At 60.7% G+C, this 54,558-nt stretch carries 61 protein-coding genes and 1 pseudogene (1 of these 62 only partly in view); 22 read left to right on the forward strand and 40 right to left on the reverse strand.

What is annotated here, in order from left to right; all coding sequences use genetic code 11:
* Positions 1-94: 94 nt before the first annotated feature.
* Together N181_RS20615 and N181_RS20620 are read right to left on the reverse strand one after the other, a co-directional pair.
* Positions 95-727 (reverse strand): Vgb family protein, encoded by a 633-nt coding sequence (locus tag N181_RS20615; protein ID WP_037395144.1) that lies wholly within the window; start codon positions 725-727, stop codon positions 95-97.
* Between the two features lie 43 nt (positions 728-770).
* Positions 771-1,988: a hypothetical protein gene (locus tag N181_RS20620; protein WP_037395146.1), complete on the reverse strand. Its 1,218-nt coding sequence runs from the start codon at positions 1,986-1,988 to the stop codon at positions 771-773.
* Between the two features lie 94 nt (positions 1,989-2,082).
* Here N181_RS20620 and N181_RS20625 point away from each other — a divergent pair, with 94 nt between their 5' ends.
* Both N181_RS20625 and N181_RS20630 read left to right on the forward strand, forming a co-directional pair.
* Complete coding sequence (locus tag N181_RS20625; protein ID WP_037431807.1) at positions 2,083-2,880, forward strand: DUF899 domain-containing protein; 798 nt, start codon at positions 2,083-2,085, stop codon at positions 2,878-2,880.
* The gene (locus N181_RS20630) at positions 2,880-3,194 is read left to right on the forward strand and encodes a hypothetical protein (RefSeq protein WP_369986313.1); all 315 of its coding nucleotides are present in this window, start codon (positions 2,880-2,882) and stop codon (positions 3,192-3,194) included. The genes N181_RS20625 and N181_RS20630 overlap by 1 nt, the downstream gene beginning before the upstream one ends.
* 142 nt (positions 3,195-3,336) lie before the next feature.
* Here the strand turns inward: N181_RS20630 and N181_RS20635 are convergent, their stop codons facing one another.
* The 3 genes from N181_RS20635 to N181_RS20645 form a co-directional block, all read right to left on the reverse strand.
* Positions 3,337-6,294 carry a calcium-binding protein gene (locus tag N181_RS20635; protein WP_014327424.1) on the reverse strand — a complete coding sequence of 986 codons (2,958 nt, stop codon included), beginning with the start codon at positions 6,292-6,294 and terminating at the stop codon, positions 3,337-3,339.
* A gap of 297 nt (positions 6,295-6,591) precedes the next feature.
* Entirely contained in the window at positions 6,592-6,957 is a 366-nt protein-coding gene (locus tag N181_RS20640; RefSeq protein WP_037395179.1) for a hypothetical protein, read from the reverse strand.
* 102 nt (positions 6,958-7,059) lie between these two features.
* A complete protein-coding gene (locus N181_RS20645) occupies positions 7,060-8,199 on the reverse strand; it encodes a fumarylacetoacetate hydrolase family protein (protein ID WP_014327422.1) in 1,140 nt (379 codons plus the stop codon).
* Positions 8,200-8,484: 285 nt separating this feature from the next.
* Between N181_RS20645 and N181_RS20650 the strand changes: the two genes are divergently transcribed.
* Entirely contained in the window at positions 8,485-8,874 is a 390-nt protein-coding gene (locus N181_RS20650) for a hypothetical protein (RefSeq protein ID WP_037395182.1), read from the forward strand.
* Between the two features lie 221 nt (positions 8,875-9,095).
* Positions 9,096-9,650 carry an MgtC/SapB family protein gene (locus N181_RS20655; RefSeq protein ID WP_014327420.1) on the forward strand — a complete coding sequence of 185 codons (555 nt, stop codon included), beginning with the start codon at positions 9,096-9,098 and terminating at the stop codon, positions 9,648-9,650.
* A 65-nt stretch (positions 9,651-9,715) separates the two neighbouring features.
* Here N181_RS20655 and N181_RS20660 read toward each other — a convergent pair whose 3' ends face one another.
* The 4 genes from N181_RS20660 to N181_RS33320 all read right to left on the reverse strand — a co-directional run bounded on the left by N181_RS20660 (position 9,716) and on the right by N181_RS33320 (position 12,474).
* Positions 9,716-9,961, reverse strand: a complete 246-nt coding sequence (locus N181_RS20660) for a hypothetical protein (RefSeq protein ID WP_037395188.1) — start codon at positions 9,959-9,961, stop codon at positions 9,716-9,718.
* Between the two features lie 230 nt (positions 9,962-10,191).
* Complete coding sequence (locus tag N181_RS20665; protein ID WP_060563792.1) at positions 10,192-11,445, reverse strand: NAD(P)/FAD-dependent oxidoreductase; 1,254 nt, start codon at positions 11,443-11,445, stop codon at positions 10,192-10,194.
* A 219-nt stretch (positions 11,446-11,664) separates the two neighbouring features.
* On the reverse strand, positions 11,665-11,829 hold the full coding sequence (locus N181_RS32085) for a DUF1328 domain-containing protein (protein ID WP_012706940.1): 165 nt from the start codon (positions 11,827-11,829) through the stop codon (positions 11,665-11,667).
* Positions 11,830-12,135: 306 nt separating this feature from the next.
* Positions 12,136-12,474, reverse strand: coding sequence for a hypothetical protein (locus tag N181_RS33320; protein ID WP_153451311.1), 339 nt, complete (start codon positions 12,472-12,474; stop codon positions 12,136-12,138).
* 23 nt (positions 12,475-12,497) lie between these two features.
* On the opposite strand from N181_RS33320, the gene N181_RS20675 reads away from it, so the two are divergent.
* Entirely contained in the window at positions 12,498-12,746 is a 249-nt protein-coding gene (locus N181_RS20675; protein WP_014327417.1) for a glycine zipper domain-containing protein, read from the forward strand.
* Between the two features lie 99 nt (positions 12,747-12,845).
* Here N181_RS20675 and N181_RS20680 read toward each other — a convergent pair whose 3' ends face one another.
* Entirely contained in the window at positions 12,846-13,037 is a 192-nt protein-coding gene (locus N181_RS20680) for a NepR family anti-sigma factor (protein WP_037395194.1), read from the reverse strand.
* A gap of 172 nt (positions 13,038-13,209) precedes the next feature.
* Between N181_RS20680 and N181_RS20685 the strand changes: the two genes are divergently transcribed.
* Complete coding sequence (locus tag N181_RS20685; RefSeq protein ID WP_037395198.1) at positions 13,210-14,007, forward strand: response regulator; 798 nt, start codon at positions 13,210-13,212, stop codon at positions 14,005-14,007.
* Between the two features lie 82 nt (positions 14,008-14,089).
* Here the strand turns inward: N181_RS20685 and N181_RS20690 are convergent, their stop codons facing one another.
* The 9 genes from N181_RS20690 to rirA all read right to left on the reverse strand — a co-directional run bounded on the left by N181_RS20690 (position 14,090) and on the right by rirA (position 22,432).
* The gene (locus tag N181_RS20690) at positions 14,090-15,217 is read right to left on the reverse strand and encodes an AI-2E family transporter (RefSeq protein ID WP_037395201.1); all 1,128 of its coding nucleotides are present in this window, start codon (positions 15,215-15,217) and stop codon (positions 14,090-14,092) included.
* Positions 15,218-15,377: 160 nt separating this feature from the next.
* Complete coding sequence (locus tag N181_RS34100; RefSeq protein WP_014327413.1) at positions 15,378-15,548, reverse strand: hypothetical protein; 171 nt, start codon at positions 15,546-15,548, stop codon at positions 15,378-15,380.
* 257 nt (positions 15,549-15,805) lie between these two features.
* A complete protein-coding gene (locus N181_RS20695) occupies positions 15,806-16,150 on the reverse strand; it encodes a RidA family protein (RefSeq protein ID WP_037395204.1) in 345 nt (114 codons plus the stop codon).
* Between the two features lie 197 nt (positions 16,151-16,347).
* Positions 16,348-17,175: an ABC transporter ATP-binding protein gene (locus N181_RS20700; protein WP_014327411.1), complete on the reverse strand. Its 828-nt coding sequence runs from the start codon at positions 17,173-17,175 to the stop codon at positions 16,348-16,350.
* Positions 17,172-18,026: an ABC transporter ATP-binding protein gene (locus N181_RS20705; protein ID WP_080577474.1), complete on the reverse strand. Its 855-nt coding sequence runs from the start codon at positions 18,024-18,026 to the stop codon at positions 17,172-17,174. The genes N181_RS20700 and N181_RS20705 overlap by 4 nt, the downstream gene beginning before the upstream one ends.
* A gap of 1 nt (position 18,027) precedes the next feature.
* A complete protein-coding gene (locus N181_RS20710) occupies positions 18,028-18,936 on the reverse strand; it encodes an ABC transporter permease subunit (RefSeq protein ID WP_037395207.1) in 909 nt (302 codons plus the stop codon).
* Between the two features lie 10 nt (positions 18,937-18,946).
* Entirely contained in the window at positions 18,947-19,951 is a 1,005-nt protein-coding gene (locus N181_RS20715; RefSeq protein WP_037395210.1) for an ABC transporter permease subunit, read from the reverse strand.
* 109 nt (positions 19,952-20,060) lie between these two features.
* Positions 20,061-21,656: an ABC transporter substrate-binding protein gene (locus N181_RS20720; protein ID WP_037395213.1), complete on the reverse strand. Its 1,596-nt coding sequence runs from the start codon at positions 21,654-21,656 to the stop codon at positions 20,061-20,063.
* Between the two features lie 311 nt (positions 21,657-21,967).
* Positions 21,968-22,432 (reverse strand): iron-responsive transcriptional regulator RirA, encoded by a 465-nt coding sequence (gene rirA, locus N181_RS20725; RefSeq protein ID WP_014327406.1) that lies wholly within the window; start codon positions 22,430-22,432, stop codon positions 21,968-21,970.
* Positions 22,433-22,616: 184 nt separating this feature from the next.
* On the opposite strand from rirA, the gene N181_RS20730 reads away from it, so the two are divergent.
* Together N181_RS20730 and N181_RS20735 are read left to right on the forward strand one after the other, a co-directional pair.
* Positions 22,617-23,660: a Fe(3+) ABC transporter substrate-binding protein gene (locus N181_RS20730; protein ID WP_037395234.1), complete on the forward strand. Its 1,044-nt coding sequence runs from the start codon at positions 22,617-22,619 to the stop codon at positions 23,658-23,660.
* Between the two features lie 356 nt (positions 23,661-24,016).
* Positions 24,017-24,553: an acyl-CoA thioesterase gene (locus N181_RS20735; protein WP_048655287.1), complete on the forward strand. Its 537-nt coding sequence runs from the start codon at positions 24,017-24,019 to the stop codon at positions 24,551-24,553.
* Here the strand turns inward: N181_RS20735 and N181_RS20740 are convergent.
* From N181_RS20740 to N181_RS20750, 3 genes are all read right to left on the reverse strand, one after another.
* The gene (locus N181_RS20740) at positions 24,550-25,605 is read right to left on the reverse strand and encodes a M48 family metallopeptidase (protein ID WP_037395237.1); all 1,056 of its coding nucleotides are present in this window, start codon (positions 25,603-25,605) and stop codon (positions 24,550-24,552) included. The two genes, N181_RS20735 and N181_RS20740, sit on opposite strands and share 4 nt — an antisense overlap.
* The gene (locus N181_RS20745; protein ID WP_037395239.1) at positions 25,595-26,713 is read right to left on the reverse strand and encodes a YjgN family protein; all 1,119 of its coding nucleotides are present in this window, start codon (positions 26,711-26,713) and stop codon (positions 25,595-25,597) included. Before N181_RS20745 ends, N181_RS20740 begins: the two co-directional genes overlap by 11 nt.
* Before the next feature lie 190 nt (positions 26,714-26,903).
* Positions 26,904-28,400 (reverse strand): CoA-acylating methylmalonate-semialdehyde dehydrogenase, encoded by a 1,497-nt coding sequence (locus tag N181_RS20750; RefSeq protein ID WP_014327402.1) that lies wholly within the window; start codon positions 28,398-28,400, stop codon positions 26,904-26,906.
* A gap of 129 nt (positions 28,401-28,529) precedes the next feature.
* Here N181_RS20750 and N181_RS20755 point away from each other — a divergent pair, with 129 nt between their 5' ends.
* Together N181_RS20755 and N181_RS20760 are read left to right on the forward strand one after the other, a co-directional pair.
* Positions 28,530-29,411 (forward strand): LysR family transcriptional regulator, encoded by an 882-nt coding sequence (locus tag N181_RS20755; RefSeq protein ID WP_014327401.1) that lies wholly within the window; start codon positions 28,530-28,532, stop codon positions 29,409-29,411.
* 285 nt (positions 29,412-29,696) lie between these two features.
* Positions 29,697-31,217 (forward strand): site-specific integrase, encoded by a 1,521-nt coding sequence (locus N181_RS20760; protein ID WP_162267717.1) that lies wholly within the window; start codon positions 29,697-29,699, stop codon positions 31,215-31,217.
* A gap of 58 nt (positions 31,218-31,275) precedes the next feature.
* On the opposite strand, the gene N181_RS20765 is transcribed toward N181_RS20760, so the two are convergent.
* From N181_RS20765 to N181_RS20820, 12 genes are all read right to left on the reverse strand, one after another.
* Entirely contained in the window at positions 31,276-31,902 is a 627-nt protein-coding gene (locus tag N181_RS20765; protein ID WP_153451198.1) for a hypothetical protein, read from the reverse strand.
* Positions 31,880-32,368, reverse strand: coding sequence for a hypothetical protein (locus tag N181_RS20770; RefSeq protein WP_060563797.1), 489 nt, complete (start codon positions 32,366-32,368; stop codon positions 31,880-31,882). The genes N181_RS20765 and N181_RS20770 overlap by 23 nt, the downstream gene beginning before the upstream one ends.
* A 30-nt stretch (positions 32,369-32,398) precedes the next feature.
* Entirely contained in the window at positions 32,399-32,740 is a 342-nt protein-coding gene (locus N181_RS20775) for a hypothetical protein (RefSeq protein WP_060563800.1), read from the reverse strand.
* On the reverse strand, positions 32,632-33,504 hold the full coding sequence (locus N181_RS20780; protein ID WP_060563802.1) for a hypothetical protein: 873 nt from the start codon (positions 33,502-33,504) through the stop codon (positions 32,632-32,634). Before N181_RS20780 ends, N181_RS20775 begins: the two co-directional genes overlap by 109 nt.
* Positions 33,501-33,953, reverse strand: a complete 453-nt coding sequence (locus tag N181_RS20785) for a hypothetical protein (protein ID WP_141322221.1) — start codon at positions 33,951-33,953, stop codon at positions 33,501-33,503. The genes N181_RS20780 and N181_RS20785 overlap by 4 nt, the downstream gene beginning before the upstream one ends.
* A 59-nt stretch (positions 33,954-34,012) precedes the next feature.
* Positions 34,013-34,471, reverse strand: a complete 459-nt coding sequence (locus N181_RS20790) for a hypothetical protein (RefSeq protein WP_141322223.1) — start codon at positions 34,469-34,471, stop codon at positions 34,013-34,015.
* A 14-nt stretch (positions 34,472-34,485) separates the two neighbouring features.
* Positions 34,486-34,977, reverse strand: a complete 492-nt coding sequence (locus tag N181_RS20795; RefSeq protein ID WP_060563810.1) for a hypothetical protein — start codon at positions 34,975-34,977, stop codon at positions 34,486-34,488.
* Positions 34,970-35,284: a hypothetical protein gene (locus N181_RS20800; protein WP_060563811.1), complete on the reverse strand. Its 315-nt coding sequence runs from the start codon at positions 35,282-35,284 to the stop codon at positions 34,970-34,972. The genes N181_RS20795 and N181_RS20800 overlap by 8 nt, the downstream gene beginning before the upstream one ends.
* Entirely contained in the window at positions 35,284-35,592 is a 309-nt protein-coding gene (locus tag N181_RS20805; RefSeq protein WP_060563813.1) for a hypothetical protein, read from the reverse strand. Before N181_RS20805 ends, N181_RS20800 begins: the two co-directional genes overlap by 1 nt.
* On the reverse strand, positions 35,585-36,130 hold the full coding sequence (locus N181_RS20810) for a hypothetical protein (protein WP_060563815.1): 546 nt from the start codon (positions 36,128-36,130) through the stop codon (positions 35,585-35,587). Before N181_RS20810 ends, N181_RS20805 begins: the two co-directional genes overlap by 8 nt.
* Before the next feature lie 204 nt (positions 36,131-36,334).
* Positions 36,335-37,405, reverse strand: a complete 1,071-nt coding sequence (locus tag N181_RS20815) for a hypothetical protein (protein ID WP_060563817.1) — start codon at positions 37,403-37,405, stop codon at positions 36,335-36,337.
* Positions 37,402-38,931 (reverse strand): RepB family plasmid replication initiator protein, encoded by a 1,530-nt coding sequence (locus tag N181_RS20820; RefSeq protein WP_060563818.1) that lies wholly within the window; start codon positions 38,929-38,931, stop codon positions 37,402-37,404. Before N181_RS20820 ends, N181_RS20815 begins: the two co-directional genes overlap by 4 nt.
* Positions 38,932-39,477: 546 nt before the next feature.
* On the opposite strand from N181_RS20820, the gene N181_RS20825 reads away from it, so the two are divergent.
* Positions 39,478-39,801, forward strand: coding sequence for a hypothetical protein (locus tag N181_RS20825; protein WP_060563820.1), 324 nt, complete (start codon positions 39,478-39,480; stop codon positions 39,799-39,801).
* Between the two features lie 1,117 nt (positions 39,802-40,918).
* Here the strand turns inward: N181_RS20825 and N181_RS34905 are convergent.
* Positions 40,919-41,401: pseudogene (locus N181_RS34905) on the reverse strand (flagellin N-terminal helical domain-containing protein); the annotation flags it as partial.
* A 490-nt stretch (positions 41,402-41,891) separates the two neighbouring features.
* Here N181_RS34905 and N181_RS20835 point away from each other — a divergent pair.
* Both N181_RS20835 and N181_RS20845 read left to right on the forward strand, forming a co-directional pair.
* Entirely contained in the window at positions 41,892-43,706 is a 1,815-nt protein-coding gene (locus N181_RS20835; protein ID WP_060563824.1) for a DNA cytosine methyltransferase, read from the forward strand.
* 606 nt (positions 43,707-44,312) lie between these two features.
* Positions 44,313-44,666, forward strand: a complete 354-nt coding sequence (locus N181_RS20845; protein ID WP_141322228.1) for a hypothetical protein — start codon at positions 44,313-44,315, stop codon at positions 44,664-44,666.
* Here N181_RS20845 and N181_RS20850 read toward each other — a convergent pair.
* A complete protein-coding gene (locus N181_RS20850) occupies positions 44,635-45,093 on the reverse strand; it encodes a hypothetical protein (RefSeq protein WP_060563830.1) in 459 nt (152 codons plus the stop codon). The two genes, N181_RS20845 and N181_RS20850, sit on opposite strands and share 32 nt — an antisense overlap.
* A gap of 32 nt (positions 45,094-45,125) precedes the next feature.
* Complete coding sequence (locus tag N181_RS20855) at positions 45,126-45,635, reverse strand: thermonuclease family protein (RefSeq protein ID WP_081319023.1); 510 nt, start codon at positions 45,633-45,635, stop codon at positions 45,126-45,128.
* 320 nt (positions 45,636-45,955) lie between these two features.
* On the opposite strand from N181_RS20855, the gene N181_RS20865 reads away from it, so the two are divergent.
* The 3 genes from N181_RS20865 to N181_RS20875 are packed head-to-tail and all read left to right on the forward strand — an operon-like array spanning position 45,956 to position 48,294.
* On the forward strand, positions 45,956-46,387 hold the full coding sequence (locus N181_RS20865; RefSeq protein ID WP_081319024.1) for a very short patch repair endonuclease: 432 nt from the start codon (positions 45,956-45,958) through the stop codon (positions 46,385-46,387).
* On the forward strand, positions 46,374-47,525 hold the full coding sequence (locus tag N181_RS20870) for a DNA cytosine methyltransferase (protein ID WP_060563836.1): 1,152 nt from the start codon (positions 46,374-46,376) through the stop codon (positions 47,523-47,525). Before N181_RS20865 ends, N181_RS20870 begins: the two co-directional genes overlap by 14 nt.
* 1 nt (position 47,526) lies before the next feature.
* The gene (locus tag N181_RS20875) at positions 47,527-48,294 is read left to right on the forward strand and encodes a GIY-YIG nuclease family protein (RefSeq protein ID WP_060563838.1); all 768 of its coding nucleotides are present in this window, start codon (positions 47,527-47,529) and stop codon (positions 48,292-48,294) included.
* 31 nt (positions 48,295-48,325) lie between these two features.
* Here the strand turns inward: N181_RS20875 and N181_RS20880 are convergent, their stop codons facing one another.
* Complete coding sequence (locus N181_RS20880; protein ID WP_141322230.1) at positions 48,326-48,934, reverse strand: hypothetical protein; 609 nt, start codon at positions 48,932-48,934, stop codon at positions 48,326-48,328.
* A 166-nt stretch (positions 48,935-49,100) separates the two neighbouring features.
* On the opposite strand from N181_RS20880, the gene N181_RS20885 reads away from it, so the two are divergent.
* Positions 49,101-49,364, forward strand: a complete 264-nt coding sequence (locus N181_RS20885; RefSeq protein ID WP_060563842.1) for a hypothetical protein — start codon at positions 49,101-49,103, stop codon at positions 49,362-49,364.
* Positions 49,361-49,882, forward strand: a complete 522-nt coding sequence (locus N181_RS20890; RefSeq protein WP_060563844.1) for a hypothetical protein — start codon at positions 49,361-49,363, stop codon at positions 49,880-49,882. The genes N181_RS20885 and N181_RS20890 overlap by 4 nt, the downstream gene beginning before the upstream one ends.
* A 169-nt stretch (positions 49,883-50,051) precedes the next feature.
* Here the strand turns inward: N181_RS20890 and N181_RS20895 are convergent, their stop codons facing one another.
* Together N181_RS20895 and N181_RS33330 are read right to left on the reverse strand one after the other, a co-directional pair.
* On the reverse strand, positions 50,052-51,779 hold the full coding sequence (locus N181_RS20895; protein ID WP_081319025.1) for a pre-toxin TG domain-containing protein: 1,728 nt from the start codon (positions 51,777-51,779) through the stop codon (positions 50,052-50,054).
* Positions 51,754-52,359, reverse strand: coding sequence for a hypothetical protein (locus tag N181_RS33330; protein ID WP_141322232.1), 606 nt, complete (start codon positions 52,357-52,359; stop codon positions 51,754-51,756). Before N181_RS33330 ends, N181_RS20895 begins: the two co-directional genes overlap by 26 nt.
* Before the next feature lie 611 nt (positions 52,360-52,970).
* On the opposite strand from N181_RS33330, the gene N181_RS20905 reads away from it, so the two are divergent.
* The 4 genes from N181_RS20905 to N181_RS20915 form a co-directional block, all read left to right on the forward strand.
* A complete protein-coding gene (locus N181_RS20905; RefSeq protein WP_141322235.1) occupies positions 52,971-53,378 on the forward strand; it encodes a hypothetical protein in 408 nt (135 codons plus the stop codon).
* A gap of 420 nt (positions 53,379-53,798) precedes the next feature.
* Entirely contained in the window at positions 53,799-53,978 is a 180-nt protein-coding gene (locus tag N181_RS33335; RefSeq protein ID WP_210172816.1) for a hypothetical protein, read from the forward strand.
* Complete coding sequence (locus N181_RS20910; RefSeq protein ID WP_060563850.1) at positions 53,975-54,397, forward strand: hypothetical protein; 423 nt, start codon at positions 53,975-53,977, stop codon at positions 54,395-54,397. Before N181_RS33335 ends, N181_RS20910 begins: the two co-directional genes overlap by 4 nt.
* Positions 54,394-54,558: the beginning of a hypothetical protein gene (locus tag N181_RS20915; RefSeq protein WP_060563852.1), read on the forward strand. It continues 264 nt past the right edge of the window; the window shows 165 of its 429 coding nt (coding positions 1-165); the start codon lies at positions 54,394-54,396; its stop codon lies beyond the right edge, outside the window. The genes N181_RS20910 and N181_RS20915 overlap by 4 nt, the downstream gene beginning before the upstream one ends.

The raw sequence follows: 54,558 nt of genomic DNA on the forward strand, positions 1-54,558 counted from the left end.
CCGCTTGAGCCAACAGAATGGTTCAATTTAACCGGGAAAGGCTCTAAACAGAAGCGAGGCGGATCATCCGTGGAGGCACCATCAGCCGCAAGCCTCACCTCGGCCGCCTCACCACCCTCACCTTCCCGCTCTTTCCGCCGCCGCAGAAGAACCGGTCGCCGCCATCGGATTCGAGGCCCGATACGCCCATTCCTTCCGGCATCTCGAGCGTCTCCAGCACCTTGCCCGTTTCGGGATCGACCCGCCTCACCTCGCTCTCGTCGGCCTCCCAGGTGCCGTGCCAGAGTTCGCCGTCGATCCAGGTGACGCCGGTGACGACGCGGTTGGATTCGATGGTGCGAAGAATGGTGCCGGTTTCGGGGTCGATCTGATGGATCTTCCGACCGCGATGCTGTCCGACCCAGAGCGTTCCTTCGGCCCAGGTAAGTCCCGAGTCGCCGCCCGCGCCGGGCGCCGGGATCGTCGAAAGCACGCGGCCGGTCTTCGGGTCGATCTTCTGGATGCGATCCTCGGCGATCTGATAGAGGTGGCGGCCGTCGAAGGCCGTCCCGGCGTGGGCGGCGACGTCGATCGCGCGCACCGTCTCGCCGTTTGCCGGATCGAAGGCGTTGAGCCTGTCGCCGGATGCAAACCAGACGTGCTCGCCGTCGAAGGTGACGCCATGGACGTTGTCGGCACCCGGAAAGGGTCCGTATTCACGGAGAATTTCGGCCTGAGAATGTTTCATGCGTATAGCCCTCGATAACAACGGATCGTTTGATGCGCCGATCCTAATCGCCCGGCAGCGGACCGGGGAGTAACAAGATTGTCGGGAATGCCGGCACCGGCGGGGTCATCCAGCGACGCGCCCGACCGAGGCCGAACGACTGGACCTTGCCGGCGGCCGCCAGCGCTTCGAGCGCCCGCTGTACCGTGCGCGGGCTGGCGCCAAGGGCAATGGCGAGCGCCGAGCTCGACCACGCCTCCCCGTCGGCAAGAAGGGCGAGCACCGCCGCATGCTGACCTTCGACGGGCGGCGCCAGCACGACGACCTCGCCAGCTTGCGGCGCCAGCGCGAAACCACCCTTTGTCGCCCTGACCTCCACCACTTTCCCGAGCTCCGCGCGAAGCCGGCCGATCTCGACGCGCAGGCGGGCGCGATGCGATTCATCGGCATGTTTTGCCCGGAAGGCGCGCGCGACGAGCGCGCCTCTCGAAACGTCCGCCGGCCAGGCTTCGCCGAGCGCGCGTGCCAGCGCGAACAGGACCGGCCGCGTCGCGAGCGACACCACAGCGCCTCCACCCCGCACCACATGGCGGCAGGCGTCAACGACAAGCGCTTGCGACGCCAAGAGCGCTTCGACCTCCTCGAGCAGGAGGGAGCGTTCCTTGCCCCGCGCGATCAGACGTGCCGCGGGCGCCTCGAGGACGAGAGACGCGCTTTCGACCTCCGCCGTCAGCGCGGGGATATTGGCTTCGCGCGCGGCTTGTTCGGCGCGACTAAGTGCGGCCCGGGCTGTCTTCGTCCTCAGGCGCCGGATTGCAATTCCGGCAACCGCCAGCTCATAGGCGGCCCGCGAGGCGGGCGGAAGCGGTGCGGGGTCGATGTCGCCGAGCGCACGCTCGGCCTCGTCGAGCCGGCCGACCAACAGCAGCAGCCGCACCTCGAGATTGCGCGCATGCGCGGCATTCACCCAGTCGCGATGTTTTTCGAGCGTCGCCCGCGCCGTGTCGAGCGCCTTGGCGGGAAAGGAGAGATCGCGCGAGACAAGGGCGATCTCGGCTTCGGCGACGACGCATCTGGCTCGGGCCATCGTCTCTTTTGGACCGAAGGCACGAGCGGCACTCTTGAGGAGGGTCTTGGCCCGAGCGAAGTCGCCGAGTTGCGCCATGGCGATGCCCCTGAGCGCCAGCGCCGGTGGGTCGTCACGCAGCGCAACCCGCTTCAAGGCGCCAAGCGGATCGCCTGTCGCCAGCGCGCGCGCCGCAGCGGTTATCAGCGAATCCATCCAAATCCCGTCAAACTTGTAACTCCCGCCCCTTCCACATCTGGCGCTAACTCTATCGCGTGACCCATCGAGCCGAAAGAAGGAGAAAAGTGCAATGACGGAACACAGGACCGGAACACGCGAAGAATGGCTGGCAGCGCGGCTCGCGCTGCTGGAGGCCGAGAAGGAGCTGACGCGGCGGAGCGATGCGCTGGCGCGGCAGCGCCAGGCGCTGCCGCGGGTGAGGATCGACAAGGGTTACCGGTTCGAGACCGACGCGGGCAGCGCCTCGCTCAGGGAGCTCTTCCGAGGGCGCTCGCAGTTGCTTGTCTACCATTTCATGTTCGGGCCCGATTACACGGTCGGGTGCCCGTCCTGCTCCGCGATTGCCGACGGGTTCAACGGCATCGTCGTGCATCTCGAGAACCACGACGTCGCCTTCTCGGCGATATCCCGCGCGCCGCTCGCCAAGCTCCAGGCCTACAAGCAGCGGATGGGCTGGAGCTTTCCATGGGCCTCCTCGAACGACGGCGACTTCAACCGCGACTTCAGCGTCTGGTTCACGGCGGACGAACAGCGCGAGGGCCGGATAGAATACAACTTCCGCCGCGAGCCGCCCGCCCCCGAACCCCTCGCGGGAAAGACCGTCCAGGAATGGCAGTTGCGCGGCAGCGAGGGACCGGTCGCCCAGATCGCGGCGATGACCGGGACGGATGTCGCCACCTATACGCGCGACCGGCCGGGCCTCAGCGCCTTCGTGCTCGTCGATGGCATCGTCTATCACAGCTATTCCAGCTATGCGCGCGGGTTGGACGGCCTATGGGGCATGTACCAGTGGCTCGACCGGGCCCCGTTGGGACGCAACGAGAACGGTGTCTGGTGGCGCCGCAACGACGAATATGGCCAAGGCTGATGTCTGCGATGCTTCACCATTCCGAACGCCCAAAGGGGACGCCGGCCGCTGACAGCGGAACTGCCGGTGCGTCTGGTGGTATCGCCACACGCGGCGCCGCCGACTGGCTGTCCCTCGCGGCGGCGCCGACCTTTGCCTTCATGGCGATAGTGACCGGCGCTCTTGGCGGCCCGCCGGACATGCTCTGCGCCTCGGCGGACGAGGCGCCAGCCATAACCGGCATGGTCTCGATGTACGTGCTGATGAGCGCCTTCCATTCGGCGCCCTGGCTGAGGCTCGCCGCGCGCCGGCGAAGCTATGCACACCGGTCTTGATGCGCCGACCCTCTCGCGGCCGCCGGACATGCGCTGCGCATCGGCGGTTGCCCCGCGGCTGATGAAAACAGTGCGCTCGGGATTTTCGATGATGAGGGGCCGCCGAGTATGACCGGCGGCCCCCCAACGAGTCGCCGATCGTCTAGATCAAAAGGAAGTCGGTCGTCGCAAGCGACGTGACCTTGTCCAGCGTCGCGACGAGCACGGCGTCGGCCTCGTTGCCGGTGCCGTCGGCGTCGTACCAGAGGCGGCCGTTGTCCTTCTCGAAGAAGAACTGGGCGGCCGTACCTGTCGCCTTCAGGTCGTTGCCGGAGTAGAGCACCAGCTTGGAAAAGCCGAACACGCTCTTGTCGACGACAAGCTTGTCCTCGCCGCGCTTGAAGTCGGTGATCTGGTCGCCGGAACCAATCGCTTCTTCCGAGGCATAGATGAACTTGTCCGCGCCCGATCCGCCCGTCAAAAGGTCGCCATGGCCGCCGCCTTCGAGGATGTCGTTGCCGGCGCGGCCGTCGAGCCTGTCGTCGCCAATCCCGCCCTCCAGGGTATTGGCGACACCGTTGCCGAAGATCGTATCGTCGGACGTCCGACCGACCACGTTCTCGATGCTCGACAGCGACAGGCCGGAGGCGACCCCGCCATTCTTCGCATTGTTCTCCAGGTCGACGATGACCGACTGGTCGGAGACGATGTTAAACTTGAGCGTGTCGACACCGGAGCCGCCGGAGAAGTAGTCGGTGCCGGTTTCATCGCTGAAGCGGGTGAACTCGTCGTTGCCCGCATCGCCGTAGAGCTTGTCGTTGCCTCTCCCGTCAACCAGGATGTCGTTTCCGCCGCCAGCCTTGAAGGTGTCGTTTCCAGCCCCGCCGTCGAGATAGTCGATTTGCGCGCTACCCGTCACGGTGTCCTTGCCGGCGCCCCCTATGTAATCAACCGCCTCCATACCGGTGAAGGACGTATTGGCGTTCACCCTCACGAGGCCGTTGCCGAAGACGAAGGACACGTCGAATGTCTCTTCCGCGAAGTCAATGACGACGCGGTCCGCGCCATCGCCGCCCGAGGCATAGTCACCAGCATTCATGAACAGAAGGTCGTCGCCTTTCTCGCCGTAGAGATGGTCAGCACTGGTGTCCTTGATGCCGCCGCTCCCGTAGATCGTGTCGTCCCCGTCACCGCCGTAGAGTCTGTCCGCGCCCGTCCAGCCGGTGAGGTTGTCGGCGCCGCCAAGGCCCTTGAGCGTGTCGTTGCCGCCGCTGCCGTTCAGATAGTCGTCGAGGCCGCCGGCCGTCAGCGTGTCATTGCCCTGACCGGACGTGATATGGACGCGTTCGAAGTTCTTAGCCGCGACGTCGCCGTTGACCATCGTCGCATTGGCGGAAAGCACGAAGGAGAGATTCTTCGTACTGTCATAGCGGCTGATCCAGAGCGTATCGGTACCAGTACCTCCATCGACGGCGAAACGCCCAGCCGTGGAGCCACCGGCATTGTTGACGGTTACGATATCGTTGCCCGCGCCTCCAAGGATCGTCGTCAGCGCCGTACCGGTTTCGGTGTCGGCGGTGATATGGTCGTTCCCGTTGCCGCCGTCGAGCCTGTTTGTGCCGCCGCCATTGTCGCCGATACGATCGTCACCGTCTCCGCCCTTCACCGTATCGCTGCCGCCGGTGCTGTAGAACTGGTCGTTGCCCTTGCCGCCCGTCAGCGTGTTGTTGCCGCTGCCGGCGTCGAAGTCGACATGGTCGGCCGTTCCGGCCGAGAGCACGTCGTTGCCGCTGCCGGTTTCGATGCTGAAGCTTTCGCCATTGGTCACCACGGTGCCATCGGAAAGCTTTGCGGTGACGCCGGAGACATTGAAGGTCAGGCCGCTCTTACTGTCAGAACGATCGACCCAGATGGTGTCATAGCCGGTACCGCCCTTGATCGTGTCCTTGCCGCCGCTGCCGACGATCAAGAGGTCGTTGCCGTCGCCGCCGTCGAGGGTATCGCTGCCGAGGCCGCCGCTGAGATGATCGTTGCCGCCGAGGCCGATGAGCGTGTCGTTGCCGGAGTTTCCGGAGAGCGTATCGGCGCCCGTCCAGCCGGTGAACCTGTCGGCCGTTTCCGAACCACTGATCGTATAGGCTTCAAAATTGACGATGGTGGTGCCGTTGGAGAGCGTCTGCTTGGTCGAGGAGGACTTGGCGGTGAAGGTTCCGGAAAGGCCGACCAGGACGACTTCATCATGGCCGACGCCGCCATCGAGCACGTCCTTGCCGTCGTTTGTCCAGCTTTCCATGTTGTGCCGGATCGTATCGTTGCCCGCCCCGCCGAGGACAGTATCGTTGTCGCCGTCGCCTGCGAGATAGTCATCTTCCGACCCGCCGTCGATGACATCGCGGCCGGCGCCGCCCGATATGGTGTCGGTGCCGCTCTCGCCCTTGATGTTGTCGTTGCCGTGATGGCCGTAAAGGTAATCGCCGCCGGCACCGCCGAGCAAGGTGTCGTTGCCGTCATCGGCCGACAGCCAGTCGATTCCGTAACCGCCGGAGAGATAGTCGTCGCCGGAGCCCCCCAACACGGAATCATTGCCGTTGCCGCCGTAGATCCTGTCGTTGCCGTCGTCTCCCTCCAGCCAGTCCTTGCCGATGCCGCCATTCAGAACGTCATCGCCGGCGCCACCTTCGAACCAATCGTTCCAGCGACCGCCGGTGAAGCTGTCGGCGAAATTGCTGCCCTCCAGTTCGAAGCTCTCGACATTGACGATCGTGGCGCCGAGAACCGCCTTCGAAACAATCGGGTCAAAGGCGGCAAAGGAGACCCCCTTGCTCGCATCGCTGAAATCGATGCCGAGTACGTCGAAGCCGAGACCGCCGTCGATCTTGTCGCCGAGCAGACCTGCGGCGCTCAGGTTGAGAATTTCGTCGTCGCCCGTGCCGGCCTTGATCGTGTCGGCGCCAAGGCCGCCATTGATCGTGTCAAGGCCGGAGCCGGTACTGATGGAATTGCTGCCGTCGTCGCCGTTCACCGTCTGATCGCCGACGCCGGGTATGGTGTAGCCGGCGGCCAACGGATCAAGCGCGAGCGTCGCCTGAAGCGGCGCTATGGACTTCACTTTCTTGCTCATGACTTCCTCGAGAGTTGGATCGCTACGCCGATCTGGCGTGAGCAAATTGCTAGTCTGCGGGAGAGCCAGGAGTTGTTCCTGCGGTAACAGGGCTGCAATCGCCAGGTTGTAGCCGCGGGCGCCTGCGATGGAATGGACGGGGCTATGGGCGGAAGGCCGAACGCATGGACTTTTCAGTGACGAGCCAGCACAAGGGGACGGGTTGGCGCCTCGTCAGATCAAGACCCAATTCATGAACGTGATCGATTCTAGAGCGGAATGCGGACGGAAAACCGCGCACACTTTTCCTCATCCCGCTTAGTCCGCCGAATAGAACTGCAACGTAAACACATTGCCCGCGATCTCCTCGGCGAGCTCCGGCGAAAACTCCAGTGGCATGCAGTTCTGCAGGGCCGCCGTCGCGGCGGCGACGAAGGCCTTGCGCTGGTCCGCGTCTCCGGTAACGCGGATCGCCGTCGGCTGGGGCGGGCCCATCAGCGTGCCGTTGCCGCGGAAGCCGAATTTGAGCGTGACGAAGGAATCCCTGATGCCGGCGGGAGGAGTCCAGCACTGGCCGAGTGCAGTGCTGACCTCCTCGACGCTTTGCAACGGTTCCGCCCGTAGCGGATCCGCCGCGACTGCAACGAAAAGGCTGGCCGCGGCCAACCCGATGACGACTTTCATTTCGACCCTGAGCCCCTGAACGAACGATCAATCCAGCCGTCCGAGATTGCGACGAACGGCGCCCGGATGCAATCCGCCCGAGCTATCCTCCAAGTCTTCGGCCTAGAGCAGTTCGCGTTTGGCGAGATTGCGCATCAGCGCTGCAATTCCGAAGGTCCAGGGCGGGCAATCGGTGGAAAGACGCACCGTGTTGACGAGGCTGCCGAGGGCGGGGCTCGAAATGGTCACCACGTCGCCGATCTTGTGGGTAAAGCCCTGGCCCGGCTCGCCGCGGTCCTCGACCGGCGCGAAGAGCGTCCCCATGAAGAGCATCAGCCCGTCCGGATACTGGTGATGCGGTCCGACCGTCTGGGCGACGAGGTCGAGCGGGTCGCGGCTGATCTCGCGCATCGTGCTCGCTCCCTTCAGGCGAAAGCCGTCCGGGCCTTCGATCAGGAGATCGAGGTCTGCATTGCGCACGTCGTCGATCGAGTAGGTCTCGTCGAAGAGGCGGACGAAGGGGCCGACCGCGCAGGAGGCATTGTTGTCCTTGGCCTTGCCGAGCAGCAGCGCCGAGCGACCCTCGACATCGCGCAGGTTGACATCGTTGCCGAGCGTCGCGCCCTTGGCACGCCCGTCGGCGGAGACCGCAAGGACGATCTCCGGCTCGGGATTGTTCCATCGCGAAATCGGATGCAGGCCGACAGCGGCGCCCCAGCCGACCGACGAGAGCGGCTGGGCCTTGGTGAAGACCTCGGCATCGGGGCCGATGCCGACTTCCAGATATTGCGACCAGACGCCCTCCTCGATCAGCGCGGCCTTCACGCCGGCAGCTTCGGGCGAACCGGCCTTCAGGTTTCTCAGGCTGTCGCCGATGATCGCCGCCATCCGCGTACGGATCGCCTCGGCGCGCGTCGCGTCGCCGGCGGCGCGCTCCTCGATGACGCGCTCGATCATCGAGCGGGCGAAGGTGACGCCGCAGGCCTTGACCGCCTGGAGGTCGCAAGGGGCGAGAAGATGGACCTCGCCGCTGCCCCGCTCCGGCTTTGCCATGACGGCATCGACGGGGGCGATCGCCTCTCCGGAGGCCGAACGGACATGAGCGACGGGATCGGAAAGATCGAGGAGGTCGCGCATCGTCGGCACCGCCTTCGAGGTGATGTCGATCAAGTCGCCCTCCCGGACGGTCACCAGGCTGGGCCCCTCGACGTCCGGGCGCCACGCCCGTCCGACAAAGGTCCCGGTTTCATAAGCCATGGTCATCTCATGCCTCCCTGTTCTTGCTTTTCCGGCACATCGGTTTTGCAGTCGAACCGCCTTCCTGTAAAGGACCTTCTACCAGCGCAGGTGTGTTTCGGAAGGGCTGCAACGGAACCTTGCAATATCTCGCGCGTTTAATATTTCAGCGCCTCTCCATCTGCCGTGGCGAGGCTGAATTTATACTTGTGATGGTCGAACGTCCGTCCTTAAGTCGTCGCTGGTTTTAGGGAATCGTGATCGCCAAATGCTGGCGGCGATAGGACGATGGCCAGAAAGGATGTTACTGCCATGGACCCACAGGACCAGTTGAAGGAAAGGCCGCTTGTCGATCCGGTTACCGGACAGCCGGCGCCGCCCCCCGAAGTACAAGAAGCGCGCGCGAGCCGCAGTACGTGGCCGCTGCTGGTCATCCTTCTCGCCGGTCTGGTGCTGGCGCTGATCGCCTGGCTGCCGGCCGAACTCACGAGGGACGCGGAGGAGACTCCGACCTCGTCGACGACGACGACAACACAACCCGCGACCGACCAGCCGGCCACAGGCAATGAAGCAACCCCTCCGGCCGCAGGAACGACGCAGGAGACCGCACCGGCCACGCCTGAGACACAGCCGCAGACCACACCGCCGGCACCGGCACCTGAAGGAACGGCCCCGCAGCCGCAGACCCCTCCGGCGCAGTGAGCGGGAAGGTGGCCCTTCGGGCGGAGAGGCGCCTCTCCGCCCGAGCGTTGCCTTGAGCTGCGTCCGCGCAGTGTTGCCGTACTGCATGATTCCTTAAATCGGAATCGATTTAGGGACAAAATCGTGCAGGATTTCAAAGTGCTACAGCGACCTTACCGCGTCCGATTGGACGCGCGGCGCCTTAGAGTTTTCAATCCATTTTCACCACGATCAGCACGTTCATGGACCAGATCCTTGCCGACATCCTTGTTTCGACGCGGACGCCCTATCCGGTGATATTCGCGCGTTTGTGCGGCGCGATCCTGCTCGGCGCCCTCATCGGCATCGAGAGGGAGAAGCGCCAGCGCCCCGCCGGACTGAGGACGCATATCCTGGTGAGCCTTGCTTCGGCGATCTTCGCGGTGGTGGCGGTCGAAAGCGTCCATATGACGAGCCTGTCGGGCCCGGAGGTCCGCATCGACCCGATCCGGGTCGTCGAAGCGGTGACCGCAGGAGTCGCCTTCCTTGCCGCCGGCATGATCGTGTTTTCGAAGGGCGAGGTGAAGGGCCTGACGACGGGCGCCGGCATGTGGCTTGCCGGGGCCGTCGGCATTTCAGTCGGTTTCGGCTTCTGGTTGATCGCCACCTTTGCCGCCGTGGCCAGTCTCATCGTCCTCTTCATCCTCGGCCGGATGGAGGTGGCGTTGCAATGGAAGGCGCCCGAAGGTGAAGAGAACGGTGCCGGAGAACACCCTGCGCCCCGGACGCCGTCCGGGTCGGACGACCACAGTCGATGAGGAAAACTAGCCCGTGAAGCCGGGTGACGGGCGCGCTTCGTGCCTGTCCAGAACGGGCGGACGGATCAGGCCGCTCCAGCAGCGAGCATGGCTTCGTCACGCCCAGTCGGCACTGGTCCTGCCCCAACCGGACCCCTCTGCCGCAGGACATGCAGGGCGGCGACGGCCCGAAGCGCCTCTTCGGCTGTCGCAAAGATCCGGCCGTCGAGCGACCAGACGCTGTATTTGACGGCGACAAAACGCAATTGCCCATTGTCTGGCATCAGCGCGCCCACGGCCTCGCCGGCGAATTCGATCGTCTGCCTGTTCATGGAATGGGCTCCTCCCTCGCCGCCTGCAGTTGGCGACCGGCTGCAAGGCAAAGGACAACCGCCCCGAATCCTCGTCTTCAGCCGCGAGGAAAACACCTCTCGGCTGCTTTGGTTCCGTGGAAACGAAAATATTGCTCCGAAACCGAGGGGCCCCCACGCCGCGCGCCAGCCGAGCAAACATTCCACTTCGCTTGAGCCAACAGAATGGTTCAATTTAACCGGGAAAGGCTCTAAGCGAGGAAGCGGTCCGGCCGGTAGGACGCAAGGTCGATCACGGTCTTCTCGCCCGTCATCGCTTCCGCGAGCGCCCGGCCGGTGACCGGGCCAAGGGTCATGCCGTGGTGGGCGTGCCCGAAGGCGAACCACAGGCCCTCGTGCCTGGGCGCCTTGCCGATGATCGGCATCATGTCCGGTGTGCAAGGCCGCGCGCCGAGCCACGGTTCCTCGTCGCGCCGTTCGGCGAGCGGGAAGAACTCGCGGGCGACGCGCTCTGCCCGGGTCAACTGAACCGGCGTTTTCGGTGCGTCGCGCAGCGCGAATTCGGCCCCCGTCGTCAGGCGGATGCCGCGCAGCATCGGCGCCAGGAAATAGCCCATTTCCTCGTCCAGCACCCAGTTGTTCAGTTGTGCACCGTCCTTGGTGCCGTAGTGCATGTGATAGCCGCGTTTGACCGCAAGCGGGAAATGATAGCCGAGCTTGCGCGTCACCGTGTCGGCCCACGGGCCGAGGGCGACCACCACCTCGCGGGCTTCCAGCGGGCCATCCGGCGTCGCGACGCGCCAGCCGGGGCCTTCCAGGATATGCTCGAGCGTTGCCGCGTCGCCCGAGACAAGCCGTCCGCCAAGCGACTGGAAATAGCCGAGATAGGCCTTGTTCAGGCTGTGCGGGTCGCGAATCGACCAGGGATCGCTCCAGCGCAAGCCGCCGGCCAGCTCCACCTGGATCGAAGGCTCGATGGTCTTCAACTCGCTGGACGAAAGCTTCTGGTGGTTGACGCCGAATCCGGCCGACAGCTTCTCGGCGTCCTTATAGGCGGCGTCGCGTTCCTTCTCGGTGCGGAACACCTTCATCCAGCCGTCCTTGCGGACAAGGTCCCCGGCGCCGGACGCGTCGATCAGGTCGCTGTGCTCGGCGATCGAATTCTCGATCAGCGGTGCGTAGAGATTGGCGATCCGCTGGTGCCGCGTAAATCCCGAGTGCCACCAATACCGCGCCAGGAACGGCACCAGACTCGGTAGCGCGCGGAAGTGATAGCTTGCATCGATGGTGTTGTTCAGCGCGTAGCGGAAGAGCGCCCCGAAATCGTGCGGGAAACCGTAAGGGAAAACACCTTCGCGCTGAATGAGACCGGCATTGCCAAAGGACGTCTCCTCGCCCGCACCGCGACGATCGAGAAGCACCACCGATTTGCCGCGCCGCGCCAGGTGAATGGCGCTCGAAATGCCGACAATCCCGGCGCCCAATACCACTACGTCAGTTTTCATAGACGATGCCCCGTTCTTTCGCCTCGATGGAACGACGCGTCACGTCTTGATCGTTCGAGGATACGCGCATGAATAGCCAAGCAAACCAGGCGGGGCAAGGGACGAAGCCTTCACGAAAAAGGGCGAAGCTGAAAGCCTCACCCCTGCAAAGGAAAAACAATGTCGTGGGAGCTGGCGCGGAGCGGAGAGCGATCCGCTCCGCAAGTCAGGGTTTACTCGTCAAGTTCGGCGGAAGAGCCCCATAACGAGCGAGACCACCAGGAAGATCAGGAACAGGAAGAACAGGATCTGGGCGATTCCGGCCGAGGTACCGGCTATGCCGCCGAAGCCGAGAACGCCGGCTATGATCGCGACCACGAGAAAGATGAGGGCATAGTAGAGCATTTGCTATCTCCTTGCCTACTGCATGTCTCCTTAAATCGGAGCCGATTTGAGGAGAAAAACATGCAGTAATTCAAAGTGCTACAGCGACCTTTATGCGTCTGAAAAGACGCACGGCGCTGTAGGAATTGAAATCCAAACGCTCTGCCTCTCGCCTTTGTTCCGGCCAGGACCCGAAGGCCATTAACCAGACAGAAACCACTTGTTTAAGCAAAGGAAAGAAAAACAATCCAAAATTGCGAGTCCGGCAAACATGTCAGGAACCTTCGCTACGGGTTGGCGTTCTCCGGGAAACAGAGTTCCTCAAGGTCAGAAATGAAGCTCCCTTCGCGACATATCCTCAAGACGGTGACAGAAATCCCCCGGCACGCGGCCGATTTGCGGAACCATAATCTGCACATCGGCAGAACGCTGTGTGAGCTTGAGATGCGCACGGAGGGAAAGAGCAACGAACATCTTCAGGGCCTGCTGGAAAATTTGGAGCGGGCCGAGCGCAAAGCTCGCAACTAGCGCAGTTTCCCTCCAGAGGTTGTGCGGATAAACCCCAGGCGACAACAACCGGGCATGGCGCGCCGCAGCGGCGCGGAACAAAAGGCGCCAATCGGCGTTCTCACAACGATAACGCGCGCCGCAGCGGCGGCTGGTCAATCAACCTCGGATAGGAAAGCACCATGAAGAAATTCCTTCTCGTCGCTAGCGTAATTCTCACCCTCGCCGCCTGCACGCAAACGGAAAGGGGTGCCACGATTGGCGCCGTTTCCGGCGGTATCATCGGTGGAGCCGTTTCGAATGATGTCAGGGGCGCCGCGGTCGGCGCGGCCGTAGGTGGCGTTGCCGGTGCCCTTATCGGCCGCGCGAACGAACCCGGCTATTGCGTCTATCGCGACCGCTACGGCCGCCGCTACACCGCGCGATGCTGATCGGCTCCGCGAAAGCGGATTCGAGGTCGCGTCGATAGCTTCGCTATCGTGCCATTGAGGCACACGGTCCTCCCGCGCGGGAGGACCGTGTATCCTTTGTCAATCGCCTGATTGCGCCCTCTCGGCCTCGTCGAGGCGCCCGAGAAGATCGATGAACTGCTGCGGCACAGGCTCGGACTCGATCGCCTGGTAAAGTGCCCTCAACCGGGACGCTATTACGCCATTGGCATTGTTTTTCCTGGCGCCCGCCGCCGATATGCCTCGCGCCCGCCCGTCGGTCCGATCGTTCATTTTTCAATTCCGCGTACCGAAGGCCCAAATCCCCCGGCTGTTTTCCATTCGTATGTCGTCGTCGGCAATCTGTTTCCTGAATTCGCAAGACGCGCGCACGACATTGACGTATCCTGCGTCACGCCACCGCCCATAAGTGCGAATTTACGCACAATAGTTTAGGAAGGCCTAAATGTCACTTTCCACCAGGATTGCGCCGCATCTTCCTTATCTTAGGCGTTATGCCCGCGCCGTCACAGGCTCACAAGCGGCAGGCGATGCCTATGTTGCCGCCGTCCTGGAGGCCTTGATCGAAGACATCAGCCTATTCCCCTCGGCATCGAACGATCGCATAAGCCTGTACAAGCTTTTCTGCTCCCTCTTCGACAAACTCAAGGTCGATCGGTCCCATTTGAGCTCGCCGTTCGCCTGGGAGCAGAGAGCCGCCGCCAATCTGTCGCTGATCGCGCCGACGCCCCGACAGGCATTCCTGCTGATCTCCGTCGAAGGATTTTCAAGCGGCGAAGCGGCGGAAATCATGTCGATCGACCAGGGCGCGTTCGCCAAGCTTCTGTCCAGTGCTTCGGAAGAGATTTCGCGCCAGGTTGCCACCGACATCATGATCATCGAAGACGAGCCGCTCATCGCCATGGACATCGAGGACATGGTGACGAGCCTGGGGCATCGGGTCACCGGCATTGCCCGCACGCATCGCGAGGCGATCGATATCTATCGGCAGACATCACCCAAGATGGTTCTCGCGGATATCCAGCTCGCCGACGGGAGTTCCGGTGTCGACGCGGTCAACGACATCCTGACGCAGGCGGCCGTCCCGGTGATCTTCATCACCGCTTTCCCCGAGCGGCTGCTGACGGGCAACAAGCCCGAGCCAGCCTTCCTGGTGACGAAGCCTTTCAATCCGGAGATGGTCAAGGCGCTGATCAGCCAGGCGCTGTTCTTCGACGAACAAGCACAGGCGCGAACTCGTTAGATCACGATGATTTTAGTTTAATAGGTTAGAGCGGGATGGGGGCGGAAAACCGCACACGCTTTCCTCATGCCGCTCGAAAGCCTCATCCGGGCAGTTGAGGTTCGGGTGGAAGCTCACGCAGCTGCTCGAAGATGGTCATCGCGATCAGCGACAGCGGCATGGCGAGGATCGCCCCGACCGCGCCCCACATCCACGTCCAGAACAGGATGGCGACGAAGATCAGGAAGGGATTGACCTCAAAGCGTTGTCCCAGGATCGCCGGGACGACGAGATTTTCCATGGCGAGATGAATGAGGAAGAAGGCGGTCGCCGGCGCGAGCGCCACGACAAGCGCATCATGGGTCATCAGCCCCCCGACGAGCAGCGACAGCGTCATGAACGTGACGCCGAGATAGGGAATGAAGCTTGAGACGAAGGCGAAGAGCCCCCAGAGCGGCGGCATGGGCAGCCCGCCGACCAACGCGATCATCATGGTGAAGCCGCCCAGCGCCAGATAGATCAGGCTGGCCGTCGAGAAGTAGCGCGTCAGCCCGTCTTCGATGGCATTCATGATGCGGATCGCGCTCAACCGGCCCTCGCGGCTCGGAAATGCGAGGATGATCGTGCTGCGCAGTTGGATGCGGCCGAGCAGAAACAGGACGAGCGCCGCCAGGAAGATCAGCGTCTGGATCAACGCCGGCGTCGCGCTCGCCGCGGCCGCCCCGAGAAGTGGTCCCGCATTCTTGACAATGACGTCCGCGAAGGCGTCAGTGCCGAGGCTCCGCGCCAGCGCCATCCGCCCCCATTCGAAACGCTCGATGAAAGGCAGTATGCGTTCAACCACGCCTTCCGCCAGCCGCGGCGCCTCGCGCGCCACCTCGGTGATCGGACCCAAGAGCGCATTGACGAGCGATGAAAGGCCGAGCACGAAGAAGAGCGCCAGCAAAAGACCACCAAGTATCGGCGGGAGACCGAAACGCGCCAGCTCGTCGGCGGCCCTGCCAAGCACGATCCCGACGACGATGGCAAATGCAATGGGCATCAAAATCGCCGCCATCGCGTAAACGACCGCCGAGCAAGCGACGACGAACAACCCGACGACGCTCCAGGCGACGACGAGATCCATGCCGTCGCGCTTTCGAGCCGCCGCCTTCGTCGCCTGCGCCAGGGCGAGTTCCTTTTCGGCGTCGCGCTTGCGGCTGCGGACAACCGCTACACTTTTGCTGTCCATCGACACGTCTCTCTAACCGCTCTGCTCACTGTGCCCGGCCGTCCTCTTCTTCCGTGGGACGCAACGAAACGCCGGCCAGGCGCGCCGCGCGCCGGCAAGCCTCGAGGCCGATGAGAGGAAGCCTTGGGCTGTTCTCCGCCCGTGATCCCGGCGGCCCAAGTCAATGCTTTTCTGGCGGAAATATGTGGAGCGTCACGGAAAGCAGCCCCAGTCCCACGAGGATTATCAACAGGGTATACGCCACGTCCTCGGACGTCCGCGGGAAAAGGCCAAAGCCCAAAACCACCCCGGCGATCAGCAGCAAACAAAGCCGCGGCAGCCAATAGAGCATGGGCAATTCCTCCACGTGCGGAACCGATCGGTAAACGCTTCGAAAAGCGAATCGTTCCTGCTCGGTGGTCGGAGGAGCCGTCAGCAAGACGCCGCCGGGCCCTTTCAGCCGGCGGCGTTCGAATTTCAGACAGGACGCGGCCTGACCTACAGCGCCGCGCGCCTTATCAGGCGCACAAAGGTCGCTGTAGCACTTTGAAGTGCTGCATGTCTTTGTCCCTAAATCGAGGTCGATTCAAGGAGACATGCCGTAGCGCCTCAAAGGGCTGCCGTCACGATGACTTCGACGAGATATTCAGGGGCTGCGAGCTTGGCCTCGCCGGTGGCGCGGGCGGGCGTATGGCCCTGCGGCGCCCAGGCATCCCAAACAGAGTTCATCTTGGCGAAGTCCACCATGTCGGCGAGCCAGATGGTGGCCGAGAGGATACGCGTCTTGTCCGTGCCGGCGAGCGCCAGCAGGCGGTCGACCTCGGCCAGCGCCTGTTTGGTCTGCGTGACGACATCGTCTCCGGCGTTGCCCACCTGGCCGGCCAGATAAACCGTGTTGTTGTAGACCACGGCCTGGCTCATCCGCGGACCGGTCTCGAAGCGCTTGATTTCCATATTCGTCATCCTGGTGTTGGGCCGACCAAGGGATTGCCGGCCAATTCGGCTGCCCGCCGCCAGGGCCAAATCTCAATAGCGGCGGCAGATGCTCTACACGATCGGGACGGGAACTCCAACAAGCCGCACCCGCATGGGAGATGCGACTTGCCAGGATTTCTACCGTTCCGCCCGGAACCGCTTAGAGCCTTTCCTCGTTAGGCAGCGTTCTTGCGGGCGAGCCGCGCCTTGATGCTCGCCACATCGGCCCGCGGCGTGGCCGCAAACAGCGTCTTCGTATAGCTGTGCTGCGGATTGGAAAACACCTCGTCCCGGCTGCCGTACTCGACGGCCTCGCCGTAATACATCACCATCACGTCGTCGGCGATGTAGCGCACCACCGAGAGGTCGTGGCTGATGAAGACATAGGTGAGCTTGAACTCGTCCTGCAGATCGGCGAGCAGGTTCAGCACCTGGGCCTGGACGGAGAGATCGAGTGCCGAAACGGGCTCGTCCAGCACCAGCAGCTTCGGGTTCAGCATCAGGGCGCGGGCAATCGCGATGCGCTGCCGCTGGCCGCCGGAGAACATGTGCGGATAGCGGTTGTAATGCTTCTCCTCGAGGCCGACCTTCTTCAGCATCGTCATCGCCCGGTCGCGGCGCTCGCCGGCGGGGACTTTGGTGTTGATGACGAGCGGTTCGGCAAGGATATCGCCGATCTTCTGGCGCGGATTGAGAGAGCCGTAGGGATTCTGGAAGACGATCTGCACCTTGCGGCGCATCTCCGAGGTCAGGCCCTCGCGGGCGATATCGACTTTCCTGCCATCGATCAGCAGCTCTCCCGCCGTCGCCGGGTCGATGAGTGTGATGATGCGTCCGAGCGTCGACTTGCCGCAGCCGCTTTCGCCGACGATCGCCAGCGTCTTGCCCTCGTCGACGGCAAAGCTGACGCCCTTCAGCGCATGAACGGTACGCGCCTTGCGGAACAGGCTGCCGGGAATGTGATAGTCGCGCACCAGGCTACGGGCTTCGAGAACGTGGGTCATCGAGCGGCTCCCTCGAGCGTCTGCTGCTCACTGAAGAGTTCGGAGATCGTCGGCAACCGGTCCCCCGTCGCATTTTCCGGCAGCGCAGCGAGAAGCGCCCGCGTGTAGTTGCTCTTCGGCGCCTCGAACAGCGACAGCACATCCGCCTCCTCGATCTTGCGGCCCTTATACTGAACGACGACGCGATCGGCGGTTTCCGCGACGACGCCCATATTGTGGGTGATCATGATCAGGCCCATGCGGTATTCCTGCTGCAGCTTCATCAGAAGGTCGAGAATCTGCTTCTGGATCGTCACGTCGAGCGCGGTCGTCGGCTCGTCGGCAATGAGGAGCTTCGGATTGCAGGCAAGGGCGATCGCGATCATCACGCGCTGGCATTGCCCGCCGGACATCTGATGCGGATAATGCCCGAGCCGTTCGGCCGGATCGGGTATGCCGACGGCCTCGAAGAGCTCGATGGCGCGCTTGCGCCGCGCCGCCCGGTCGAGGCCCATGTGGATGCGCAGCACTTCCTCGATCTGGAAACCGACCGTGAAACACGGATTGAGGCTGGCGATCGGCTCCTGGAAGATCATCGCAATGTCCTTGCCAATGATCTTGCGGCGCTCGGCCGACGGCATTTTCAGAAGGTCCCGCCCGTTGAAGGCGAGCTTGTCGGCGGTCACCTTCGCGGTCCAGGGCAGAAGCCCCATCGCCGCAAGCATGGACACGGACTTGCCGGAGCCGGACTCTCCGACGATCGCCAGGACCTCGCCCTCATGGACCTTGAGCGATACGCCGTCGACGGCCCGGAAGGGCCCTGTTGCCGTCTGGAATTCGACGACGAGATTTTCGATTTCAAGAAGCGCCATGTCAGGACCTCTTCAGCTTGGGGTCGAGAGCATCACGCAGTCCATCGCCCAACAGGTTGATTGCCAGCACGGTCAGGAGGATCGCGAGACCTGGGAGCGTCACCACCCACCAGGCGCGAAGAATGAATTCACGGGCTTCCGCCAGCATCGTTCCCCATTCCGGCGTCGGCGGTTGCGCGCCCATGCCAAGGAAGCCGAGCGCCGCGGCGTCGAGAATGGCGCTCGAAAAGGAAAGCGTCGCCTGGACGATGAGCGGTGCCATGCAGTTCGGCAGGATCGTCCTGAACATCAGCCTCAGGTGCCCCGCTCCTGCGACCTTCGCAGCGACGACGTAATCACGGGTCTTCTCCGTCATCACGGCCGCACGCGTCAGCCGAACGAAGTGCGGCTGGAAGACCAGCGCGATGGCGATCATCGCATTGGTGAGACCCGGCCCGAGCACCGCCACCAGGACAAGCGCCAGGAGCAGCGACGGAAAGGCCAGAATGATGTCCATCATCCGCATGATGACGGTATCGACCCATCCGCGGAAATAGCCGGCGATGACGCCGAGCAGAATGCCGCTGCTCAGCGACAATGTGGTCACGATCACGCCGACGAACAGCGAGAAGCGCGTGCCGTAGATAAGGCGGGACAGCATGTCGCGGCCCACCGCATCGGTTCCGAGCAGGAATTCGAGGCGACCGCCCTCCTGCCAGAACGGCGGCAGCAATACCGCCTCACGGAACTGGACGGTCGGATCATGCGGTGCCACGAGCGGAGCGCATAGGGCAAGTACGACCAGGAACAGGAAGAAGAAGAGGCCGATGACGGCGCCGCGGTTCTCAGAGAAATAGTACCAGAATTCGGCGAGTCGCGCCCGGCGGGACGGATCGGTCGATATGGGGCTTGCTGCGGTAACTTCGGTCATATCGCCCTCCTCAATGCCGGATGCGGGGGTTGATCAGCCCGTAGAGCAGATCGACGGCGAGGTTCACCAGCATGATGACAGCGGCAATGATCAGCAGGCCGCCCTGGATGACGGCGTAGTCGCGCCGGAATACCGAATCGACCATCCATTTGCCGATGCCCGGCCAGGAGAAGATCGTTTCCGTCAGGATGGCGCCCGCCAGCATCACGCCGATCTGCAAGCCGATCGTGGTGACGACCGGGATCATGGCGTTGCGCAAGGCATGGATGCCGACCACCCGGAAGGTGGGAAGCCCCTTGGCACGTGCGGTGCGGACATAGTCTTCCGAAAGCACTTCGAGCATCGCCGAACGGGTTTGGCGCGCAATGACGGCAAGCGGAATGGTGCCGAGCACGATCGTCGGCAGGATCAGATGGCTGAAGGCGGACCCGAACGCCCCCTCCTGCCCTGACAGCAACGAATCGATCAACATGAAGCCGGTGACCGACGGAAAGAAGAACATCAGCGAGATACGCCCGGACACCGGCGTCCACTGCAATATGCCGGAGACGACGATGATCAGCAGCAGGCCCCACCAGAAGATCGGCATGGAAAAGCCGACCAGCGCGGTGCCCATGATCAGCTGGTCCAGGATCGATCCCCGCTTGATCGCCGCAATCACGCCGGCCGGAATACCGACGACGACGGCGAAGATGATGGCGCACAGCGAAAGCTCGACGGTTGCCGGGAACAGCTCCAGGAATTGATCGATCACCGGCTTCTTGGTGACGATCGATATGCCGAAATCGCCATGAAGGACGCCCCATAGATAATCCAGGTATTGCACGACGATGTGCCGGTCAAAGCCGAGTTGGTGGGAAATCTCTGCATGCCGCTCCGGCGACATGACCCGTTCGCCGGACAGCAGCGCCACGGGATCGCCCGGAAGCAGGCGGATGAAGGAGAAGGCAATGATCGAGACCCCGATAAAGGTCGGGATCAGCACTGCCAAACGCCCCAGCAAGAATCGAAACATAGTCAAACCTCATGCCATCACCGCCGCAGCCTCGTTGCTGCAGCACTGGCAAAAAGGAAGAGGGGCGCTCGCCCAACGGCAAACGCCCCCTTCGGGTCAGTCGGTAAGATTACTCTACAATATCAACGCCGTCGAAAGCAAAGTCGCCGAGCGGGCTCTGTACGAAGCCTTCGACATTCTTGCGCATCGGCACGATCGAGAGCGAGTGGTCAAGCGTTGCCCAGGGCGCTTCCTTCTTGAACACGGCCTGAGCCTGTTGGTAGAGCTTGGTGCGCTCTGCAACGTCAGAGGCTTCCTTGGCCTTGGTGACCAGATCGTCGAACTCCTTGTTGCACCACTGGGCGCGGTTGTTACCGCCGACGGCATCGCAGCCGAGCAGCGTGTCGAGGAAGTTGTCCGGGTCGCCATTGTCACCGGTCCAGCCAAGGATCACCGCACCATCGCGGGCCTTGTCCTTGGACTTCTCGAGATATTCGGCCCATTCGTAGGAGACGATCTCGACCTTCACACCGACCTTGGCAAAGTCGGCCTGCATCAGCTCGGCGGCGCGACGTGCGTTGAGCATGTACGGCCGCGCGACCGGCATTGCCCAGACCTTCATCGACAGGTCCTTGACGCCGGCGTCCTCCAGCATCTTCTTCGCCACCTCCGGCTCGTAGGTGTCGTCGGCGATCGTGTCATCGTAAGACCACATCGTCGGCGGGATCGGGTTCGACGCCGGCGTCGCCTGCCCCTGGAAGACGGCGTCGACGATCGCCTGCTTGTTGATCGCCTTGTTCAGCGCCTTGCGGACCTCGGGCTTGTCGAAGGGAGCCTGCGTGGTGTTGTAGGCGAGATAGGCGACGTTGAGGCCGGCCTGTTCCATCACCTTGAGGTTCGGATCAGCCTTCATCGCCTCGACGTCCGCCGCGTTCGGATAGGGCATCAGGTGGCATTCGCCTGCCTGAAGCTTCTGGAACCGGACGGCCGCATCGGTGGTGATCGAGAAGACCAGATCGTCGATCTTCTGCTTCCCGCCCCAGTAGTCCGGATGGGCCTTGTAACGGATGACCGCATCCTGCTGATAGCCGACGAAGGAGAACGGACCGGTGCCGAGCGGCATCTGGTTCAGCTGGTTCATCTTGCCTTCAGCCTGCAGCTTGTCGGCATATTCCTTGGACATGATCGAAGCGAAGGGCATGGCCAGGTTCGCGAGGAACGGCGCTTCCTTGCGCTTCAGCTTGATCTTGACCGTCATGTCGTCGACCTTCTCGATCGACTCGAGCAGTTCCGGCAGCCCCATGCCGGCGAAATATTCCCAGGAACCGCCGGTCACATAGCCGTGCCACGCATTGTCGGACTTCCACTGGCGCTCGAGCGAGAAGATCACGTCGTCGGCGTTCAGCTCGCGGCTCGGCGTGAAGAACTCGGTCGTCTGGAACTTGACGCCAGGACGAAGCTTGAAGGTGTATTCGAGGCCATCGTCGGAAATCGTCCAGCTTTCGGCAAGCCCGGGCTCGGTTTCGGTTGTGCCCTTCTTGAATTCGAGCAGACGGTTATAGACGGTGTGCGCGGCAGCGTCGAACGTGGTACCGGCCGTATAGAGGCCCGGGTCAAAGCCCTCCGGCGAGCCTTCCGAGCAATAGACGAACGTTTTCGACCAGGCAGTGCCGGCCATCAGCGTGGCAAGCGCCGTCGCTGCGAAGAGAGTCGTGAGCTTTTTCATGAGCTTGCTTCCCAGATTTGTTTTTTGTTCTCGTATTGTTTTCGACCGCGGCGAGAAATTTTCCATCCGGTCAAGGACGGATGGAACGACATTTGTCGTCGCAATGCAATAACTCGCTTCAGAAATTTGTCTATGCGAAAAATTCTTCCACAGGTAGAGGGTCGGCCCGACAGCGATCCGGGCGGCGGCCAAGCGGCCTTGCACGCCGATTCGCCCTCACCGGTGGAACGGGCGCCGGGAAAAATCGAAAATCACGGCACAAAAAAGCGCGGAGAACGGGCCTCCGCGCTACGCTTGCTGGAATGAAAATTTCAGGCGGCGGACGTCTGCGGCCGCGGGCCGGTGTCCAGCCCCAGAAGGAAGTTGATCTGCGGTCGCGCCTTGACGAGATCGTCGATCGAATAGCCCTTGAGCACATCGAAGAAGGCGTTCAACGCCTTGCGCAATGCGGCATTGAGGCCGCAGCTATCGACCAGGGGGCAATCGATCTCGCCAGCCTCGAAACATTCAGCCATGGCGAAGCTGTCCTCGGTCACCTTGACCACGTCGAAGAGGCTGATCTCCGAGGCCGGCTTCGGCAGCCGTACGCCGCCATTGCGGCCGCGCACGGTTTCGACCAGGCCCGCCCTGGTCAAGGGCTGCAAAATCTTGAACAGAAACAGCTCGGAAACGCCGTAAGCCTTGGCGATCTCAGGAATGCGGCTGAGCTTCTCGCCATTCGCAGCACAGTACATCAGCATGCGAACTGCGTAGTTTGTTTGCTTCGTCAGACGCATCATTCACTCCAGAATTGAGAAATTCGTCCCTCTTCATATAGGACGGAACGTAGTTTGGAACAATTCCAAAATAGGAAAAATTCACGAAGGCTTTACTTCGCCGTTTCGCCGTTGACTGTCGCTCTCCTGGTGTAGAAATATGACTCTCTTGGTTAACTTATAAGCACCACACGGAGAGAACACCATGCTTGCCTCAAAAACGTTGATCGGCAGCCTGTCGGTCGCGGCGGCTTTCCTAGCCCTCACTGCGCCCGCCCGGGCCGATGGCGAGGTCAACATCTATTCCTACCGCCAGCCCGATCTCATTCAGCCGCTGCTCGATGCCTTCACCAAGGAGACCGGCATCACCGCCAATGTGCTCTTCCTCGACAAGGGCCTGGTCGAGCGCATCCAGGCGGAAGGCGCGAATTCTCCGGCCGACGTCATTCTGACCGTCGACATCAGTCGCCTGACCGAGGCGAAGGACGCCGGCGTGACCCAGCCGCTCGTCAATGAGACGATCAACAAGGACATCCCGGCGCATTTCCGCGATCCGGACGGCAACTGGTTCGGCCTGACGACCCGCGGTCGCGTCGTCTATGCCTCGAAGGAACGCGTGCCGCAGAACGACATCACCTACGAGGAACTTGCCGACCCGAAATGGAAGGGCAAGTTTTGCACCCGCGACGGCCAGCACTCCTACAATATCGGCCTGTTCGCCTCGATGATCGCGCATCACGGCGAGGCGGAGACGGAGAAGTGGCTGACGGGGATCAGGGACAATCTCTCCAAGAAGCCCGACGGCGGCGACCGTGATCAGGCAAAGGCGATCTTTGCCGGCGAATGCGATATCGCGCTCGGCAACAGCTACTATGTCGGTCTGATGCTGACGAACGAGAAGGAGCCACAGCAGAAGGAATGGGCTTCGGCCATCAAGGTCCTCTTCCCGAACGCCAAGGATCGTGGCACGCATGTCAACATCTCCGGCATGGCGCTCGCGAAGAACGCCCCGAACAAGGAGAATGCGGTCAAGCTGATGGAATTCCTGTCGGCGGGCGAAGCGCAGAAGATCTATGCCGAACAGGTCTTCGAATATCCGGTGCTTCCGGGCGCCGAGCCGTCGGACGTCGTCAAGTCCTTTGGAACGATCAAGCCGGACTCGCTGCCGCTTGCCGAGATTGCGGCAAACCGCAAGAAGGCGTCGGAACTCGTCGACAAGGTCGGATACAACGACGGTCCGCAAGATTAATGCATGTCGCCCAAAAGTGCGCAGCGGTTTTGGGATAACGACATGCATAGAAACATGAACCTAAAGCGCGCCGCGTGAATATATTTGAATGCGACGCGCTCTACAGCGCCGCGCGCCTTATCAGGCGCGCAAAGGTCGCTGTAGCACTTTGAAGTGCTGCATGTCTTTGTCCTTAAATCGAGGTCGATTTAAGGAGACATGCAGTAGGCGTTCATTGCCAGTCAAGAGAACAGCGGGCGCAATGCCCGCTGTTTTCGTTTGAGCCGCTCGCCCGATTCCCGCCACCACCGCCGCTGCGGACGAAGGCGCATTGACGGGCCGATCCAACGGTAGGATTCTTGAGCCCTTGAAATCGCATGTGCCCGAAGCGGCCTCGATCGGAGGGGAAATTGGAAGAGACGAATGACAAGAGCCAGCTCGAGATGGTCGTGCTGATGACACCCGACATGGCGAACTTCAGCGGCAAGGTGCATGGCGGCGCGCTCCTCAATCTCCTCGACCGGGTCGCCTTCTCCTGCGCCTCGCGCTACTCGAAGCAATACGCGGTGACGCTCTCCGTCGACCAGGTGGTCTTCCGCCAGCCGATCCATGTCGGCGAGCTGGTGCACTTTCGGGCTTCCATCAACTTTGCCGGCCGGACGTCGATGGAGGTCGGCATCCGGGTCGAAGCGGAGAACATTCGCAGCGGCGAACGCAGGCACACGAACTCCTGCTACTTCACCATGGTCGCCGTCGATGCGGAAGGACGGCCGACGAGCGTGCCGCCCTACCGGCCGGAGCCCGGTATCAGGGAACGCCGTCACCGCGCCGCCGAGGTCAGACGGGAACTGCGCCGGGAATTCGAGGAGCGTTTCCGGGCTGCCGGATCGACGGCCGGTTCCAGTGAAGTTTAACCTTTCCGCAATTCGGCAATCAGATCGAGGATTGCCTTGCGCCTCTCCGGCGTTCCCGGATGGGTGGACAAGATGCTCGTTTCCGAGTGATCGTCGAGCTTCGTCTCCAACAGCTCGAAGAACCGGGCGATTGCGGCTGGATCGAGGCCCGCCTTCATCATCAGCTCGACGGAATGGCGATCCGCCTCTGCTTCCGCGGCGCGCGAATAGGAGAGCGCCAGCAGGCCGCCCCCTTCCACCAGGACATCCTCGGCACCGGAGCCAATGTCGCCAGCGACCAGCATGATGAGTGCGGCAACCCCGGCGGCTCGATAGATCTGCCGCAGGCTGTGCTGGTGCTCGACATGGCCGATCTCATGCGCCAGCACGCCGACGATCATCTCGTCGTCATCGCCTGCAAGCTTCACGAGCTCGTCGGTCAGGATCAAGGTGCCGTCAGGCAGTGCGAAGGCGTTCGGGCCGATCGGTCCACCCTCGCGGAAATTGAGCGTATAGGCTCGCTCGCCTGCAGCGGAAACCCCAGCGATGCGCCGGAAGCCATCCAAAATCTTGCCGCGCCGCACCTCATCGAGCTTCGATTCGTCAAGCAGGGTCCGGTCCATGGTTTCGAAGGTGCTCGCCGACATGATGCGGGGCACAATCGGCGGCGTGACGGCGACGGCGACTTCGACGAGCGCCGGCAGCGCGTAGCGGTAGATCAGCCCGCCTAACAGGATCGTTGCGGCAACGAAGGCGATCAGCCGTGGGTGGAACCGCTCCAACCGGTGGACGATCCCCGCCGCCGCCCGGCCTTTCTGCGCCAGGAACCGGTCTACCGCGTCGTTGTCATTGGTCTCGAAGAGAGACCCGTCCTGGAAGCTGATCCGGCGCGGGATACGGCCGACCCGAGACGAAATCTCGACCAAGGAGAAGCTGCCGCCGGCAAGCTCGGCGCCCGTCTCGTCTCGCACGATGAGGCGATCTCCGGCTTCCACAAGACTGCAAAGCACCGAGCGGCTTGATCCTGCGGGGTGCCACTCGCCGACGGCAATGGCCGGATGATCAGAAGCCAAAGTCGAAGCCTTCGATATCCATGAATTCGGCACCGACCGCCGAACCTTCCTGGGCGATCGCCGCGAAGATTTCGCCGACATTTCCGTCGAAGCGGACGCCGGTATGTTCATTGACGTAGCGCGCCATCCGGACGGCGGCCCAGGGCCGCATCAAACCCAGTGTAACAAGCGTCACGAGGACGTTTGAGATGGCAATCCAAGTGTAGCGCAGGCGCGAGAGATCGCTCAAGAGCCTATGCTTGCCGTCGAACGTGGCGGCCGACCAGGCGACGTTGCGCACTCCGGCGCGGTAGACAAGCGCGGCCGCTCCAAAGATCGCGAAAAACAGGATGTAACCGAGCACTATCAGCACGCCGAGCGACATCTGCATCTCGGCTGAAAGCAGATCGGGACCCTCGATCGCCGTCGCAAAGACCGCAAAGTTGAGGAAGGCGAAGAAGCCGACGATCAGCAGCCCGAGAATGATGATCGCCGCCGAGATCGCCCAGGACTTGTAGATCGTGCCGATGGAGGGATCGGTCGAAAAGGCCTTCTGCCCGTAGCGCAGGTTGTTGCCGATATAGCGATAGGTCCAGCGGCTGGCGAGCGGCGCCAGGATACCGAGCGTCAGCGCCGCGATGACCGGCCCGACGATGAAAGCGAGAAACGCACCGCCGGCGCGACCGACGAAATCGAAACGGACATTGCGGTAGCTGGTCACCCGTGCGCTGAAGCGCAGGCCGCGGGCGACAAGCCAGGGAACGAAGCAGAGAAACAGCAGAAGCAGCGCAATGCCGGCGAGCGGCACGAAGGTCAGCAGGATGTTGTAAATGATCAGATAGGCGAAGACGATGAGACGGCCGATCAAAATCTGGCCACCCCTGGCGTGATACTCGAAGCCGCGGCCAAGCAGCACGGTGTTGCCGTAGAAATAGCGGTTGCGGCGAACCTTGGCCCAGGCCGAATAGATGCCGAGCGTGACGATCGTCAGCAGCACATTGACGATCCAGATCCCGAAATACTCTTTGCCGCTGCCGGTGAAGGAGAGGCGTTGAAAATCCCCCTGAGCGGCGCGCCCGAAACTGCCCTGCCCGACCCTCTGTGCCGACAACGGCTCAGCCAAAACCATGATCCATCCCCTCGAACAAAAACCGACGCCGACCGCGTCATCCCTGTAGCGGTCGGCAGCACCCAACTCAACGCATGCGCGAATCGCTCGATCGCGCCCGTCAACCCCGACGTTAGTTGCAGCGCTGCGCAGAATGCAACAAAAAAGAGCCTCCCGAAGGAGGCTCGAATAGGGGAGGATCTTCTCTTCTTTAGCGCATCGTCGGGATCGAGAACTCCGCGCCATCCTTGATGCCCGAGGGCCAACGCTCGGTGATGGTCTTGGTCCGGGTCCAGAACTTGATCGAGTCCGGTCCGTGCTGGTTGAGATCGCCGAAGGACGAGGACTTCCAGCCGCCGAAGGAGTGGTAGGCGAGCGGAACCGGGATCGGAACGTTGACGCCGACCATGCCGATGTTGATGCGTGAGGCGAAGTCGCGTGCCGCGTCGCCGTCGCGGGTATAGATCGCGACGCCGTTGCCGTATTCGTGCTTCATCGGCAGCGACAGGGCATCCTCGTAGTTCTTGGCGCGCACGACCGAGAGAACCGGTCCGAAGATCTCGGTCTTGTAGATGTCCATGTCGGGCGTCACGTGGTCGAATAGGCAGCCGCCGATGAAATGGCCATCCTCATAGCCTTGCAGCTTGAAGTCGCGGCCGTCGACGACGAGCTTCGCACCCTGCTCGATGCCGCTGTCGATCAGGCTCCTGATGCGCTGCTCGGCTTCCTTGGTGACGACCGGGCCCATGTCGGCCTTTTCGTCCGTATAGGGACCGATGCGCAGGCTTTCGACCATCGGCGTCAGCTTGTCGATGAGACGGTTGGCGGTTTCCTCGCCGACCGGAACGGCGACGGAGATCGCCATGCAGCGCTCGCCGGCAGAGCCGTAGCCGGCGCCGATCAGGGCGTTGGCGGCCTGGTCGAGATCGGCATCGGGCATGATGATCATGTGGTTCTTGGCGCCGCCGAAGCACTGGGCGCGCTTGCCGTTCATCGCCGCGGTGCCATAGACATAGCGGGCGATCGGGGTCGAGCCGACGAAGGAGACGGCGGCGATATCGGGATGCGTCAGGATCGCGTCGACGGCACCCTTGTCGCCGTTGACGACGTTCAAGACGCCCGCCGGCAGGCCGGCCTCGATCATCAGTTCGGCGAGGCGGACCGGAACGGATGGATCGCGCTCGGACGGCTTTAGGATGAAGGCGTTGCCGCAGGCGATTGCCGGGGCAAACATCCACATCGGGATCATCCCCGGGAAGTTGAACGGGGTGATGCCGGCGCCGACACCGACCGGCTGGCGGATCGAGTACATGTCGATGCCGGGGCCGGCACCCTCGGTGAACTCGCTCTTCTGCAGGTGCGGAATGCCGATGACGAATTCGCAGACTTCGAGGCCGCGGACGATATCGCCCTTCGCATCGTCGATGGTCTTGCCGTGCTCGCGGGACAGCGTCTCGGCCAGTTCGTTCATGTTCTCGTTCAGCAGCTGGACGAACTTGATGAAGACGCGGGCGCGGCGCTGCGGGTTGGTGGCGGCCCACTTGACCTGTGCTGCCTTGGCGCTCTCGACGGCGGCCGCAAGTTCCGCTTCGCTGGCGAGCGCCACGGTGCCCTGAACTTCGCCCGTTGCCGGGTTGAAGATGTTGCTGACGCGGCCGCTCGTGCCGGCGACCCGCTTGCCGTCGATGAAATGTCCGACTTCATACATGGGTGTTCCTCCTGGTCTGATCTTGGCTGGTCTTGATCTTGGGCGCATGATCGCACTACGATTTCAACAAATCAATTTCCGATATTCAGCAACCGTTGTGCAAAAATTAAAGCCCATTGGAGCGGTTATATGGACTGGGACGACGTCAGGGTGTTTCTCGCAGTGGCGCGGACGGGCCAGATCCTCGCCGCCTCGAAGAGGCTCGGCATCAATCACGCCACCCTCAGCCGGCGCGTCACCGCGCTCGAGGAGACGCTGAAGACGCGCCTTCTGGTCAGGCGCCCAAACGGCTGCGAACTGACGGCCGAGGGCGAAATCTTCCTTTCCGCCGCCGAGCGCATGGAAACCGAAATGCTCGCCGCCCAATCGCAGATCGGGCGGATCGACACGGCAATCGCCGGGACGGTGCGCATCGGCGCCCCGGACGGCTTCGGCGTCTCCTTCCTGGCGCCGCGGCTCGGGCGGCTGACGGCGCGCCATCCGGAGCTCAAGCTGCAGCTCGTTCCGGTGCCGCGCTCCTTCTCGCTGTCGCAGCGCGAGGCCGACATCGCCATCACCATCGAGCGGCCCGAACAGGGGCGGCTCGTTTCGTCCAAGCTCACCGACTATACACTCGGGCTCTACGCATCGGCGGATTATCTTGTCCGCTACGGCACGCCGCGGACGATTGACGAGCTCAAGAACCACCGCCGGATCGGCTATGTGGAGGACCTGATCTTCACGCCCTCGCTCAATTTCTCGGCCGAGATCATGCGCAGCTGGGACGCTTCCTTCGAGATCTCCAGCGCCACCGGCCAGACCGAGGCGGTCCGCTCCAGCGCCGGCATCGGCATCCTGCACAACTACATCGCCCGGCACTATCCGGAGCTGACGCGGCTCCTGCCCGAGACGACGATCCGGCGCGCCTACTGGACGACCTATCACGAGAGCGCCCGCGAACTGGTGCGCGTGCGCACGGTCGTCTCATTCCTGCAGGAACTGGTGACGGCGGAGCATCAGATATTCGTCTGAGAATTGGTGGGAAGAAAATGGTACGGTTGGTGGGGATCGAACCTACGACCTCAGGTGCCACAATGAAGAGGTCTCAGATTCGACCCCTTCCTACCCCTCCGCCAAACCAGTTGACAACCGTCGAAAATGCTTGGAATCATTTTCGTAACCTCTTGGATTTGCTAGGCATTGTCAACAATTAGTCCGCAGAACATGAGGGAGTTCTAATGAGTAACACCTCGTCATTTCATTCCTTGTCCACAAAGTTTGAACGGTATGGTGACGGTATGGCGGGTAGGAGACGGTATGGCGACGGTACGAGTAGTAATCGGCGACAAGCATGTAAAAGAAGCACTAGCAATCGCGGAATCCAAAGAGACCCCGCCTGGCGGGGTCCACATTTACAGTGACATTGAGGCGAGAGGCCTCCGCCTAGTGGTGCAGAAGGGGCGAGCAGCCTGGGTGGTGAAGTACAAAGACTGGTCGAAGGTCATCGGCTTTATCTACCCTAAGGATCAGCGACCGATTACCGCCGCGGGGACGGCGCGTGCGATGGTTCCGTTCGTAAAGGGCATTCTTGACGACAACCCCAAGCAGCTTGAGCCATGGCTCGTGGCTCGGCACAACGGCTTGGACAACAAGAAGGCTCTCGAGAACATGCGACCCGTCGTGACGACGTGGACGTTGCAGCAGTGCGCCGATTCCATGATTGAAGCGCGGACGAAGGCCACCGCACAGTCGCCCCTTCGCAAGGCGTCGGTCGACGAGATCAAGCGGACGATGTCTCGTCCGGAGATGAAGGATTTGGTCGAAACGGCTGCCGTTCTTCTGAAGCGCGGTGAAGTCGAAAAGGTGCGCGACAAGATCGAAGCATCCAGCGGCATCAGCGCCGCGAAGAAGTGCGTGTCGAACATCAGGTCGATCTTGAACTACTGCTGCGAATATAAAAGCGGCGACAGCGGCTTGGACCATAAGGACATGTGGTGGGAGCTGTTGAAGACGGATTCCAAGATCATCGCCAGGACGCGCACGCCATCGATCGTCGACATCGTGAAGACGCTCCAGCTCGCCGCGTACTATCTTGATCACCCCCTGCCCGGCCGTGTTGATGGCAAGCACGGCGTCCGCGACAACGTATATGCGGCGATGTGGTGGCTGATCCTGACCTCGCAGCGCACGAGTGCCGGACTGGCGCTGCAGAAGGTCGACTTCTATCCAGATCCACGCGACGACGGCTTCTACCTGGCTGCGTGGGATGAGGAAGCGATGAAAGGAAAGAAGACCCACGTGCTCCCGATCCCTTTGCGAGTCGTCCAGCACATGCTCCCGCTGATTGAAGCCGCGCAGGATCATGGCTCGAAGTGGGCGTTCCCGTCAGAGCGCGGTTCTGAAGACCACGACATCTGCATCTCGCGTACTGCGGTTCGGCAGTTCATCGTCCGGCTTCAAGGGCGCGATCCTCTCATGAAAGGCAAGGAAGCCGCCAGGGATCTGCTCGCCGAAGCCGGAGTGCTGCACTGGACACCCCATGATCTCCGCCGTTCGATCACCGCCGTCATGGACGACAACGGTATCCCGGGTGGTGCCTCGGCCGTCCTCGCTCACGAAATCAAGCTGTCGGAACATCTCGGCGAAGACGCGCTCACGGAAGCGCAGCGCGAAGAGTGGGCCGCGAACCGCATGGCGAAGATCACGAAGCTTGCCTATGGCGGCGGCACATTCTTGAAACTGAAAAAGACCGCAATGACAGTATGGACGAACGCGGTGCTGGATGCGTGGGAAGCCATTCAGGTGCCGAGAGAGCAGTTTCTCGAAGCGGCCGAGTGATCCCTGCCCTATCCCAGTGCCCGACGGATTCATTTCATCGGGCACTGGGTGTCAGTTTTCAGTGGCGCGTCCCATCGTCCTGCGCCGCTGCAATCAGCCGAGCGAACTCTACACCCTTCTCGTCGTCGTTTTCATCGCCGTCGAGATTCAGTCCATACCCCGCCTCGATAGCCGAAGACATAAGGGACGCTCGCGACATCTGCAGGATCTCCTGGACATCGTGCATGTCGGCCTCGCCGCGTGACCACATTCGCACCAGCTCATCCTTCATGGCTGCCGGATCGTCGTAGCCATTCGGCAGCACACTGGCTCCTGCATGCCGCGCCCATGGATCGCGGATTCGCCCGTCATCTGGATGCCGTTCGCCGACTAGGTGTTCGTGATCGCGGCACAGCGTGAGCGCATACCGCTTTCCGAGCCGCAGACATCCTCCGCGACCGCAGACTTCGCATGTCATACCGCTACGATGCCAAGCTATCTCCGACAGCGCTGTCGTCGCGTTGACGGACTCGAGATCGTCGCTGCCAGTCGTCACATGTATCCGCATCCGACCGCATGCACGCCAAGCGCGATGAAATCGGAAATTCCAGTGTTCCGGATACGCGGATCCGACGACGATCAGATTCAAAACGATTGTCGCCCATCCGTCGCCGATCTCGACCTTAATGCCGCGTGTCATCGTCATCCTTTCCGGCCAGTTCCTGCATCATCTCCAAGCCGTTGCCGTAATCCTTCAAGAAATGTGCCATCTCCTCCTCCGCAGTTTCAAACATCGCCCCGACCGGATTCCCCGACCACTCGACCGCGTCAACGACATAGCCATGCTGCACGCACCGCACGCGCGCACTCTCACCGGCATCGATCAGGTTGCCCGGCCGACCGCAGCACTCACATGTCTGCAGGGACTTCTCACGAGCAGTTTCCCGGATCCGCATCTCAGAGCGAAAAGGATGCGGGAGCTTGCGATGGGGCGGCAGATAGTCGTCGAGTGGGATGTCGAATGAGTTGTATGTCGCCGACAGCTTGAGCGCGCCGTCGATGGTCTCCGCCTGCGTGATCTCGAAGCACCATTCGGCCGGCAGTTTGGAAGCCTCTTCGACGGTCTCGGCGAGGATGTCCTTCCATCCGTTTGCGACGGTAATTTCCGACATTGTCCACTCCTTGGTCGGTTATTTCCGACATCACTCGTTGTCTCGGTCTGCGCGTTCGGCCTTCTGCTTGATCCGAATGCGCTCGTATTCTTCGTTGATCAGCCCGCGGATATATCCGTGGAGGAATTCAGCGTCAGACTCCGTCAGCGGCGACAGCGCATACGTCCGCCACTGGTCGATTTCATCGCGAACGTAGCCGTCGAGGTACTCTTCCTTGACGCATGCACCCTGGACCGAATCGATGATTTGAAAGCCGAATTCGATCAGCAGCTCCTGCTCACGGCCGGAAAGCGACCATGTATCGTCGTCGACGCGGCGACCGATCTCGGTCGAGCGGATCGGCGACGGGAAGAACTCGCTATCGCTATCCACGACAGGCTCCTTCGGTCGCGCCGAACGGGGTCCATGTCGCGCAGCAACTCAACGGATTCGGCTGGATATTCGGAGATCAGTGCTCTGCCTTTTTCGAGGACTTGCTCAATGCGTCCAGCGTCATCGTTCCACGTCCACGGATCCGCCCACTTGCCGTCGTCTTTCCGGAACTCGCCCATGATCGGCTCATGCTTGTCGCAGACCGTCTTCGCGTAGCCCGACAGACGCAGCCGTCCACTCTCTCCACAGATCTCGCACATGCCGAGCGACCGCAGCCGCACCTCTTCCCGGAGCCGCTCGACCTCGGATCGGCAGCCGCGGGCCGCGTAGTCGCAGACAATGTGAACAACCAGGCAGCCGAATTTTTCCTTCGCGCCGTCGATGCGTGCGCGCCACGCCTCCGGATACGTCCTGACGCGATCAGCAGCGTGCTGCAACAGGCTGAGCCATCCGAGGTCCAGCCTGAAGGCGGCGTCCGACTGGATCACATCGCCGTTGTCGTCGCGTAGCTTCCCGAACGCAGTCTCCCGCGCATCAGACAGCGCCGCGACGATCCGACGGAAGGCCTCGAGTCCGGCCTGATCACGCAAATATGCCTGATCTTCAGCCGACAGCTCCGAGAGATAGCCGAACTCGCCGGCGATGTAGGCTTCCCACTCCGGATCGGCAAAATGCGTGTGCGCGGCAGCGTAGTGCTGCGCGACCTCGGTGATGCGATCGAGATACGCGCCCCGCAGCCAAGCTCTCCGTTGATCCGTCATCATGCGCTCATCCTTTTTCCCAATCGAACCCAGCCATCTGTCGTGCGCGCCATCGATTTCTCGCGATGTAGATACAGCAGCCGGGCCCAGATCCACGTGCAAGCGTGGTCACGATGATGCACGGTTCCGCCAAGCTTCCAAAACGCAGGCAGCGAGCCGGACTGGAACAAGAGCAGAGACCAGGGCTGTAACATCGGCGCCGCGAACATGTCTTCCTCGGTCGGCTCCGTCGCGCGGCACATGCGATATTCCGGCGGCGGCAACAACGCGCCGCCCGGCGTTGACAGCTCGAGCAATCTCCTGCCGATATGGAAAAGTGTCCCGGTGTTGGCCACGAGATGCCATCCGACGCGGCGGCACGTCTCGTCGTCGGGCTCCCATATGATCGACAGCGCGCGTTCGACTTCCCGGTCGCGAAGGATTGCTTCGCAGATCAGGCTCTCGCGATCCATGGATTCGATGCTGACGCGCGGACGGATGCCGAGCGGTCGACGGCGAAGTACGTGTGCTGTCATCGTGCCCAATCCGGCGCCACCGATTCAACAAATGTGTCGGCTTCGGGATCGTACCGTCGCCACGTGCCATTGGCTTCGCGGAAGACGTAGTCACCGTCCTCGCACGGCTCGGCGCGATAGCCGTCGCGAACAGCATGGTCTTCGCAGACCGTAGTCAGATAGCCGCGCCGATTGCTCCAGCGCCCCGGCAGACCGCAATACTCGCACGTGTAGAAGCTGCGCGCCTCCGCGAGATCGTGAGCTTCGCGGATCGGAACGCTCGCGGACGTGGCATTGCCGTGATCGTAGATTCGAAGGCTGCCCAACTTTTCCTTCACCTGCCGCAACTGGTAATCCGATCCTTCCGGCAGCTCGCGGTCAACGACCTCGAAATAAGCGTCAAGGATTCCGATCCAACCGATCTCGCACTGAAATCCGAACCGCCGCGGGATCAGGCGCGGATATTTCGCCTTCAATTCTTCGAACGTCTTCATCGGCTCCAGCCCTCTGGGGGATCGCTCGGGATCATCTGGTCGAGGTCACGATCGTATCGGTACCACTGGCCGCCGCGGGTCTGCATCATGCCTGTCATTCTGCCAGGCTCGCGTCGCGGCCACGAACGCTGATCCGGGGACGCGTGCTCGTCACAGAGACACCGCCACCAAGCCATTCGATCCGGCGGCGGACGACGGACGTAGCCTTCGCCGCCGCAGACTTCGCAGGTGAACGAGCTCTTCATTTCCGCTTTTGCCTTCGCGAGGCGTGCTGGCAGGACGTCGGTGTCGCACCAGATCCTGAGTGTGCCCCACTTCTCCTTGCATTCGTGGACGCATAGACTCGGATCATGCCGCAGCGCCTCATCCACAAATGCCTGGATCAGCGGCAGCCACCCGATCCCCACATCCACATAACGCGCGGACTCGAACACGCCCGGGTAGTCGCTCTGCAGGTCGTCGAGTTTGATCGTCGGGAAATCACGCATTGCACGTCTCCTTCATCTCGTCGCAGATGTCGCAGGTGATCTGTTTCCGCTCGCCGCGATCGCGGCCGTTATGGGATCCGCAGCACATGCAAGTCGTCAGCGACTGGGTGACAAATCCCTGCAGAATACGGTCGAGGCGAAGACGCGCGGCAGGATCCAGCGTGCTGTCGTCGACGCGAACGTGCAGCCAGCCGCGGTCGGCGGTCATAGCGGTGACGGCGACGTCCGGGTAGTCGCGCATCAATGCAAGGCGCAGATCGGTGACCAAGTCGAACCATCCGTTCGGCATCGGCGCATGCTCAGTCATCAGCGCTCTCCTTCTTCGAAAATTTCCTGGAAGCGCTGTTCGAACTGCCAGAACGAGATTTCATGACACAGAGCTGCGGCAATACGCGGATCAACGCGATCAGTGAATTCCTTGTCGATCCGCGTGCGGCCGCCAGCTTGCGCGAAGATTCCGGTGATGTGGACCTCCTTGTCGATCCCTTCCTCACGCATGACGCTCAGCAAGCTGTCGAGTGCGGGTAGCTGACAGTCGTGCAGCCGGATCCGGTCGCGGGGCGGGACGGCATCGCCATGAGATGCGACGAGGCAGTCGTATTCGTCGTCAGTCATCGAGAAGCGACTCCTGAATCTCGCGAAAAGAGAGCGGTGCAAAACGCGTATCCGGGCAATCGATCCCGACATCGCGGCTGCGCCCCAGCGGCGACAAATTGCCGTGGGAGTGGCCGTAAAGATGGTACGAACCGTGGTGCGAAGCCGGCCAAACGCGGCATGCGTAATGGCTCAGGTAGATCCGGCAGCCTTCGTCCGTTGTCTCGAGCGCGTGCGTAGGCGGAATGTCCCACGGCAGGTCGCGAATGTTGCGGTTCACGCGGCCTTTGCGGTCCAGATCGTGGTTGCCGACTATCAAAACCTTGTGGCAGTTGATCGAATGAAAAAGATGTCGGACATACTCGGCATCGCCGCTGATGGCGAAGTCGCCGACGACATAAAGGATGTCAGCAGCCGAGACGCGCTCGTTGATACGATCGACGATGGCGCGATCCATGTCGTCTACGGTGTCGTAGGGGCGCGTGACAGGGCAGTGGCGGAGGATGCCATGGTGGCCGAGATGCAGATCGGCAGTGTAGAACTTGCGGCAGAAGGACATGAGGGGACTCCGAAAATAGACAAACGAAAGCGGCTCCGCGCGAGGGCGCGTCAGGCGGCTATTCGGGCTATCTTCAGTCCAGTCATGTCGGCGTTTCCTTCTATTCCGGTGTCATAGCAGGACCCGGAAAGGTTGTGAGCCCCGCCGATGCAGAAAGGCGCCGGCGAGGTTAACGGAGAGCCGCGTTCATGGATATATCCATGATCAGGCGGCAGCAAGCAGCTCGGCAACTGTCTCGTCGGGGTGGATGCCGCGACGGATGCCCATCGCCATCGCCTTGATGTAGTCGCGGCGCCGGGCATGTGGAATCCGTTTCCAGAGGTCGGCATCAAGCGACGGCGGCTTGGTCCATTGGCCTGAACGAGCAGCGCTTTCGGAATCCTCTGCGTACGGGATTTTTGGCAGATTGCCGAGGCCTTCAGAGAACTCGAGAACGACACCAGGATCCACTTGCCCCGGGGTGAGGAGCAGCCGTGCAAGCCGCATCATCTTTTCTGTCGACAGAGCGGCAGCCAGGCTGGTCTTCGAGACTGTCGGGTCAATCTGAATCGTTGTCCCAGCCCTTGCTGCCGGAGTGATCCCCTTACGCGCAACGATAGTCGCGGCACCTCCATTCTTCCCTGATTTAAGGGCGAGGTATACGGAGTACCTTTCAGTGACGGCGGCGTTCTCGACTAAACGGACTGTATCATCATCACCAGCGGCATCGAGAAGGTATTCGATGTAGTCCCGGTAGTGGCGGAAGATCGCTTCATCTCGCGACGGCGACCACCCTTTGTCCTTTCCACTGATCTTACCCCCGCCCGCATGCACTGCATCGATCGTTGTTTTCGGCAACATCTGTGTTTCGTCGTCGACGATGGCTGGACGGAAACGCTCATCACGCGTCATCATGAAGATAGCGGCGCCTTCCATGCGGTTCGGCCAGCCGTCGGCGAGTGCATTCGCCCACGACGACCGCCACAACATCCACTCGGGCTGACGGAACCCGCCCGCAATTTTCTCAACGCTTTCGATCAGGACACCGCCCATGAGCGCGTCGGCAGCGGCGATGTTCGGATAGTCACCTTCGCGAATATGCCGGGCGATTGCCGAGAATTGGCTGCGGGTGTCATCGGTCGCGCGGCTCAGGGTGTAGCCGCGAAAATTCCTGACCATCATCTTTCCTTCCTCCCGCGCCTCATCGGACAAGAGGAAACGGAGCTTCGGACGGATTTCGGTCGGATCGGCGGCGCGCTGCACGGTCTTCGGTACCGCTCTCTCGATGCGTCTCATGCCACGTACTCCAAGCCTGCGACGAACATGTCGATGCGGCTGATGATGGTTTCGATATCGTCCAAGGTCGCGGGCTTCTTGAATTCCATTGAATCAAGGTTACCTTTGATCCACCAGCGCACCCTGATCGTCTTCAACTCGTCTCCGCGCCAATCGCGGTAACGGTCGACCTCTTCCAGAACCATGTCGTCGATCGTCTGCATCGTGAGAGTGTCGTCGAGGTTGATCCAGATTTCCGAGCATTCCTCGAAGGGGATGACAGACGGGGTGGCTTCCACCGCAGCGACGGCTTGGTGGGCAACTACAGGCCTAGCTTCGCCGCCCCACACACGTTCGCGACGGGCGGCCTCGCCAGCGTCGGCAATCTCCTTGCGTTCGGCCTTCGAGCGCAGGACGAGGTCAGGACTATCGGCTTCCTCCATCGCCCATGCCCAGGCTGCTGCGTCAGCGCCACGCTTGGTGATCTCCTGACGGAGCCGCTCGCCCCTGTATCGGCGGGTCGCGTAACCGTCCGACAGTGGCTGTCCCTCAAGCATTTCCTGCAGGCATGCCGTCCAGAGACCAAAGAGGATTCCATGGTGTAGTTCAGGTCCATAGGCCTCGACGAAGGTACCCGAAGCTTTAAGCCAGACATCCTGACGCACCCGGAACTCTGGGGCATCTACTCCTCCGAACTGCTTGATGCCTGCAGCGTCGAACAAAGCTCGTCTCTGGTGATGTGAGGGTGGATTGAGAGTCAGCGAGAACTGGACCTCCGCGACAGGATTACCGCGGGTTTTCGCAGGTTCCGCGTTGATCGCTAGAGTGAACGCCTGGACATCCTTGAACTGATGCACGGCGATGTCGAGAACGCGCTCCTTCAGCTTGCCACCGCGGACGCGGCCATCTTTCTCGCGGGGGAAGCAAACCCAGTCGGCGACCTGCTCGACCGAAGTGGTCACCACCACCTTGTTGTCGCCGCCCTTGATCCAACGACGGCCGGTGGCCTTCAACTCGGCGACGAGTGCCTTATAGAGACGCGCGACGAACTTAGAGCGTATGGCTGGCAGCGCGGAGATCTCGATGTACGCGTATTCCGCCTGGGCTGTCAGCGCGGTCTTGATCGGCGCCGGAAGCGTGAAGTGGACGACATCCCCAGCATCCTTGCGCTCAATCCAGGAGACGAGCAGCGGCACCTGTTCGTATGCGCCGAAGCTTACTGTATTCCGGAGGAGACGAGAGAGGCTGTCCTTTACGGCATCGCGGCGCGCTTCGGGTCCGAGGTATCGGAGGATGTGGCGCATAGGAACAGCGTGGGTCTCGTCCTGCAAAGCAGCGTCGGCATGGAGTGCGACCGTCATCAGCAGCTCGTGGAGGGTAGCGTCGTCGGACGTGAGCGGGGACTCGCGGTCATAGGTTACACCTAGAAGCAGCTCGAGGGGCCTCGGCGACTCCGGAGCAACGACCGGTAGTGCTGCCGGCTTGTCGAGAGCCTTGGCAATGTCGCCCCTGTTCACGGGCCGAAAATTGCGTCTGTGGAAATTCATCTGTCGTCCTCCGCTACAAGTATGGTTGCCGCCGGCGGAGCGTGGCGCAAGGTCTTAGACCCAAGAATTTTCGGATTTGGGTTCAGAAGGCTCGGTGTCCCGTAGTGACATTGTAGACCCAAGGTTTTTTGGTTTGGGTCGAAGATGGAAACCTTTGAAATCACGGGGAATAACGGCGCTAGTGACGTTCGGACCCACGGAATTCGCCGCTTGGGTTCAAGTCCTCGCGAAATTCCGGGATTCTTGGGTCTAAGACGCTTTTCGCGAACGGGTCGTTTTGGGATTCTTGGGTTCAAAACAATGTGGACACACTATGCCGCCATGGGGGCTGAAGGCCTGTCCGTTTTGTCAACTATGGCGCAATCCTAGAAGATAGGCGTACGCGAGTGCGCGCGGGCGCACGACCTGGATGAGGAACCTAAAGGCTCTCGTGGACGCTACGCGCTGCTCCGCTCGACCAGCTCCGCAGGTCCCTTATGAGCGTTTCGTTTTGTTGCTTGCAACGCCGACCGTGACAATTCTCGTAGTGACGAGAGGAGAGCCGGGATGCCGAGAGTTGCTGACCCGAGGAACGAGGTGGGAAGGAACAAGACCGAGAAGTGGCGGCACAAACTGCGTGCTGCCCGCATCCCCGAGTCCTGCCAGGTCGACACGGCGGTCGCGGCGGCCGTCGCTGTGGTTATGGCCGATAAGCTGGAACATGATCCCGATCTGTCTCCCGATCTTCAGATCATTCTGGCGACCGCCCGGGCGATCCTTAAGCATCGGGGTTTCGATGGTCGTGGTCCTTCGAAGAAGCTCATGTCTCGACTCCTTCACCGGAAGGATCTGTCCGTGTTGCCACGAGCCAAGCGGAGCACATCACTATGACATTCCGATTTTTCGGCGGCTCCCCCCATTACTTCACGATTCAGAATCGTCGATCCTGGCATTTCAGTAGTGACGGGGGTGGGACATGAGACATTTCCGTCCTCCCGCATGCTCCCGTGATCCCCGCTACGGCAAGGCTCGTGAAGCGCTTCTCGTCCTTGGCGCGGTAGCTGCCGAGGATTCCGACTATGCTAAGAAGCAAAACGGGGTCGGGTTCTCGAAGTCCGACTCGACGAAAGGTCATGCCCTTGCACGTCTCAGCGTGACGTCCGTTCTCAGCAGCGACGCAACATTCGAGGAGGTGACGAAGCTTGCCGCTCGATATCGGCGCCAGGCATCGCGCATATCCCAAGGCACATTGCTGTAACTCGAGACAAATTGCGGACATTCGATTCCGATCTGCCGCTTCGCCGGCGATTGAATCTTTCAGGCACTTGGCCGGATCATGGATCCTGAATTCAGGAGACCTGACATGGCCGAGAAGAATGCCGAAATCCATACACTCGCACCTCGCGACTGGCTCGAGTCGACGCACTGAGCTGACAATGATGACTGACCTCACCCCGCGCCAAGCAGTCCTGGCATATCTCGGCGGCGAACCCGTCGAGCCGCAGATCCTGCGCGGCGGTGGCTCAATATGTCAGCGCCTAGAGGATGGGAGGATTTCAAACGCAAGCTCGTTGCCGACACGGAGCTGACGTTGGAAGAAGCCAATCGCCGTAAAGCGGTTGCCAATGCTCCTTGCCGAGTTCACGGTCGACCGTCAGATCAACGAGAGGTCACCGGAGGCCGCCTGGCATCGGACACACGGATGGCTGCATCCACTTCGGTACCTTGAGGAAGCGGCCGCTGCGGTTACTGTCGGAGAAACCACGCGGGAAGTGGTAGCCGAGGCAATGGCCGTCGATCTCGATCAGGTCGATGCGGAGAGGCGCTGCGACGCAAGGTAAACCGTCAAATACGTGACGGCACATGGACGGGAAGAGCTTATGAAATTGCAACCCTGCATGCAGATTGCTGGATGCAATTGAGGGTAGTTTCCCCCTCTGACACTACCGTTGCTCTTAATCGAAGAATGGCAGCGTCGTCCCCGAAGCACGGGGTTAAAGGTGACCCTGACCGATGATCCCTGGCGGACGAATCCTGTCGTGAGGGTGCCGCTGTTGGACTGGTCGTAGATGTCGGCAATGTCCGTGTTGAGCCAGTTCTGGTCGCTGAAGCTCGCGGTTGTCGCGATCGAGACCGCTTGCTGCTTGAGTTGTTCCAGTTCGCCTTGGATCTTCGTCCTGTCGACCCCGGATTCCATGGCGGCGACGATCTTTGCCTTGAACGCGTCCACCACGCCGATCGTGGCTTCGATGCCGGCATAGGCAGTGTCGATCTTCGCGGCTCCGAAGGCCATCGCATCCTGGGTCGCAGACATGGAACTGGCATCCGACTTCATCGTGATCGAAATGGACCAGTAGGCGGCATCATCCGATGCCGTCGCCACTCTGAGCCCGGAAGAAACTTCAGCCTGCGTTTTTTCCAGTGCTCCGGAAATGATCCGCAAAGTCTGAAGCGCTGCGATAGCTGAAATGTTTGTGTTAATGCTCGTCATGAAATGCCGCTGGAATTGAACTGGAGAAAAGGGGCATCGTCATGAGCCAGGGGCGGAAACTCCATTGGTGAACATGCTCAAGGGAGCGTTAACAAGCGCCGCAATACGGCAGGGGGAAATCCCCCTGAAACGTGCAACAAACACCGATTGTTTATGCGGCTTGGTTGGTGACCGCTTCCTGGCGAGAAATGGCGGACGCGGTCGGCACAATTGGGTCAGACCACTACCACGCGCGCTCAGGCCCCGGATCCGCAGGAACTGTTCCACCGAAATGACCCGTACGCTCCAAGATCTCGACGACGGGCTGACCTCATCGGCAGCGTTAAGCTCCGGGAAACTCGACTCCGGTCGCCGATCTCCCAAATGTATGGAGCCGAGATCGCCGAGCTCGGAAGAAACTCAACGGCGGATGATCCTGCCGGCGGCGTTTACGTGGGCTCAACGGTCCCACGCTATCAGATCAGGGAAACATCCGTGATCGAGGTGGGACATGTATTTCGTAGAGCTTTTTGCCGGGGCTGGCGGCATGGGATTGGGTTTGGAAGCTGCCGGGTTGGAGCATCTGCTGTCATTCGAGAAGGAAAAGGCTCAGCACAGCGTCCTGATGCACGCTGGCAAGGATGCAGTCAGGATGGACTTGAAGGACATCGCGACCGCTTGTTTCGCCATGAAGGAACGCCCGGATCTCATCGCTGGCGGCCCGCCTTGCCAGGACTTCTCGAGAGCGGGAAAGCGTCAGAAGACCGACCGCGCCAGGCTCACTCAGCACTTCGCACAGATAATCTGCCTGCAGCGCGTCGAGTGGTTCGTCTTCGAGAACGTCCCGGAGGCGGCACGATCAAGCGAGTACAAATGGGCACGCGCGCTCTGGAAGAGACACGGCTACGGGCTCACCGAGATCCAGTTGGACGCGCAGGACTATGGTGTTCCGCAGCGCCGAAAGCGGCACTTCTGCGTCGGCAGGCTCGATGAGATCGACGGTTTCCTTTTTAACGACCTCATGGAGGCAGCAACGAAACGGCCCATGACCGTCCGCGACATGTTGAACCCGAAAGACTTCCCGGACGACCGCTCGCTGCTGGAAAAGGGGTGCTTCTTCGCGCGTCCATGGATGGGCAAGTCGGGCGAACCGAACGGCCGCGGAATACTGAGCATCGATGAACCATGCGCGACCATCGCTCGCAACACCCACGAACATCCCGGCGACGGATACATCGCTCATCCGAAGGACGAGGGAAAGCTAAAGGACGCTCACATCCTGACACCCGAGCAAGTCGCTCGGATTCAAGGATTCCCAAGCAAGTACAATTTCCAGCGAAAAGCTTATGCTTATGCTCGCGAGGGGTGGCCGGACAAGACCATCAACCTGATGGTCGCAAACGCGGTGCCGGCTCCGATGGTCCACCGGATCGGGAAGGTCATCTTCGAGCGGCATCACGGCATTGCCTCGACGAAGTTGAACAAGACCTTTGCCATGCCGAAGCTGGACAAGTCCTTCGCCGCACATCTGAAAGAGCAGCGGCCCCACCTGTACCGCGCGGATTTCAAGAGGATTCAGGCTGACGCGGATCGCGCGAGAAAGATGATCGGCGGCCAGCCCTATGCGGACACAGCCGAGGAACTGAGGGCGCTTAAAGGCAGCAGCATGAAGGGCGTGGCGTTCTCGAAACTCCCGAAAAAGGAACGGTCGGCCTTGATCACGGCGCTGACCGAGCGCCGCAAATACGAAGACAATCAGTTCAATGCCTTTCTGGAAAGACGTCGTCCCGATCTGACGGAGGCCGCCGTCAGGAATATTCGTTCGAACGTTAACCGCGCCCGACGGATGATCGACGGCAGAATCTACGGGAACTTCGCGCTGGAGATCCAGGCCCTAGAAAACAGCATGGAGCATGGCATCCGCTTCTCCGATATGTCCGTCAGGCTGCGATCGGATCTGATCCAGGCATTGACGGACTACAGAGCATTTATTGAAGAGACATGGTCGCCGTCGGCGTGGGCACCGAAGCCGACGAAAATGCCGATCTTCGGCCATGGCCCTCAGCGCAAGCCGAGGAAGCTTCGGACCAAGAAAAAGGGTGCCGCCCTGCTGCCGACGACTTCGCGGCGGATCCTCGAAGGATCTTTGAATCTCAACCGCGGTAAGGATGAGGACAAGCCGGACGCGCTCGCGACGATGTTCAATACCGATTTGTTCCCGATCGACACTCGTCCCGAGCCCCGCTACCGCGTCAGCGACGAAGAAGAGTGGCGACCTGACGATTGCTGGATCCCCGACCCCGAGGAACTCGAACCCGAAGACTAACTTGCTTCACGCGCCGCCGACACGCGCGATTCTTCTACGAAATCGAGGAGGATCTCATGCACGCAGCCATCAACATCGAGCGCTTCCCGGAGTGGGCGAGCCGTCCGCAGCGCAACCCGCGCAATCGACTGGGTCGACCTCGGATCCGAATACGACATCGGTCATGTCGTCCGTCTCTGGCAGCGCGTAATGCGTTTCCACGTCGACCAGCTCCCAGACGACGAATCGGCCATGTGGCAGCTCGCCGATAAACTGCAGGGCCGCAGCTCTGACATTGTGAAGATCCAGGACGCGATCGTCTCGATCGACAGCCGCCATATGGCAGAATTCCGCGACGGCATCGAGTGGCCTCTGGGAATACCTTGCCGACGAGCATGGGGACCATAGGTATCGCTGGTGCAGGGATGTCGGCGAATGGATCCGCATCGAGACCGAGCAGCCGTCGATCACGAACCTCGAGGATGCCAGGCGCGCCATCGACATCATCGATAATCTGATGGACGTGGCTGCAGACAACGTGATCATGCTACGGGAGGACGCATAGTGGCCCGTCGCCCGCAGAAATCCGCCGCCGGCGTCCCGGAGACAGCCATCGAGCAGCCTCCGATGACCTATATCGCGAACCCTGTCACCGTCGCGCACCAGACACCGAAGACCAGAGATGAGATCGCGATCCGTGACGCCGTTCGCGCTCGGTTGGCCATCATCGAGTCCGCGATCGTGGAATTCGTCGCCGAGAAGACGTCGGAAGGATTCACGTTGGCCGAGATCGATGAGCTGTATGCCGTCGAGCTGCCGTTGATGCTTGGCTACCACGTCGACGGCGGTCGCGTCAGGGCGTCGTACGATGGGCAGGTTGTGGAGCGCGCCGGCCAGATTGCTACAAGTTTTGGCAAGTTTGTAGCAACGTCGAGGAGGCCGCCACGCGTCAACTTTGCCACCAGATCAGGAGCAGGATGACCGGAATGACCCACCAATATGTCACAAGGGTCTGCTTCGCCGACTGATACTCGTTTTGCAATTTCAATGCCTTTGCATCTACACCCGTCAGAACCTCCACCTTGAATCCGGTGATTTGGCGTTGATTGTCCGAAAGGATGATCTCATTTATGCGTCCGACTGCTCCGGCCTCCGGGTCCGCATCGGTTGCTTGTCGCACCCACTTGATCTCGTCTGGGTCGGTGAGAGTTCCAATTCTTTTCCCTAGGAACTTCACATCATAAGGCGGCAAGCTCGAAGCCAACGCCCCGCTTTCATGATCAATGCCGATTCGGAACTTCCAGTCGATGTCGACCTGCTCGTCGAGCTTGATTGGCGAATGCCTGGGATCGGTAACGCTGTCACCGATCATCCAGTCGAGTTCCGCCGAAAGAATTCTGCGCGCCATCTATCCCTTCCCCCGTATACGATGATCGAAATTTAACACCACGGCTCGCGCCGGCCGCTCCACGTCCGCGCGAGGCCTTCGCTCACCAAGATATCTCCAAGGCTGCGGCCATCGCGCACGAGCACGCGCAATTTGCGGCCGTATTGATCTTCGTCCCGGCCTTGCCACGCGCGCATTTCGAAGGCTCCGGCGTTCACCAACTCGATGAAACGTTCCGTCGCTCGCTCGCCGAGAGCCTTCTCGGACGCGCATTTCGGCTCCGAGGTCTCAGGCGTATCGATATCGGCCACGCGGATCTTCTCGCCAGCGACGTAAAGGGTGTCGCCGTCAACTACGCAATCTCGCTTGATGATGCCGCATCGGCTGAAAGAGGCAGCCTGCGCGGGCGATCCCGGGAGCGAAAAACACGTGTGGACCGCTGCCAGCGCCACAGCGACACCCAAGACGCCGATCAGAGCTTTCGGAGACGACGGATTTTGTTTGGGGCGCTTACTCGGCTTGGGCTTCTTACGCTTTCGGAATTGGACGACGTTGTCAGACATCAATCCATCTCCCGGTTGCGAATAGGTCGATCTCTTGAGATACCGAACCGGTTGCCCAGGACGCCGCCAACAATAGCGAGGATGACGGCCGCCGGAACGCCAGTGCCACCGCCCATGGCAGTGATCCCAACGCCCCCGACCAGCAGCCCAAGAATCGCGCCGCCGGCCGCGCCGATGAGCGACCACCTGGTTTCCGCTGGCCGCGCTTTTGCCACAGCCGCGACCCTCTGAGCAATCCTTTGCTTCATTCTATCCCCCGCCCTAAATAACATCGTAGCCCGCCACATCGTTATATTCTCCTACCCTTCGCCGCTAGCCTCATGCCAGACACTCTCGATCCCCAAGCCCGATCTGAACGAATGTCTCGCATCCGAGGCAAGGATTCCAAGGCGGAGGTTACCGTGCGTCGCCTCGTGCACGGTATGGGATTTCGGTATCGGCTCCATCGAAAAGAGCTCCCGGGAAAGCCGGATCTCGTTTTTGGTAAGCGAAAAAAGGTAATTTTTGTGCATGGTTGTTTTTGGCATCGGCACAGTGATTCGGACTGCAAGCTCGCGCGCCTTCCGAAGTCTCGCTTGGACTTCTGGCTGCCCAAGCTTGAGCGAAATGCCGCGCGAGATGCCGAGAGTAGCGCCCGTTTGAAGGTGTTGGGGTGGGATGTGATGGCCGTCTGGGAGTGCGAGGTAAGCAGGTCGAACCTCCCGCTCTTAGGCGAAAAGATACGGAAATTCCTTTGCGATGAAGTCGATTGAGCTGTTCGCGGGTGCCGGGGGACTTGGGCTCGGCTTGCATGACGCCGGATTCCGGCCGGTCAGCGTTTACGAATGGGACGACTACTGCGTCGATACCATCAAGGAAAACCAGCAGCGCGGAATGAAAGCTGTCAAGGGTTGGAAAGTCCGCCACGGCGATGTACGCGACGTCGATTTCCGTTCGTTCGAAGACAAGGTCGTCCTCGTTTCAGGAGGGCCACCTTGTCAACCATTTTCCATGGGAGGCAAGCACGCGGCGTATGACGATCACCGCGATATGTTCCCCCAAGCGATCCGAGCCGTCCGCCAGGCACGTCCGCGCGCCTTTATCTTCGAAAATGTTAAAGGTCTCACGCGCGCCACGTTCCGGAACTACTTCGAATACGTCAGGCTCCAGCTTTCGCACCCAGAGATAATTAAGGGCGAAGACGAGTCTTGGCAGGATCATCTTTCCCGGCTCGAGCAGCATCATACCAGTGGTAGCCGTGAAGGACTCAACTTCAGGGTCGCCACTCAGCTCCTGAACGCTGCCAATTTCGGCATCCCGCAGAAGCGGGAGCGCGTATTCTTCGTCGGCATTCGTGAAGATCTCGGCAAGGCATGGCACTTCCCGCACGAGACGCATTCTCGCGAATCCTTGCTGTGGGATCAGGTGCACGGCGACTATTGGGATCGACACAAGGTAGCCAAAAAGGACCGTCCCGACATACCCGCAGGTGCACGTGCCCTGGGCAAGGATGAGCGCCCAGATGAGAAGCCGTGGTGCACGGTCGCGGACGCTCTGGTCGACCTTCCAGATCCCGAAAAGAACAGGGGCAACGATCCGCTGGTGCACAATCACAGATACCAGCCCGGCGCGCGGTCGTACCCCGGGCACACCGGCAGCGCTTTGCACGAGCCAGCGAAGACCCTGAAGGCAGGCGTTCATGGCGTGCCTGGCGGGGAGAACATGCTCCGTCGTCCTGATGGCAGCGTTCGCTACTTCACGGTGCGCGAGAGCGCCCGGCTGCAGACGTTCCCGGACAACTACGTCTTCCACGGCTCCTGGACGGAAACGATGCGCCAGCTCGGCAATGCCGTGCCGGTGGACCTGGCAGCCGTCGTCGGCCGCAGCGTCGCCTCTCAGATAGGAGCCTGACTTGGCGGCGGGCTACGTCGAGTTCGAATTTGATCTGCCATCGGCTCTCCTGAAGAGCTTGGTGGACAAGTTCGCGGAAATGGATTCGGCCTCTCTGACCCACGAGCACACGATGCAGGTGCCGGACGAGCAAGGAGTGTATCAGCTCCTCGTCGGTGGTCAGGTCGTGTACGTCGGCAAGACCGACGCTGATTCCGGCCTGCGGGGTCGCCTCTCCAAGCACGCGTGGACGATCCAACACAGGCAGAACCTCAAGCCGTCGGACGTACAGTTCAAGTCGGCCCGCGTCTTCGTCTTTACGGCCATGGACTTGGAAAAGCTGCTGATCCGGCACTACGCGGCAACCTCTGGCGAGGTCTGGTGGAATTTCTCTGGCTTCGGCAGCAATGATCCCGGCCGTAATCGCGACACCACAGAGCTGAGGGCAGCAGGATTCGACGCCCAATATCCAATTGATCTCGACCATCCTGTCGACATCAAGGCTGACGGGGGCGTTCCCGCTGCCCGAGTCCTTGATGCACTCCGCGCCGAGCTTCCCTTCACCCTGCGAGCGGAAGGAGAACCCGGCAAGGTCAGGAAACCTCATCCCGATCTCGTGAACAGCATCGTGCCGCCCTTCGCCGTCAAGCCTGCGACCACTCGGGAAGTCCTCACCGCTGTTTTGGGTACGCTGCCTCCTGGCTGGCAGGCGACGGCTCTTCCAGGGCGCATCATTATTTATCGAGAGAACCGCGAATACAGTGCGGGCGTCGTGATCGGTCGATCTTAATTCCGGATCGTCAGCGTCACGCCTCTCGCTGCTATTGAGAAAACTTCTCTCTTTCCATCTCAGCGATGGCATATGCCTTCCCGAGCTCCAAATCTTCCGTAGGCGGATCGACCCCCATATTTGCTGCCATACAATCAAGGATTGGCTTGATGTCTTCAACGGCCTTAAGTGCCGGATCCAGAACTGAAAGTGGACTATAGCTGAAACCACGATCGTCGCTACGCACGAGTTGAGGCAGCCATGCGCGCACAGTCTCCACTTTGGTGTGGAAATCGGTGATCGCAAGAATGAGCTTTGGATCGAGCAGCCCCAGCTTGTTTGCAAGCGCGTTGTAGAGCAAGGGATCCTGGAGTCGAATGCGCTCCATGAAATGTTTGTCGAATGAGTCGCCTCTCGCTTCGATATTGGCGACAAGCTTCGCTGTTCGCGCAAGTTCGGTGCGGATGAGTACGATCTCTCCGTAGAGAGCGGCGGATACCGCATCGGCTTCCTCTGCTCGGAGAAGGGCGTCTCTTTGTCGGTTGAGCCGGAAGTTGAAGAGCGCGCCGATGATAAGGGCGACAATTCCGAAAACGGATCCCGTGAGCGTCCCAACGAAGCTGGCTTGCGCGCCTTCTAGCTGTGACAGCCATTGCCACATGGATTGAAACCCCATCCCCGTTTTGCGCAATGAAGCAGAACAACATCCAGAAGTCGAGTTGGGCGATCGGGAATTTGCACTTCCTCCGCTGCGATTCCCGCCGGCGTTTGCGCTCCGCGTTGATAGCGCACACCATTTCCTCAGGCACCAAGCACAGGAGGGTTGCATGGGCATCGAGTGGAGAGAGCGAGCGCCGGGAGAGTACGAGAGTTTCGACATGGAGATCTTCGACGGCTTCATCGCCGGGATCGACGACGAGGTCTGCACAGTGTCGCGTGGGATTTTCGACGAGAAGTGGGCGCTAAAGTTCCATGAAGCGTTTCCCGGGTACACGCCGGATCGGTTCGCCTACGTGACAAATGCGGCTTCGAAGGAAGAGGCTCAGGAGATTGCCGAAGGCGCGCTGGAGCCAGCGGGAGAAGCAGCATGACCGAGTTCATCGAATGGAAGACCCATCCGAAGCAGGAAGGATTCCACGGCTTTCTCGGCGAGGAGCGTATCTGCGCAGTGATCCCGTGGACGGAGAAAAAGGACAGGTGGCCGTGGCAGCTTCAAGTTCTGAATCCGGCCCTTCTGGTCTCTGAAGATGTCGTCGCCGCGAGAACGAGCGACGAGGCAAAGCATCTCGCCGAGCAGGGCGTCGCCAGGTTTCTGCAGCTCGACGAGATCATTCCTTCATACCGCAATCGAGAAGTTGAACAAGATCGTCGTCAATGGCTCACCGAAACGGGATGGTTCGACCCGATCGAGTCCCGACGCAGCCTGACACCCCAAGCCGCCTCCGGGCGGCTTTTCCATGCCCGCGAATCCTGCCGGCGTTTGCGTCGTGCCGCGGCAGCGCTCAGGTCGACATGGATCTCAGCAAGTCCTGTGACCGCGACTGAAAGAACCTGCAAACGCTGCTCGTCGACCGCCCGGAGATCGGTGAGCATACGATCAGCTTTCTGATCAACGCACTGCAGGACGCTGCGGAGAAGCGGATGTCGAATGCCCATGGGCGGTATGCTCCGAAAGAGCGCTCCGCGTACGAGACGGCGGTTGAGCTTGATGGTACTGAGCAGGAGTGGAAATCCTGATGTCCGGACGGAACTTCTTAAAGCGCCAGCGACATCCTGCGCTAGGGCGCAACAGGGAGCGGCTTGCCCTCGCCAAATATCGCCTTGGAATAATCTAGCAAGCGATATTGATAGGCGACGGCTTCATCTCCGACAAAGATTTTCTTGTTAACCGCTCCACGTTCAACGATTTGACGGGGCGGAATGACAACCTCGGTCACATGGGTAGGAGTATAGGGCAGAGCGAATTTGCCTTGAATCTCATTAGGATCGAGTCCTTTGACTTGCTCCGGTCGAAAAACCCAAGCTCCCTCTTTTCCATTTATCCCTTCCGCATAAACACGAGCATAGCGCTCCTCGCCTATCGTCTCGTAACGGTATACTCGCGTGCCCTCCCTATAGGGCGGTTCAGTCAGCTTGTATCGATTCTTCAGCATCGCGTTGACTTCCTCTGCGGTCTGCGACTCGACCTTAAATATCTGCTTGTTTAAAGTCCGGCTGTCACTCATAGCCTCCAGCGCGCGGGATATTCTATAAGGTTCATCGCCGATGCCAGCCGTCATCACGCCGAGCACTGCAAGCAGACGCTCACTTTCTGAAAGCTTTTCGCCATTTAGAAGGCTTTCTCCAATGACTGCCTCGTAAACGTCGCGCCCAAATCCTACTACCGGGGTCACCCCAAGGGCGATATCGAGTAGTGCCTCGGCCATCCTGCGAGACGCTTCCGCTTGTTCGATGTCATTTTTCTCCGCCGCCCGGGTGCCTTGCTGGACGGCCCTCAAACCCGCCCTACGCGCCAACTGTTCTGAACGCGTAGCTGGAGCCACAGAATTAAAGCGCGCTTTGAGATCACTAAGCGCCTTGAGGAGACCGCCCTTTGCGGGCGGTACATCCGCCCCTCCCCCAGACCCAGCGACAACTTTGGCATATTGATCAGATACGGCGTCAAGTACGTTATCAACGCCATTTTCGGCCGTCGCAAGGTAGCGCTCATAGTTTGGCGCTTCAGCGTTCTTTGCTATATTGGAATACTTCGAGACGTATGACTTTGCGTTGAAAGAGAAATCGCAGAACCCCTCATTACATACATTCGCCATCCTTTCATATTTCGCGATCACGCCACCCATTTGTTTTCTTATCGATGTCGCGACTTGCTCATCCGTTCCAGGCGCATGCTGAACAAGCGTGGACATGCGCTCTGGCGTTAAAGTTGATGCCCTTATCTCTTCGACCAGCTTCTGAAATTCGCCTTCTTGACTTTCACGTTGCTGTTCAGAATAAAGGTGTCCCTCCCCCCACTGCTTCGTTATTTCGCTCTTAATACTCGCCTCTGTGGAGGCATACTTCTCCTTGAGAAAGTCGATGTATGACGCGATTTCAGCTTTGGCCCGCGCCATGCCTTCTTGGGCATCGCCTCGGCCGAATAGATTGGAAAGTTGACGATTTATGCTTTGATTCAACTGATTGAGGATAGGTGACGCTATGCTAGGCCCCGCCCCGCCGGTGCTCGGTTCGACGCCAGGTGTTGAGACGTCACCTCCTGATACAGAGCCGTCGCCCGGACCCGATGTGCCTCCTGCGTTGCATTGCTTTCCTGTGCATTCCGTGGGCTCCTCGAAGTAGAAGATCCACTGCTGCTCGGTTGCACTGTTCCAGCTTTCCGAAGCGTTACCCGGAGTGTCAACTGTTGCACCTTGCGCATGGCTGCGATCGACAGGCATGCATACTGCGGCGAACACCGCAACAACGCAGTAGAGGTGGTGGCTATTTCGCTCGATTAGCCGCAGCAAGATCGGCCTCCTTTTGTGAAAGGGTATCGATAATCCCGCTCAACTTTGCAACCAGAGGATCCATTGCAGGGTGGACCACGTCAATTGTTGCCTGCTCGCTTAGTGCGCCAACTAAATCTATAAAACCGTAGTATTCATAAATAATCTCTCTGTAATCAGCAGAATTGTCGCTACAAAAAACATCCAGCGCTAGTCTGTCCCTACGAGCTGCCATCTCGGCGCATACTTTTGCGACGCTCAACTGTCCCTCAGCTCGCTTCAAAATTTCTTGATATCGGGTCAGAAGAACAGAAATAGACTCTAGGGTGACGAGCTGATTGTTAAGCAGTTTCAGATAGTTGAGAGCACCCTCACGATCATACGAGTGCGTTACAAGCGGCGATCCATTCCTTGCCGACTCGCGGTAGGTTTGCAGTTCCTGGCGAGTAAGTGGAAGTACTCCAGTTTCAGCCGGACCCTCTAATAAGTCGGCTGCCGTCGCAGGAGAAACAAGAAAAGAATGCTGAGGGACCACACACAGTTGAATGCATATGATGAAATGGGGAAGCACCGCTCGGTGAAATCGACCATGGCTGCGCATAGTAATTCCCCCTGTAGATGTCTAACTGTAACCGATTAGAAGTGTTATCACGATACTAGCAATATAACAATATTGCCACCCTTAACCCATTAGGGATTAAATCGCGGCATAGCCCGGGAGGCTCCCGAGTCCCGGCTCCAGTGCGGGTAATTCGCGACCCCACGTCGACGCTCCGTCAAAATTTTTGAAATTGCATTCAGCATCAGCACCCTCGCGCCCATGAATTGAATCTTGCAGACGCTGGTCGCCTCCTAGTCCCAGAAATTACTGGGACTTTCACAAATGGCTCCTCGCAAGTCCGCATCTTCCCGGGTGCTGAAAACGACAAATACGACCCCGCAGCCTCCGGCATCCGTTACGGAGGCTTCAACACCCCTCGCATCCACGCGCTCAGAAGCCAAGGCGTGGCACTTATCGCTACAAAAGCTGGCCGCGTTTCTGGACCGTGACCGCAACACCGTCCAGAAATACATCGACCAGGGCATGCCGGTGGTCGAGAAATCCGATCGCGACCGCAGGATCTCGTGGGTCATCGACAGCGCAGAGGCCGTAGGGTGGCTCGAGGAGCGCGCAGCCACGAAGATTGCTGAGAAGATCGTGACGTCCGCGGGATGTCGGAAGATGAGGCCAAGGCACAGCCTGCCGTCTACAAGATGATCTCGTCATCGGTCGCTGCGGCCGAAGACATCCGCATCGTCGCCAAAGTTCAGGACATGCTCGATCTGATGCGTCAGGACAACATCGAGCTGCTCCTTCGATTTGGAGCTGTACCTGACACCATTACCGGAAAGGTTGATGTTAGGATTTCCGCGAAGGTGCGTTCACTGGCGATCTCGCAGTCTACAGGCCCGTCTGGAAGCGTTTTGTCGACGCTTGCTATCTCGCCGATCTGGAAGCCGGAGCCGGGTAAGACCCTCGACGACTACTACGACGTGGAATTCATGCCGCCCGTTGGGGGCCATATACACCCGTTCAAGAAGTCGCCGCTCCGAAGGAGGCGATCCGGATCGGCGTTATGAGCCGCAAGCGGGTAGCTTCAATGTTCGGCGACGATGTCGAGGCTATCGATGAAGAGAACGCTCTCGATCAGCAGCGGGCGATGCGTCTTGGCCTCAAGGACGATGTCTATGGCGCGCTCGAGGGATGAGCTTCGACGCCATCCTGCAGTCGACGCTCATTGAAGACGAGCTGGAGAAACTGGATACGGGCGGAGCATCGGATCCTGGTTCGATCCTGTCGGCCGGATGACGGCGAAACGGGCTTACAAGTTGCAAAAAATATCACGGAGATCTCCGTGAGTGCAGGAAAGTCACACATTGTAAGCCTTTGCTTAAAAACGGCTATTTCCAATCATGACCATGTCAAAACCTGTTGACGCCTGGCTACTGGGTCCGGTTTTCTGTGCGCGTACTCAACAGCACGCAGAAAGGGCTAGTACAGTGTACCTGGTTGACATGCACACTATTGGCGATGAGCGCCACTTCATCGTGATCGACACCTTGCACCCCGAACGCAACCGCATCGAGAAGGTCAGCGACGAGCGCTTCGCTGAGTTCCTGATGAAGGTTCTCGGTACTGACATTCCGCTGTCTGAAATCGAACAGGAGATCGCAGCATGAGCACGACCGTGGTTATCAAGGCATCGGAAGTGACCCGTCTCGTTGAGGTGTTTGCTCAGGCGGCAGCCGACCTCGTCGATCATGTGACCGAGTCCTTCGGGCCGGATCATATTTTGCCTCGCGCACATCTTTCGATGTGGGTTGAGGAGACGGTCGGGGGAGACGTACTCGCGAACCTGACGCTCGGCGATCCCGATGATATCACCCAGCCGGATGCCGTGCCGCCGGAAGGGCTGCCATCGGTCTTGTACCGCGTGGCTGACGCCGGGAGCTCGACCGCACGCGATGTCGTGCACGCGCTACGCTCCCCCGAGTTTCGCGCAGTCCTCGCCGATCGCGAGTTGATCGGGAAGATGCTTGGGCACGCTCGCTACGCCGCGTTCCTCGGATCCGATCAGGCAGAGGAGATCGCAGCATGAGCACCACCGTCGAACAGCGCATGCCGCTCGTGGACCACGAGTTCCGCTTCCGTCTTCCCAGCCCGATCTGGAACGGCTGCGACGAGGAGTGGATCCGCGAGATGACGCTCGGGTCACGGGATTGGCTGAATTCACAGCCGCACGTCGTCGGATCCGTGCCC

It is taken from the genome of Sinorhizobium fredii USDA 205 (genome assembly GCF_001461695.1).
Classification (GTDB): Bacteria; Pseudomonadota; Alphaproteobacteria; order Rhizobiales; family Rhizobiaceae; genus Sinorhizobium; species Sinorhizobium fredii.

Excerpts from the sequence above, each read along its gene's own strand:
- N181_RS20680 (WP_037395194.1), bottom strand. The coding sequence starts at position 13,037 with ATGAACGATCGGACCGACGGGCGGGCGCGAGGCATATCGGCGGCGGGC.
- N181_RS20770 (WP_060563797.1), bottom strand. The coding sequence starts at position 32,368 with ATGTCGGAAATTACCGTCGCAAACGGATGGAAGGACATCCTCGCCGAG.
- N181_RS20795 (WP_060563810.1), bottom strand. The coding sequence starts at position 34,977 with ATGCGTGATTTCCCGACGATCAAACTCGACGACCTGCAGAGCGACTAC.
- N181_RS20815 (WP_060563817.1), bottom strand. The coding sequence starts at position 37,405 with ATGAGACGCATCGAGAGAGCGGTACCGAAGACCGTGCAGCGCGCCGCC.
- N181_RS20710 (WP_037395207.1), bottom strand. The coding sequence starts at position 18,936 with ATGACCGAAGTTACCGCAGCAAGCCCCATATCGACCGATCCGTCCCGC.
- N181_RS20890 (WP_060563844.1), top strand. The coding sequence starts at position 49,361 with ATGACCGAGTTCATCGAATGGAAGACCCATCCGAAGCAGGAAGGATTC.
- N181_RS20690 (WP_037395201.1), bottom strand. The coding sequence starts at position 15,217 with ATGGACAGCAAAAGTGTAGCGGTTGTCCGCAGCCGCAAGCGCGACGCC.
- N181_RS20635 (WP_014327424.1), bottom strand. The coding sequence starts at position 6,294 with ATGAGCAAGAAAGTGAAGTCCATAGCGCCGCTTCAGGCGACGCTCGCG.
- N181_RS32085 (WP_012706940.1), bottom strand. The coding sequence starts at position 11,829 with ATGCTCTACTATGCCCTCATCTTTCTCGTGGTCGCGATCATAGCCGGC.
- N181_RS20645 (WP_014327422.1), bottom strand. The coding sequence starts at position 8,199 with ATGACCATGGCTTATGAAACCGGGACCTTTGTCGGACGGGCGTGGCGC.
- N181_RS20820 (WP_060563818.1), bottom strand. The coding sequence starts at position 38,931 with ATGAATTTCCACAGACGCAATTTTCGGCCCGTGAACAGGGGCGACATT.
- N181_RS20700 (WP_014327411.1), bottom strand. The coding sequence starts at position 17,175 with ATGACCCACGTTCTCGAAGCCCGTAGCCTGGTGCGCGACTATCACATT.
- N181_RS20825 (WP_060563820.1), top strand. The coding sequence starts at position 39,478 with ATGCCGAGAGTTGCTGACCCGAGGAACGAGGTGGGAAGGAACAAGACC.
- N181_RS20630 (WP_369986313.1), top strand. The coding sequence starts at position 2,880 with ATGTCTGCGATGCTTCACCATTCCGAACGCCCAAAGGGGACGCCGGCC.
- N181_RS20785 (WP_141322221.1), bottom strand. The coding sequence starts at position 33,953 with ATGGATCGCGAGAGCCTGATCTGCGAAGCAATCCTTCGCGACCGGGAA.
- N181_RS20665 (WP_060563792.1), bottom strand. The coding sequence starts at position 11,445 with ATGAAAACTGACGTAGTGGTATTGGGCGCCGGGATTGTCGGCATTTCG.
- rirA (WP_014327406.1), bottom strand. The coding sequence starts at position 22,432 with ATGCGTCTGACGAAGCAAACAAACTACGCAGTTCGCATGCTGATGTAC.
- N181_RS20905 (WP_141322235.1), top strand. The coding sequence starts at position 52,971 with ATGTCGGAAGATGAGGCCAAGGCACAGCCTGCCGTCTACAAGATGATC.
- N181_RS20715 (WP_037395210.1), bottom strand. The coding sequence starts at position 19,951 with ATGTTTCGATTCTTGCTGGGGCGTTTGGCAGTGCTGATCCCGACCTTT.
- N181_RS20750 (WP_014327402.1), bottom strand. The coding sequence starts at position 28,400 with ATGTATGAAGTCGGACATTTCATCGACGGCAAGCGGGTCGCCGGCACG.
- N181_RS20765 (WP_153451198.1), bottom strand. The coding sequence starts at position 31,902 with ATGACGATGACACGCGGCATTAAGGTCGAGATCGGCGACGGATGGGCG.
- N181_RS20730 (WP_037395234.1), top strand. The coding sequence starts at position 22,617 with ATGCTTGCCTCAAAAACGTTGATCGGCAGCCTGTCGGTCGCGGCGGCT.
- N181_RS20800 (WP_060563811.1), bottom strand. The coding sequence starts at position 35,284 with ATGACTGAGCATGCGCCGATGCCGAACGGATGGTTCGACTTGGTCACC.
- N181_RS20850 (WP_060563830.1), bottom strand. The coding sequence starts at position 45,093 with ATGGCGCGCAGAATTCTTTCGGCGGAACTCGACTGGATGATCGGTGAC.
- N181_RS20805 (WP_060563813.1), bottom strand. The coding sequence starts at position 35,592 with ATGACTGACGACGAATACGACTGCCTCGTCGCATCTCATGGCGATGCC.
- N181_RS20760 (WP_162267717.1), top strand. The coding sequence starts at position 29,697 with ATGGCGACGGTACGAGTAGTAATCGGCGACAAGCATGTAAAAGAAGCA.
- N181_RS20720 (WP_037395213.1), bottom strand. The coding sequence starts at position 21,656 with ATGAAAAAGCTCACGACTCTCTTCGCAGCGACGGCGCTTGCCACGCTG.
- N181_RS34100 (WP_014327413.1), bottom strand. The coding sequence starts at position 15,548 with ATGCTCTATTGGCTGCCGCGGCTTTGTTTGCTGCTGATCGCCGGGGTG.
- N181_RS20620 (WP_037395146.1), bottom strand. The coding sequence starts at position 1,988 with ATGGATTCGCTGATAACCGCTGCGGCGCGCGCGCTGGCGACAGGCGAT.
- N181_RS20745 (WP_037395239.1), bottom strand. The coding sequence starts at position 26,713 with ATGGTTTTGGCTGAGCCGTTGTCGGCACAGAGGGTCGGGCAGGGCAGT.
- N181_RS20810 (WP_060563815.1), bottom strand. The coding sequence starts at position 36,130 with ATGTCCTTCTGCCGCAAGTTCTACACTGCCGATCTGCATCTCGGCCAC.
- N181_RS20870 (WP_060563836.1), top strand. The coding sequence starts at position 46,374 with ATGAAGTCGATTGAGCTGTTCGCGGGTGCCGGGGGACTTGGGCTCGGC.
- N181_RS20615 (WP_037395144.1), bottom strand. The coding sequence starts at position 727 with ATGAAACATTCTCAGGCCGAAATTCTCCGTGAATACGGACCCTTTCCG.
- N181_RS20735 (WP_048655287.1), top strand. The coding sequence starts at position 24,017 with ATGTGCCCGAAGCGGCCTCGATCGGAGGGGAAATTGGAAGAGACGAAT.
- N181_RS33330 (WP_141322232.1), bottom strand. The coding sequence starts at position 52,359 with ATGCGCAGCCATGGTCGATTTCACCGAGCGGTGCTTCCCCATTTCATC.
- N181_RS20650 (WP_037395182.1), top strand. The coding sequence starts at position 8,485 with ATGGACCCACAGGACCAGTTGAAGGAAAGGCCGCTTGTCGATCCGGTT.
- N181_RS20655 (WP_014327420.1), top strand. The coding sequence starts at position 9,096 with ATGGACCAGATCCTTGCCGACATCCTTGTTTCGACGCGGACGCCCTAT.
- N181_RS20675 (WP_014327417.1), top strand. The coding sequence starts at position 12,498 with ATGAAGAAATTCCTTCTCGTCGCTAGCGTAATTCTCACCCTCGCCGCC.
- N181_RS20845 (WP_141322228.1), top strand. The coding sequence starts at position 44,313 with ATGACCTATATCGCGAACCCTGTCACCGTCGCGCACCAGACACCGAAG.
- N181_RS20835 (WP_060563824.1), top strand. The coding sequence starts at position 41,892 with ATGTATTTCGTAGAGCTTTTTGCCGGGGCTGGCGGCATGGGATTGGGT.
- N181_RS20625 (WP_037431807.1), top strand. The coding sequence starts at position 2,083 with ATGACGGAACACAGGACCGGAACACGCGAAGAATGGCTGGCAGCGCGG.
- N181_RS20855 (WP_081319023.1), bottom strand. The coding sequence starts at position 45,635 with ATGTCTGACAACGTCGTCCAATTCCGAAAGCGTAAGAAGCCCAAGCCG.
- N181_RS20865 (WP_081319024.1), top strand. The coding sequence starts at position 45,956 with ATGCCAGACACTCTCGATCCCCAAGCCCGATCTGAACGAATGTCTCGC.
- N181_RS20755 (WP_014327401.1), top strand. The coding sequence starts at position 28,530 with ATGGACTGGGACGACGTCAGGGTGTTTCTCGCAGTGGCGCGGACGGGC.
- N181_RS20780 (WP_060563802.1), bottom strand. The coding sequence starts at position 33,504 with ATGATGACGGATCAACGGAGAGCTTGGCTGCGGGGCGCGTATCTCGAT.
- N181_RS20880 (WP_141322230.1), bottom strand. The coding sequence starts at position 48,934 with ATGTGGCAATGGCTGTCACAGCTAGAAGGCGCGCAAGCCAGCTTCGTT.
- N181_RS20640 (WP_037395179.1), bottom strand. The coding sequence starts at position 6,957 with ATGAAAGTCGTCATCGGGTTGGCCGCGGCCAGCCTTTTCGTTGCAGTC.
- N181_RS20910 (WP_060563850.1), top strand. The coding sequence starts at position 53,975 with ATGAGCACGACCGTGGTTATCAAGGCATCGGAAGTGACCCGTCTCGTT.
- N181_RS20695 (WP_037395204.1), bottom strand. The coding sequence starts at position 16,150 with ATGGAAATCAAGCGCTTCGAGACCGGTCCGCGGATGAGCCAGGCCGTG.
- N181_RS20885 (WP_060563842.1), top strand. The coding sequence starts at position 49,101 with ATGGGCATCGAGTGGAGAGAGCGAGCGCCGGGAGAGTACGAGAGTTTC.
- N181_RS20660 (WP_037395188.1), bottom strand. The coding sequence starts at position 9,961 with ATGAACAGGCAGACGATCGAATTCGCCGGCGAGGCCGTGGGCGCGCTG.
- N181_RS20705 (WP_080577474.1), bottom strand. The coding sequence starts at position 18,026 with ATGGCGCTTCTTGAAATCGAAAATCTCGTCGTCGAATTCCAGACGGCA.
- N181_RS20685 (WP_037395198.1), top strand. The coding sequence starts at position 13,210 with ATGTCACTTTCCACCAGGATTGCGCCGCATCTTCCTTATCTTAGGCGT.